We start from the raw sequence: 55,463 nt of genomic DNA on the forward strand, positions 1-55,463 counted from the left end.
GGCGAACCCGGCGCCTACGCCGACATCAACTACCTCGACCTGGACGCCAAGCCACAACGCATCGACCACGCCATGCTGCCCTGGAAACTCGTCCTGTCCACCACCGCACCGGCAGCATCGCCCAACATCGTCGCTCAAGGCGACGGTGACTCCATCACCTGCACCGTCCACGTCGACGACGAACTCAAAGACACCCGCACCTCCACGGGCGTCCACGCCCAGACCTTCTGCCTGGTGAAATCTGCATGAGCCACCCCACTTCCGACAACTACGCGGACGCACCGACTGCGGTCATCCCGAAGGCTGAAAAGCCCCACCGGCCCTTGATCCCGCGGTTCCTTCGCACCTTCGCGATCCCGGTGATCCTGTTCTGGATCGGCGTCATCGTCGTGCTCGGCACCGCCGTGCCGTCGCTCGACGAGGTCGGCAAGATGCGCTCGGTCTCGATGTCGCCGGATCAGGCTGCCTCGGTCATCGCAACGAAGCGCGTCGGCGAGGTATTCCAGGAGTTCAAGTCGAACAGCTCGGTGATGGTCGTGCTGGAGAGCGATCAACACCTCGGCGCACCGGCACACGCCTACTACGACGAGATGATCAAGAAGCTCGAGGCGGATACCACGCACGTCGAGCACGTCCAGGACTTCTGGAGCGACCCGCTGACCGCCGCCGGCTCCCAGAGCAACGACGGCAAAGCCGCCTACGTGCAGGTGTACCTGCACGGTAACCAAGGTGAGTCGCTGGCCAACGAATCCGTTCAGGCCGCGCAGGACATCATCAAGAGCATCAAGACGCCGCCGGACCTGAAGGTCTACGTCACCGGCCCGGCAGCGCTGGCCGCCGATCAGCACATCGCCGGTGATCGCAGCGTCAAGATGATCGAGGGCGTCACGTTCCTGGTCATCATCGTCACTCTGCTGCTCGTGTACCGGTCGTTCATCACCGTGCTGCTCACCTTGTTGATGGTGGTGCTCGAGCTGTCGGCGGCCCAGGGCGTCGTCGCGACCCTGGGCTACTACGACATCATCGGCCTGTCGACCTTCGCGACCAACCTCTTGGTCACCCTGGCCATCGCAGCGGCCACCGACTACGCCATCTTCCTGATCGGCCGCTACCAGGAGGCCCGCGGCGCCGGCGAGTCCCGCGAAGAGGCCTATTACACGATGTTCGAAGGCACGGCCCACGTCGTGCTGGGTTCGGGTCTGACCGTTGCGGGCGCCACGTTCTGCCTGCATTTCACCCGGATGCCGTATTTCGTGTCACTGGGCGTCCCGCTGGCCATCGGCATGGTCACCGTGGTGTTTGCCGCGCTGACCCTGGGTCCGGCCGTGATTTCACTGGCCAGCCGGTTCCGCAAGACGCTCGAGCCCAAGCGCGCGATGCGGGTTCGCGGCTGGCGCAAGATCGGTGCGGCAGTGGTCCGCTGGCCGGCCCCCATCCTGGTCGGCACCATCGCGCTGTCCCTGGTCGGCCTACTGACGCTGCCGGGCTACCAGCCCGCCTACAACGACCGCCTGTACCTGCCCGCCGACATCCCCGCCAACGAGGGCTATGCCGCGGCGGACCGGCACTTCTCGCCGGCCCGGATGAACCCCGAGTTGATGCTCATCGAGAGCGACCACGATCTGCGCAACTCCGCCGACTTCCTGGTGATCGACAAGATCGCCAAGGCCATCTTCAAGGTCCCCGGGATCTCCAGGTCGCAGACCATCACCCGTCCCGAGGGCAAGCCGATCGAGCACACCTCGATCCCGTTCCTGATGAGCATGAGCGGCACCTCGCAGAAGATGAACGAGAAGTACGCGCAGGACTCGATGGCCAACATGCTCAAGCAGGCCAACGACATGCAGGTCAACATCGACACGATGAAGAAGATGCAGGGCATCACCACCCAGATGGCCGCCACCACGCACAGCATGGTCGGCAAGATGGTGACGATGACCCTGGATGTGGCCGACCTGCGCGACCACATCTCGGACTTCGACGACTTCTTCCGGCCGATCCGCAACTACCTCTACTGGGAACCGCACTGCTACGACATCCCGGTCTGCTGGACCATGCGCTCGGTCTTCGACACCCTCGACGGTATCGACACCATGACCGACGACATCCAGAACCTGATGCCGGACATGTTGAAGCTCGACAAGCTGATGCCTCAGATGGTCGCGTTGATGCCCGAGATGATCTCGACGATGACCAACATGAAGCAGTACATGTTGACCATGTACCAGACCCAGAAGGGTCTGCAGGATCAGATGCAGGCGCAGCAGGACAACGCGAGCGCCATGGGCGAGGCGTTCGACAACTCCCGCAACGACGACTCGTTCTACCTGCCGCCGGAGGTCTTCGACAACGCCGAATTCAAGCGCGGCATGAAGAACTTCATCTCGCCCGACGGCAAAGCAGTGCGGCTGATCATCTCGCACGAGGGCGAACCGATGAGCGCCGAAGGCATCTCGCACATCGACGCGATCAAGAACGCCGCCAAGGAGGCCATCAAGGGCACTCCCATGGAGGGCTCCAAGATCTACCTCGGCGGCACCGCGGCGACCTTCAAGGATCTGCAGGAGGGCGCTGACTACGACCTGCTGATCGCCGGAATCTCCGCCCTCGCACTGATTTTCGCGATCATGTTGATCATCACCCGCTCGGTGGTGGCCGCCGCGGTCATCGTCGGCACCGTGGTGCTGTCGCTGGGCGCATCCTTCGGTCTGTCAGTTCTGGTGTGGCAGCACCTGATCGGGCTCAACCTGCACTGGATGGTCATCGCGATGGCGGTCATCATCCTGCTGGCCGTCGGCGCGGACTACAACCTGTTGCTGGTCGCCCGGTTCAAGGAAGAGATCCACGCCGGGCTCAACACCGGCATCATCCGGTCGATGGGCGGCACCGGTTCCGTGGTCACCTCGGCCGGCCTGGTCTTCGCCTTCACCATGATGTCCATGGCGGTCAGCGAGCTGCACGTGGTCGGTCAGGTGGGAACAACCATCGGTCTGGGTCTGTTGTTCGACACGTTGATCATCCGATCTCTGATGACGCCGGCTATCGCCGCCCTGATGGGCAAGTGGTTCTGGTGGCCACAGCGCGTGCGTCAGCGTCCGGTGCCCGAGCCGTGGCCGCAGCCCAAACAGGCGGGCGAACTGCAATCAGCCTCCAGCAGCACAGGTATCTAGGAAACAGGAGTACAGACTATGGTCCAGATCAAGCGTGGCCTGAAGCGCGCCGGTACCGCGGTCGCAGCCCTGGGCGCGGTCGCGACGACCCTCGCCGGACCGGCGGCCGCCGATGCCACCGACGACTACCCGATCCCCCACCGGATCATCATCACGACCTGCGATGCCGAGCAGTACCTGGCCGCCGCCCGCGACACCAGCCCGGTCTACTTCTCGCGGTACATGATCGACATGCACAACCGCCCGGCCGACATCCAGCAGATGGCCCAGGACCGCATCCACTGGTTCTTCTCGCTGGACGCCGTGGGCCGCCGGCAGTACTCCGAGGACACCGCCACCAACATCTACTACGAGCAGGTGGCCACCCACTGGGGCAACTGGGCGAAGATCTTCTTCAACAACAAGGGCGTCGTCGCCAAGGCCACCGACGTCTGCCAGAGCTACCCCAAGGGCGACTTGAACGTCTGGAACTGGGTCCAGGCACCCTAGGGCGTTCGGCCCAGCCGACTTCGGCGTGATTCGTACCGGTCACCGGTACGAATCACGCCGTTTTCATTGCGCGTGCAGCGCGGTGACCAGGTCCCGCACGTCCTCGGGTCGCTGTTCATAACCCGGGAAGTAGCAACAGATTTCGTCCACGTGCGCACCGAATCGGCGTCCGATCTCGGCAGCGCACTCCTCCGGGGTACCGACGATGCCGATGGTCCGGACCATGTCGTCGCTGATCAGTGCCCGCATGCCGGCGAATTCACCGACCTTGGACATGGCGTTGAGCGTCGGCTGCAGATCGGCCCACCCCTCGGTCTCCAGCACCGGCAGGTAGGCGGGCGTGGAGCCGTAGAACGCGATCAGCGTCGCGACGCCGTTGATCGCCGCGGCCAGGTCCGCCTCGGTCCGCCCCACTGCCACCATCGCCTGAGCGATGATCTGCAGGTCGCCCGGCGCGCGCCCGGCGCGCTGCAGTCCCTCCCCCACTGCCGCCAGGGTGCGATCGGCGAAATGCCGAGCACTGTGGAACGGCATCACCAGCAGCCCGTCGGCAACCTGGGCGGCGGTGCGGGTCATGATCGGCCCCAGCGCGCCCATGAGCACGGCCGGCGGGCCGTAGGGGTTGGGGCCGGGGTTGAAGTTCGGCGGCATCAGCGTGTGGGTGAAATGCTTGCCGCGAAAATTCAACGGCGCCTTGCCTTCCCAGCAGTCGAAGATCGCCTTGATCGCCGTGACGGTCTCGGCCATGCGTTCGGCGGGTTTGGCCCACTGTGCGCCGTAACGCTTTTCGATGTGCACCTTGATCTGCGAGCCCAGGCCCAGCCGGAAACGACCGCCGCTGTACACCTGCAGGTCGTAGGCGGCGTGCGCGAGATGCAGCGGACTGCGCGGGCCGGCGATCGCGACGTTGGTCATCAGGTCCACCTCGGCCGCGCCGGCCGCCGCCACCAGTGGCAGGAAGACGTCGTGCGGGCCTTCGAACGTGAACACCCCGTCAGCGCCGAGGCCGGCCAGCTCGCGAGCATGGTCGGCGGCTCGTTGAGGCGCGCCGTCGATCTGGAGTTGTACCCGCATGGGCGGTAGCCTTCCGTTCAGTTCCCGACGTAGTCCAGAATCGCCGCGGCCACCTCGGCCGGCCGGTCGACCTGCAGGAAATGCCCTGCGCCATCGATGGTTTGGACCACCGACCCGGCGGGCAAGGCATTCAGCAGCTGCTCGGTGTAGCCGACCTGCATCGCGCCGTCCTGCGTCCCGTGCAGGTACAGGATCGGGGCACACGGCAGTTCCTGCAGATACCGCTCGAACTCGGCATACGGCGCGTTGACGCCGCCGGGGCGAACCAGCGCCCGGTAGTAGCCGACCGCGGCGGCCCGATGCGCGGGGCTCGGCAGCGCGGCCAGCGTGGTGGCGACATCGTCGGACACGTCAGTTCCGGCCGGCGACCAGTCTCGCCAGAGTCGCGGGATGACCCGGTGCAGGGTGCGCTCCGGCAGGCCGGGAAGCTGAAAGTACATGATGTACCAACTCATTCGGAGTTGGATCAGGCTCATGCGGACGGTGCGGGCGGCACTGAACCGGGTCTGGCTCATCGCCGCCAGCGGCGGGACGGACATCGACACCACCGAACTGAACGGCGAATTCGGGTACGCGGCAACGGCATTGGCGGCGAAGGCACCCCAGTCGTGGCCCACCAGCACGGCGTCGGGCCCACCACCCAGTGCGTCGTAGAGGTCCAGCACGTCGGACACCAGAGCCCCGACGTGATAGTTGCCGTCGGCCGGCACACCGCTGGGTGCGTAGCCGCGCATGAAGGGCGCCACGACGCGGTAGCCGGCCTCCGCCAGCAGGGGCGCAACGCGCCGCCAGCCATGTGCGCTGTCCGGAAAACCGTGCAGACACAACATCAATCGCCCGTCGGACGGACCCCACGCCAACGCCCGCATGCGCAGGCGCGGTAGCGCGAGGTCCAGGGTCTCCTGATTGGCCATCATCACTACGGGGTCAGCGTAACCTTGATGCAGTCCGCGGTCCGTGCCGCGACGGCGGCGTAGGCCTTGGGCGCATCATCGAGCGACATGGCATGGGTGAAGATGCCGTCGACATCGAGCCGACCCTCCCGCAGCAGCGGGATCAGCGCGGGCCAGGTCTGTTGCACCGGCGCCGTCGTCATGCGCAGGGTGATGCTGCGGATGAGCGACAGCGTCGCGGGGAACGGGAACGGGCTCAGGTCGTGGACCCCGACCACCGACACCGTGCCGCCGGCGCGCACCGCGGCCAGCGCGGCGTTCATGGTGGTGTCGTTGCCGACGGCGTCGATCACCGAGGCCGCTCCCCTGCCGCCCGTCGCTTCGTGGACGGCACCGATCTGGTCGGGGGTGATTGCGGTGGCTCCGCTGTGCGTGGCCAGCTCGCGGCGTCCCTCGACCGGATCGACGGCGAACACCTGACCGGCGCCCTGCGCGATGGCGCAGCGCACCGCGCACAGGCCGACCGCACCCAGACCGAACACGACGACGGTGCCGCCCGGCGGGATGTCGGCGCGCTGCGCCGCGGCCCAGCCGGTGGCGAGGTTGTCGGTGAGCAACAGGGCGGCCTCGGTGCTGAGATCGCTTGGCAGCCGGTGCAACTGAAAATCCGCTGACGGTACGGCGAGCAGTTCGGCCTGGGCGCCGCCGAGCACGCCGGAACCGAAGATTTGCGGACCTGACACACAGGTGATCGGGTCCTTGGTGTCGCAGCCGACGCAGTGGCCGCAACCCGCCACCGACGAAATCAACACCGGGTCACCGACTTTGACGGTGCGAACCTCGGAACCCACCTCGACGACGGTGCCGATGGCCTCGTGGCCGAGCGCCAGCGGCGTGGCCAACGGGTAGTCACCTTCGTAGAAATGCAGGTCCGATCCGCAGATGGCCGCCGTGGTGATCTGGACGACGGCGCCGTCCGGCCCGGGCAGCACCGGGTCGGGCACGGTATCGACGTAGACGTTGCCGGGGGCGTCGATCAATACGGTTCTCAACTGTCCACCTCTGCTGATCCGGTGTTCCGTAACGGTGTTACAGGGTCACCTTACGGAGTCCGGATCCGGCTGTGTCGGGAACCCTCGGCAAGCCCGGGCCGCGCCTACCATCGAGGCATGACGGCGAGCACGGGGCGGCTGAGCGCCGCCGCGTGGGACCTCGCGATTCCGGAGCACCGGCAGCCGGGCCTGGCCATGGCGGGGTTCCGCGGCCGGGCCCCGACCCAGCTCGCGCTGCAGCTCGTGCCCTACCCCGCCGTGACGGTGTTCATCGAGTTCGGTGACGGCGAGCTGGTCGACGCGTCCGGCACGCGCCGCACCGGCGGCGGTGTCGTCGGACCGGCACCCGGCACGTTGACCGCGGTCGGCCGCGACGTCGACTGCCTGCAAATCCGGCTGTCGCCACTACTTGCCCACGCGGTGTTCGGCGGCTCCGACCCGACCGGCGTCATCCCCCTCGATGCGGTCTGGGGCAAGGGCGCCCAGCGCCTGTGCGAGCGGCTGTACGCGGCTCCGTCGTGGGACGAGCGGTTTGCCATCGTCACAACGGAATTCGCCCGGCGCCGCGAATCCGGGCCCGCCGTGGATCCCGAGGTCGCCGTGGCGTGGCACGCGATGGTGCGCAGCCACGGGCAGGTGCGGGTCGACCGCATCGCCGACGAGATCGGCTGGAGCCGCAAGCGACTGTGGTCGAGGTTCGGCGCACAGATCGGCCTGCGACCCAAGCGCGCCGCGCAACTGATCAGGTTTGACGATGCCGCGCACCGCCTCGCCACCGGCAGCGCGCCGGGCGAGGTGGCCTACGCCTGCGGCTACGCCGATCAGTCGCATCTGCACCGCGATGCACGGTCGTTCGCCGGGCTGACGCCGGCGGGCGTCGCCGAGGCGCCGTGGCTCGACATCGACCCCGTGGCGTGGCGGTAAGGGAACATTCGTCCAAGACGCCGCCACATCGAGCCACCATCGTGGTGGCCATGGATCCCGAGTTGCAGCCCTTCATATCTCTGTTCCCGAAAGCCGAGCTGGACGATCCGACGGAAGCCCGCCGGCGGCTCGCCGAACTGTCCGCCGCGGTGCCCGCACCCGACATCACCGGCTTGCAGATCAGCGACCGGCTCGTGCCCGGCAATCCCGACGTTCCGGTACGCCTGTACCAACCCGCGGAGCCGATCGGCGCCATCGTGTGGCTGCGCGGCGGCGGATTCGTCATGGGCGACCTCGACACCGAGCACCCGTGGGCCGCTCGCATCGCCCAGGCGACGGGTGCTGTGGTGGTGTCCGTCGGGTATCGCTGCGCACCCGAAAACCCTTATCCGGCAGCGCTGGACGACGTCTACCGGGCGCTGACCTGGGTGGCCACCAACGCGGCGGCGCTCGAAATCGACCACGACCGCATCGCCATCGGCGGTCATTCGGCGGGCGCGAATCTGGCCGCCGCGGCCGCGCTGCGCGCACGCGACGAGGGCGGCCGGCGGATCGCCTTCCAGCTGCTCAACCAACCAGTGCTCGACGACCGCCAGCTCACGTGGTCGGCCCGAGCCTTCACCGACACCGTCTTCATGACGCGGGCGAAGGTCGCCGCGATTTGGCGGCACTATCTCGGCGGCAGACCCGCGTCGGCGTACGCCGCACCGGCCAGGGCCGCAGATTTGTCCGGGCTGCCGCCCGCCTACCTCGCGACGGCGGAGTTCGACCCCAACCGCGACGAGGCACTTGAGTTCGGCATCCGGCTGCTGCAGGCCGGCGTTTCGGTCGAGCTGCACCAGTGGCCCGGCACGTTCCACGGGTCGCAGGTGATCCTCGGCGCCGACGTCTCGGGGCGTCAGCTCGCGGAGCTCAGCGGCGCGCTCCGTCGCGGTTTGAGCACCGACTCGGCGCACCTGCGGGCGGTGTCCGCATGACCGCCACCGTCGACCTGTTCGCGTCTTTCGTGCACCTGTACGACGACGGCCGCGTCGCACCCGCCGAGCGCAGGTTCGGCTCCGGAGAGCCGGGTTGGCATGTCATGACGTTCCATGCGGAAACCGACGCCGAGGTGCACGCCGACTACTGGGAAATCCACACGGAGGCAGACGAACTCGTCGTCTGCCTCTCCGGGGAGCTACGACTCTACCTACGCACCGCCGTGGGCGACGACCCCGGCGTCGCACTGACGACGGGGCACGCGACGGTGGTGCCGCGCGGGACGTGGCACCGCATCACGTTGACCCGTCCCAGCGACATCATGTCGATCACGTTTCCCCGCGGCAGTCGGCTCGAGCAGCGCGACTGACCGCGGGGACAACGTCAGACGACCTCGCGACGCCGGCGCCCGATGTAGATGCTCAGACCGACCGCACCCAGGCTCAGCAGGCCGCAGGTCACCGCGGCGATGGTCAGCGCCTTGTTCGGGTTCTCCAACCCCTTCTGGTCGTTGACCAGTTGCAGGTTGTAGTCGCCGGGCAGCGGCGCCTCACGCGGCTCGTCGAGGCCCGGGAACTGCTGGGTCCGGTGCACCTCGAATTGCCGTTCGCCGGCAGGGCTTTGGGTCCACTGGCCCCAGGCCGGGGTGACGCCGTCGAGCAGCACGCGGCGTTCGCCGTACTGCACGTCGTCACCCGCGTCGACGATGCGCTGCACCCGGAACGGCTGGTAGACCGCGTCCGAATAGCGAACCTGCACAGGCACATTCGCGTAGCTCAGCACCGGTGGAGGCGGCGGAGGCAGCGGCATCCCGACGCCCGGGTAGTAACCGCCGCCGAAGAAACTGCCCACCGCGACGTTGACGGCCGTGTTGACGGCGTTCACCACGACCGCGGTGAAGCTGTACGCCGCGAGGTCGGCGACCTCCATGACGATGCGCTGCAGCGGCGGGATGTACACGATGCGCGGCGCGTTCCGGTAGATGTACACCACCCGGACGGGGTCGCGGTACGGGTTGAACATCACCGGGCGGTAGTAATCGTCGTACTGCACCCAGTCGGGCCGCCACTGCCGGACCCGGTTGTCCCAGTCCCGGCCCATCGGACGGTTGTCGTGACGATCCCAATCAGCCCGGTTGTCCCGGTTGTCCCGGTCATCGCGGCGGTTCCAGTCGGCACGGCTGTCGAACTGGAAGTTGGCGACGTTGACGACCTTGGCCAGGTCGGCCACGTCGTGCACCGGGGCCGGTTCCGGCAGCTTCACATCGACCGCAGCGGCGGCCTTTGCGGTCGCGATATCCGCGACCGGGGCGGTCAGCGTCTCGGGCTTGAGCAGCTCGATCGGCCGCACCTCGCGGGCTTCGCGAGCCCCAGTGGTCGACGGCGACGCCGACTTCGACGATCCGGCGGTCACTGTCGCCGATGCCGTGGCGGTGGCATCGATCCGGCCGGGGCCGGCCTCGATACCCGCGTGCTCGCCCAACTGGCCCTCCACGCCCGCGAGCGGCTTGCCTTCAGCCACAGTGCGATCGGTGGGAGCTGTCGACTTGTCCGGCTTGTCCGGCTGGACGGCGTCGGCCGGCGACGGGCGCTCTGCGAGTGCGGTGGTCGGGCTCGCCGTCACCGAGGTCGCCGACGGAGCCGACGGGGCCGGCTCGGCGACCGCGGTCGACGGACGCGCCTGCGTCGTCGGCTCAGCAGGAACTTCCTGCGCCTTGGTGACCTTGGTGGTCGGCGCGGGGGTTTCCGTGTGCGACGGCGGAGCCGCGACGACGGGCGTCTCGACAGCCGTCGTCGTGGTCGGCGCCTGCGGCGTCTTCTCGGGTGCCTTGTTCTCCGGCACCTTGTTCTCCGGGGCGGCGGTCACCACCGGGGCTACCGGAGCCACCGGCGCCGCGGGTGGGTCGGCCGGGGGCTTGGCCTGGACGACCGGGGCGTCGGCGGGAGCCGGCCGGCTCGGCGCCTCGGCCTCCGCCGTCTGCTCCCGCTGCTTACGGCCGCGCTGGCCGCCGTCCTGCCCGTAGCCACCACCGGACCCCGAGCCGTCCTGCGCCGAGGAAGAATCCTGCCTGGGCGGCTTGGGCACGAGTGTGGTGGTGCTCGAGCTGTCGGAATCACTGCTCGGTTTGGCCGACACCGGAGCCGCGCCCACGGTGAGCGCGGTCAATGTCGTCGCCACGCCGGCAGCGACCGCTCCTACGAGCCGCCCCTGACGCCGTGACTGCTGAGTGTTCTTGTTATTGGTTTTATCGGTATGAGTAGCCATCGCGTATCGACTCCCTGCTGTGTCGCAACGATCTCACCGAGTCCATCTACTTAGACGGGCTCGGCGTTACATTCGACGTCTACTTGCCCGGGTTTGTTCCGGCCGCGACCGTCGCGGCCGGGCCGGCGGGCGGTGCCGGGGTCGTCGATCCCGCCGGGAACCCGGTCACCGGGACGCCGGGCGTGCCGACCCGTCCGGCCAGCCACGGCAGGCTGGTCTGGAATGCCGTCACCGCAAAAGGCCAGTCGTGCTTTCCCGGCTGCGCGACGACAGCGCAGTCGATCCCCAGCTGGCGGCCCAGCGCGCACAGCGTCTTCCCTGCCTCGGTCTGGTCGCCGGGGTTGCCGGCGCCGTCACGGCCGCCGAGGCCGACGGCGTCGGGGTGCGCCTTGGCCCCTTTCCACTGGGTCGGGGCATCCGACGAGATGGAGAACCAGCCCGAAACACCTTGATAAGGGCCGTGTTTGGTCATCACGGTTTGGGGATCGAAGGTCGCCCACTGCGCTTCGCTACCGCCGTAGAGCCGGGCGATGGTCTGCTCCTTGGTACCCGCGTTGGGGCCCATGTCCCCGGCGATGTCGACGAATGTGCCGAACAGCTCGGGGTGCATGACGGTGAGATCCACCGCACAGGTACCGCCCATGGACCAGCCGACGACGCCCCAGTTGGCCGGTTTTGCGCTGACGCCGAACGTGGACTCCATATATGGCGGGATGTCCTTGGTGAGGTGGTCGGCGACGTTGCCGCGGGGGCCGTTGACGCACTCGGTGTCGTTGTTGAACGAACCGCCCGCGTCGACGAAGGCGAATACCGGCGCATTGCCGCCGTGTGCGGCCGCGAAGTTGTCGAAGAGGCTGGCGGCGTTGCCGATGCGCAGCCAGTCCGCCGGGGTGTTGAACTCGCCGGCGACCATCATCACCGTCGGCAGCGGCGGGGCGTTGTGCGCGAACCACGCGGGCGGCAGATAGATGACTTCGGTGCGGTGCGCGAAGCCCGACGCGGTGTCCGGGATGTCCACCTGAACCACCGCACCATGCGATGGGACGATGCCGGCGGCCTTCATCGAGGTGACGCTGGACATCTCGGTTTCGTCGGTGAGCGGGCCGGCGGTGAGCTCGCCCCACGCGGTCTGGACGGTCGGGAAGTAGCCGACCCAATCGTTGAGGGCGACGCCGGTGCTGAGCAGGCACAACGGCACGGCGAGGACGGCGACGCCGCGGCGCCACCACTTCGACCCGCGCCAGCCGAGCACCAGCACGCCCAGCGCCAGCCCCGACAGCCCCACCCAGATCCATAGTGACGCCGGTGCCGGGTTCCCTGCCAGGCCTTGCGATGTGGTGTACCAGTTCGCCCACGCGGCGGCGGCGATGCCGACGACGGCGCAGACCGGCAGCCACAGGTACCGCCACCGGCGACCACGCCAGCCGATGGCGAGGATCAGCACAATCGCGGCGATCACCTGGATGGTGACGGGCAGCCAGCCATAGAGCAAAGAAAGCCCGTGGTGATTGGGCGCGACAACAGGTGGGAGCGGCGGGGCGGCAGGGCCGCCCGGGGCGTCGGCAAGAAACGTCGTCGTCACAGAGTTCGATGATGGTCGCGCCAGCTGTGCGCCTGCTGTGCTGACCGCATGAGGCTCGTGAGCTTGCGGCCTAGCCGATGCCGATGCCGAAATACAGTTCGGGCACGACGCCCGGATACAGGTCACGCGGGTTAGCGCCACCGGCCTGTCCCGGGATGCCGACGCAGACGTCCTCTTCGACGCCGTCGACGTGCCGGCTCTGGCAGGTGGCCGGCTGATCGGCGGCCGCGGTCGGCGCCGTCAGGAATCCCGCTCCGAGGCAGACAGCTGCCACCAGCAGTCCGGCGGCCATCCGCCACGACTGTGCTGCCCTGATCGCTGCGCTTGTCATCACTTGCCCGGCATTCGTCGACCACACCGAATTTCGGCCCTATCAGAAGTCTGCGCGCAGACCAGGCCACGCGCCAGGGCCATTCCCGCCACCACTTGGCGGCGAATTCACTCTAGTCACACCAGCCACAGCTGCCACATAGAAAACTCTAATGCGTATTAGTAACTCAGATCACTTCAATAACAATTGCATCACTAAGCGCGACTGAATCACTAATAACAAAAGAATCACAGGCCCCATGCGCACCTATAACCACACGGTAAACAATACTCCCGTAACAGCTCACTGACCTGCAGCGACACGCTAGATAACAACTGCCAGTGCCGTCTCTTCTGCATCAGAAATATGCAGAAACACTAAATTTACTCGAAGAATAACAATTACCCCATTAGCACAGCTGATTATCAGGTTTAACGTCTGTATGGACAGCACCACGCGTCAATTGCGAACCATTTTGCGATCGGTATAGGGCCGTTCGCACAACAGGATCGAGGTGGGTATGAGCGGGCACCTATTTGTTCGTGCGGTCGCCATATCCGGCGTACTCGCGATCTCTCAACTGTCGTTGTCGATCTCCGAGGCCAACGCCGAACCCAACTGGGACGCCATCGCGCAATGCGAATCGGGCGGCAACTGGTCGGCCAATACCGGCAACGGCTTCTACGGCGGACTCCAGTTCAGCCCGGGCACCTGGACCGCCAACGGCGGCATGGGATCACCGGCAGCGGCCAGCCGCGGAGAACAAATCCGGGTGGCCCGAAATGTCATGCGTACGCAGGGCATCGGCGCTTGGCCGGTATGCGGAAGCCAGGCAGGACAGGCGTCGGCACCCAACGTGTGCCGCACCTTGGTGCAGTTCATCCCGCTGTCGAACCTGCCGTTCCTCTGCCGGACGCTGCTGAACGTCTTCCGCTGAGGCGCGGGAGGGCTACTTACTCAGCAGGGCGAGTTCCTGCTGAGTGACCAAGCGCTCCATCTCGGCGCGATAGGCCTGGTCGTCCGACGGACGACGAGTGACGGCGGCGGCGACTTGCGCGACGATGCGTTCCACCCTGTGAGCTGTAGACATTGGACGCTCCCAACCACGAACCGAATGGCCTGACTGCCCTCAAGCCACTCTGATCACACTGGTCTACAGGCGTCACATTTCGGCCACGGCTGCATCACATGTCGCGCACGTTGGCGTGCCGCGCGCGTGTCGTGCACGTGTCGCGCGGCGGCACCGTGAGATCGTCCCGCGCCCGTCCATCGCGAGCAGTCCCCCGCAAGCGACGAAAGCCCGCCCTCAGTCGCCCAGCGACGCCAGGTAGCGGATTCCGCCGATGCCCGGCAGAAAGAAGTAGGCGCCGCCCTTCATCGTGGTGAATGCCGGAAGGCCCTTGTGCACCTTGCGGATCGGCCGTTTGGGGACGGTGAAGTCCAGGGTGCCGTCCTGCGTGCCGCAGATCGGATCGTGTTCGTTGCCGAGTTCGTGGAAGGCCTTGTCGTTGATCCACACGTTCTGCGCAAACTCGAACTGGCGCACCAGATCTGCGCAGATGATGAACGCCGCGATACCGCGGTCGACGCCGTCGTCCGGTACCCCATCCGGGAGCGCAGGACCATACGTCGCGCCGCGCCGGATCATCCGGCGGCGATTCATGTAGTGCGCCGTGTCGCGGGGATTGAGCCGTCGTGCGTGGGAGCCCAGGGGGCACGCGTAGCCGAACGGATCCTGTTCCTTGTAGTTGAAGTCGTTGTTGCGCATGGGATCCGCGCCCAGCTCGGGGTCGTCCTGGTCCGGCGCCAACACCAGCGGGGCGCCGCTGCGCCACCGGCCCATGAACTTCGCGGCCAACAACTCTTCGCCTTCGGGGGTGTCGGCGTTCGCGCGCAGGTAATCCCGAAAAACCCCGACGTGCTCTTCGAGTCTGCGATACGCCAGATAGCTGCCGTTGCGCGAAAGCGCCTCGGGCTGCGGCAGATCCACGACCGGACCGTTCTCGTCGTCGTATCCGAGGATGAACTCACCGGGCGCCAACGGGTCGCCCGACCCCGGCGTCGGCTCCTCCCCCGAACCCTTCATCACCGGCTGCGACAGCCGATCCCGGAAGCCGAAGTGATCATGGGCGTAGTTGAACGGCGGCGTGGCATTGAGGTCGAGGTACGACAGGCTGCGCACCCCGTCGGTCCGTGCGAGCAGGTCGTCGTGCGCCGCGATGGACCTTGCGTTCTGTTCGTCGTTGCGGGAGAACAGGATTGCGATGGCGTGCAGGTCGTCGCCCGCCAGCCCGCCCACCCAGTGCTCCGGGGCTGCCGAGCCGGTGTCCCCCAGAATGCCGGCTCGCGACGCCATCCCCTCCCGGAACGCATCGGGGAAGGTCGCCAGCGAATCCTCCGGGACCCCCAGCGCCCGCAGGCCATTCCAGGTGAACGCCAAGGTGACCCAGCGATCGGACTCGTCCATCGCGGCCTTGGCGTCGGTCGCCGACTGCACCTTGTCCTGCAATTCCGACAGCCACGCCCGGCCACCTTCGGGGGTGTCGAACGTCAGGAACTCGTAGCGCCCGGTGAGGGCGGGAGTTCGCGTCAGCAGGATGTGCTGGATGTCGTCGAACTCGAGCATTACTGCATTTGATCGAGCATCGTCGAGAACGCCGCCTTCAACCGGAGCGCCTTCTTGATCTCGTCCGCGGTCACATAGGGGTACTCGCCGTACTCGAGGAAGCTCGGCTGCTGGTGGTCACGAACGAACTTGATGAACGCCTCGGTGTTGGTCTGCCAATCCTCCGGGAAGCCTTCGAGATTGGTGAATACCGTCGTGACGCCGGTCGCGCTGAAGAGCGCCACCGCGTCCTCGGTGTACTTGTCGAAGTCGGTGTCGAAGATGCCCATGTACTGAAAATGCAGGCCCGAGCCGACGTCGAACAGGTTCCAGCGCAGGTAATGCAGGCGCAGCGGCGCCAAAGCTTCCGGGCTGGCCTTGATGGTCTCCTCGATGGTCTTGCCGTAGGCGCGGACCACTTCCTCGCGCCCCTCTTTCACCTTCGCGATGATCGAGAAGCCGTAGCAGGCAGGCGTCCTCGGGAACACGGGCCCGTAGCGACCCCGCACCTCCTCGAAGTAGCCCTCCTTGGGGATCGCCATGGCGGCCGGCTTGGTCCAGTCCTGCGTGCTCTCACCCATGTCGGCTCCTCACGTCTTGTGCCCTACGCCGGACGCTAACACCGCCCGCGAATTGTCCGAGGCAATCGTCAATATCTGAGGGCAATAACTGCGAACTGCCTCTCCTGGTCGGCCCGGTCCAATTACTCTGGGCCGACACCGGTTTCCGCGCACCGGCGGCGTGCCGACTACCGCGGACCCAGCCGTCCGGAAGAAGAAGACCATGCGACTGAGGCAGCGCTACTTGAGTCTGGGTCTGGCACTCACATTCGTCCCTGTTGGTCTCAGCGCGGCGGCACCGGCGTCCGCGGACTGCAGCGGTGCTGGATACGCGACTGTGTGCGCCCAGGGCGACGTCCGCGGCGGCGGGCCGACTCCGCCGTCCGCCGGGCCGGCCTACCCGTCCTACTGCGCCGACCCCTGGTATTGCGACGACGGCTGGGGCATCGACATCAATGTCCCGATCCGCCCGATCCGCCCGCCCAATGGCCCCGGCGGCGGTGGCGGCATCGGGCCGCGTCGCTGATCACTCGTAACCCCAACAACCCAGTAGGAGCAACCCGCATGAAGATTCGCAACATCATCGGTGCCGGTGTGATCGCCGGTGCGACGTTCATCGGCACAGCCACGACGGCCATCGCCGATCCGCCGGACTGCACCGCCGCCGATCTCGCCAACGTGATGTCCGGGGTGAACGCGGGCACCGCGTCGTACCTGTTCAGCCACCCCGATGTGAACGCGTTCTTCACCGGGCTGAAGGGCAAGACGCGGGATCAGATGCGTACCGAGATCACGGCGTACATGGATGCCAATCCGCAGGTGAAGGCTGAGGTCCAGGGTGTGCGTCAGCCCGCGGCCGACTTCCGCGAGCGCTGCAACGCCCCGATGCCCGACGGTCCGTTGAACTGACGGCCCGGAGAAAGGAAACCGATCCGATGAAGGCACGTATGACGGTCGCCGTGGCGGCCAGTATTGCGCTGGTCGCAGCGATGAGCGGTTGCAGCAAGGATTCCGCGCCTCCGGCCGCCTCGAAATCTGCATCGTCGTCGAGTTCCAGCACCTCGGCGACCAGCTCTGCTCCGGCCCAGCCCGCCGACTACACCGCGTTGCTCATCAAGGGCACCGATCTGGTTGCGCCGGAGGTGTTCACGGCGGGCGAAGCGACGCAGAACCCCAGCGGTAACCCCGGCGTCGCGACCGCATTCAGCAACCCCGACGGCACCCACGTCGTCGGCGACACCATCCTGATCCTGCCGGATCCCGCCGCCGCCACCGCCGCGCTCGAGGCGGCCAAGGCCGGGCTCGGTACCAATGTCGTCGGCGGTGCACCTGCGCCGATCGAGGCCGGCACCGGCGGCACCACGGTGTCGGGGAACTCGCCCGACGGCTCCAAATCGGTGACCGTCGTGCTGTTCACTGAGGGCAAGGCGTTCGTCACCCTGGAATTCGACGGTCCCAAGGACGCCGACGCACCGCCCGATTTCGTCAAGGACGTCGCGCAGAAGCAGGCCGCGGCCATCAAGAGTGGGCTGCACTGACGACGGTCGTCCAATCCATCCGGTAACCGCAGCCAGCTGCCGCAAGTTGGGATCGGTAGCCGCGTCGCTGTTGTGTCCTTGCTCTGTAGGCGTCCCAAACGGATTCCAATCGGTGCGCCGTAGCGTCCCGAAACGGTCGATGCTGACCGCGTCCAACAGACGGGTCTCCTACCGAGTAGTGACCAGAACAGAGAAAGGCTGCAATGACTGAGATACCGCCAGGGAATTACCCTCCGCCGCCGGCCGGCGGCCTCCCGCCCGCAGGCGGACCGCCCAACAACAACCTGGTGCTGGGCATCCTCGTCACCATTTTCTGCTGCCTGCCGTTCGGCATCGTGTCCATCGTCAAGGCGACTCAGGTTTCGGGTCTGTGGGCCCAGGGCCAGCCCCAGGCGGCGCAGGCAGCCGCTGACGAGGCCAAGAAATGGGCGACGTGGGGTGCGATCGCCGGCGCCGTGGTGCTCGTGATCTACCTGGTGTTCACCTTCGTGATCGGCGCGGCGTCCTACGGGGCAGCCTTTACCTGATGCCACTCGGTGGTGGCCGCCACACCCGCAAAGGGTGTGGCGGTTCACTGCTGAGGGCTTTGCCGATAGCCTTGGGCGACAACGGATTACCACAGGCCGCAGGTCTAACCTGCGGCCTGCGGCTATCTGCCGCTTGATATCGCGTGCGCTCAGCTTCCGCAGTGGATGTGGAACTGCTCCCAGCCGTTGGCCACGGTCGCATCGGAATGGATGGTGTCGGTGGTCCGTCCGCCACCGCCCACTGCGGTGAGAAAGTGCCCGTCGATGGTGCCGATCGAATACACGGCCTGGCCGCCGGGAGCCGACGGAAGCTTCGTGACGGTGAACTTCTCCCACGCCTGCAGCTGCGTGGCGTCGGAGTGGATGACGTCGGTGGTCCGTCCGCCACCGCCGACGGCAGTCAGGTAATGGCCATCAAAGGCTCGGATGCCGTAGTGGATTCCGTCACCGGCGTCGACGAGCGCAAAGGTCTCCCAGGTCCCGACCCGCACTGCATCCGTGTGCATTACGTCGAATGATGGTTGGCCGAGTCCTGTCAACCCGCCGCTGTTGACTGCCGTCACATAGTGCCCATTGGCGGTCTTGAGAGTGCAATTGGTCTTTGTTGGGGTAGCCGCCGAGGCCACACCGGACAGGCTCACGGCCAGGACGGCCATCGCTGAAACACCGGCGGCGGCGAGCAGTCGCCGGTGCTTACGCGCAGACGTCGGCTTCGGTGCGGGCTGGGGGTTGATATCGGCGATCATGAAGTGCTCCTTCGATGTGATCGGGGCCCTGGTTGGCCCCTTACACAGGTAGGAGCACCCAGCCCCGCAGGAGGGGACACTTTTCTACGAATTGATCTTTGAGGGCCTGCACGCCGGCATCACACCCGAATGGTCACCTCGGTCAGGGCACGGTCGATGACATTGAGTGCGCGGATGGCCGCCCGCACCGGCCCTGGCCGCATCTCCGGCAGGCCGACATCGAAAAGAACTGCATCGCTGCGCTTTTCTGTCGGGGTGACGTCGTCACCGGCAATCAATGTCCGGATCCCGGCTACCGCGGTGCCGGCGCGCGCCACCGCCTGATGCAGGGCCTCGTCGGCTCCGTCGGGAGCCGGACCGATATGTGACGCGGTGACCCCCGCGCGCGCCAGAGCGTGCGCGGAGCGGTTTGCGACCTGCAGACCGCGCATCAGACGCCGGACCCCATGCCGTAGCTCCGAAAACGGGCCCATCTGAAGCGGTTTGCCGGCCGTGACGGCTTCCTTCAGCGCGTTGTCCAGCCGGCGCGTGTCGGCGACGAGGTCGTCGGCGGCGTCCGCGGTGAGTACCGCCGTGACGGCGGTGTCGATCACCTGCTCCATCCCGTCGAGGTAGGCATTGACCTTTTCGGCGAACGTGGCCCGGGTTTTGGTGGAGAAGACGAAGTACGCCGACGCGATTCCCACCAGGCTGCCCACGGCTGTTTCGGCGATCCGTACCTCGAGCACCTGAGCGCTGAAGTTGCCGAGTAGCCCATACAACATTGCCAGCAGGACCGTCACGAAAAAGGTCAACCAGAAGTAGGCGACGGTCGCCAGATAGAACGCGAAGAACACGCAGACCACCAGGACGACGATCTGCAGTCCCGGATTCCGCCCGATCTCGGCGGCGAGCAGCACGCCCGCCACCACGCCGACAATGGTGCCGACGATGCGATGGCCTGCGCGCGACAGGATTTCACCGCGTGTGGTGACGCCGGTGAACACCAGGAAGGCCGTCAGCACTGCCCAATACCCGCGATCGGGCGAGACCATGTTGCCCAAAACCGTTGCCGCACTGGTGGCCACGGCGACCTGAATCGCTGCTTTGGTGCTGGGATTCAGGCCGGACGGTGCGTCCTGACCGTCGTCGCCGTCGGCCACTGCATCAGCGATGTCGTCATCGCTGATGCCACGGGCGTTGGTGGTGATGTGATGAATTGCCAAGTGCGCCTGCATTGCCCGGTAGGCAGTCACGGTGGCCACCCCGGCTGACGTCGACAGGTCGGCCTTGTCCGCCGCCGCGGCACCCATACGACGAGCCTGCCGCAGCTGATCGTCGGTGGGGTTGTTGTCCAGGCAGATCCGGAGCGCGGCAACCGCATCAACCAGACCGTCCGGCCACGGCTCGTCCTGGTCCAGCCACCATAGGAACGACGCCGCCTGCTCGAGCATGATCTGCGCCTCGAACACGCGGAGCGCCAAGTCCTTGCTGGTGACACTGAGGGATTTCGCGGCCTCATGCCGATCCAGCCAGTCATCGATGAGCAGCGCCGTCTCACCGAGTAGGTCGAGTTGGTGCCGCGCGACGTCGACGCTGACCTGACCGCGCTTGGTGGCCACATCCAGCGTCGAGAGCGATGCGGCCCGCAATGCCGACAACAGCCGGCGCGCCTCCACGCGCGGCCGCTCCGGAAACAGCAGCACGTGCACCAGCAGCGACGAGGCGAGTCCCACTGCGACCGCGATGGCCAGCACCGGGATGTGGTCGACGGGTGTCCGCAGGAACATCGCGAAGAAGTAGCAGATGAAGGCGACCATCCCGAGCGCGTTTCCGCGCGGACCGTACCGCCGCCCCCAGACCGCGGCGAAGAGCACAGCGATGAAGCCGACGTCGACGATCTTCCCGTGCGGCGCCAGGAATGCGGCCAATGCCATGGAGCCGATCGCCGGGAAGAACAGCAGCACCGTGGTGATGTTGCGGCTGCGCTGATCGCGGTCTTTGACCGCAGCAGAGGCCTGCATCGCGACCACCGCGCCGAGCATCGCGGCCGTGATGGGCTGGCCCGCCGCGTGGGTGAACGCCAGCATGGCGCCGATTGCGACCAGTAGCGAACAGGTAGTTGCCGCCGCGCTGCGCAGCCGGATGCGGCCGGGGTCGGCAGCGGTGAGGACACTCGCTCTACGCACCGCCGCTGATAACTGCACAGGTCGATTCTGCGCTATCGGGCTGTGTGGCAGGCCCAGCTCGGCGTGCGCCGCGATGTGCTTCGCAGAGTTGCCAACCGGCGTAGGTTACCGTCGTGGCACATCCAGTCGTGCAAAACGGATGACCACACGGAGAATAGAAACCCAATCATCTATCGATTCCACTCGGTTCAACCGAGACGATTCCCAGAGATTCTGGCTTACTATGCTGCGGCCAAATAGAAGGCCGGCTTAAACGTCGGTCCATGGGTCGTAGTTGCCGATTTCAATACCGGCCTGTTCCAAGCGGCGTAACTTTTGCTCGCAGTTGGCTTCGAACCAAGTCGTCTCGTTACCAGACCAAGGATGATTCAATTTATATCCGTCACCCATACTTGTCAGGAGTACGTCTTCAAATCGCGTGATCTGCCCCATTCGTGAGCCACCGTGAATTATTCGACTAATGAGATCGTCGTTGTACCCCGTGAGGGCATGGTCGACCTGTTCTATTGTGGTGAATCCTAGGTGTTTTAGCATACGGGTGGCGAAATCGTAGCTCCAATCGCGCATTCGACCATCTTCACCCAGCCTTTTGTTAAGAAACACTTTCAGGCTATCCGAAGTAAGTTCTACCTGCTCCAAGTTTCCCGTCGCGATTCGCTCGCGGGCTTCCACCTGTAGCTGTTTGTGGTCATTTGCCAAGCCCTGGAATTCGCGGTCTCCTATCTCTAGCATTCCCGCTAGAGCAAGGAAGCGACGACTGATAGCCTTAGGCAGTACGTCGACTGCTTTATACTGAATCTCATGTTCTATTTCAGCCCAGGCATGCTGCAATATAGTTCGGACCTGGAGTTCTGCAATTAGCCCGCGAAAGCGCGCATACTCGGGCAGGGAAAGGCGATTTTCCTTCAACCTAACAAGATAATGAATGCTCTGATAGCCTAGACGCGCTTCCTTGGCCTTTTCTCCGCCGCGATCATTCCTCTCTTCGATCTTGAATTCGGCGCGTATCAAGTTATCCACCTCATCCAAGGTAGAGAGGAAGAACGTGATTACACGGGCGGCAGTGAGGTCAGTAATATCAGTCAGCGGATGTGCATATTTTGGTTTTTCCGGTTCCTCTTCGTGCGGACTGGCGGCTTTCTTGCCGAAGCTATCAAGCTCTTTTGCACGGGCTTCAATCGAATGAATTGTTAGACCTGCGTGTCTAAGTGTGTCGGTGAGGATATCTCTAATCGTATTTGCAAAATCTTCGTAAGTGCCCCTGACTTGACGATACGCTTCTTCAGCGCTAATTCGATGACCGTCAAAGTCGAAAGCTACCGCCTCAGCTGACGTCGACCCACTGAGAGGAGGCGCTGCGTCGGCCGATTCGTTCGGCGTTTCCGACGTGGACGTAGTCATTTCGACCATGCTTCCTTAGCGGGGGCAGTACAGGCGAGATTAACCCAGCATTGACGCGCTGGCCGATGATCGCGAACAACTCATCGATTTACGCGAAACGCTCTCTAGCGAACGATCTCAGTCGAATCGTCTACCCTGCCCCAATATGCACCAGACCAGCCACCATCCGCGTTCGCGCAGGTCAACGTAGTGCTTGCGCATGATTAGTTGTCGCAAGCATTGCGCCACTCGATTGCGTAAGGCTTGCGCAAATATAGCCAATTTCAGTGGCCAGATGGGACCAGAATGAGATCTACAAGCAAACAGATCAATAGGCCGGTACTGGGACTACACCAGCGCCAGCTAAAGTAGGGCTGTCGGACTTCGGTTGATGATTGACGGATCAGATTCGGTTAATCCTTGACACTCTGGTGTTGTGTCAGACCAGGCCGCTGGTCGGCGGCTTGCGCTGCAAAACACCTGCTAAGCAACGTTTTCGGCGTAACTAGGGCGGGTTCCGGTCGGAGCGCGGGCGGGTTCCGGTAAGCCCCTGGCCGCCGGGGTAACGCCGGGTTTCTGAGTTGGCTACGACACGGGCGGCAGGCGCCCGGAGGTGTCGGTCCCCTGGGTGGCAATATTGTCGCCTGTGAAGCTCTTCATCAGCTGGTCGAAGGACACGAGTCACTCAGTGGCGTTGGCAGTCCGCGAATGGTTACCGCTGATCGTCCCTTCGGTTGCGCCCTGGGTGTCCAGCGAAGACATCGCCAAGGGAACACGTGGGCGTGACGCGATCGTCCGGGAGCTTGCCGGGACGGGCCAAGGTGTCATCTGCCTCACCAAAGAGAACGTCCGCGAACCCTGGTTGAACTTCGAAGCAGGTGCGCTGTCGAATCACCCTGAAAAGCCCCGGGTGCGCACGGTGCTCTTCGACCTCAAGGTCAGCGACGTAGTTGGACCACTCTCCGACTTTCAGCACACTGACCTCAACGACCAAGAAGATGTATGGAAACTCGTCGTCTCGATCAACGACGAGTCCGAACCGAAGCTTGCAGAGACTCAGCTTCGGACGTACTTCGACTCGTTCTGGGATCGCCTGGTGAAGCGACTCGACGCGATCCGGCAAGCACAAGCGCAACAGAGATTGCCTGCGAGCGACGACTCCGACGCTGCCATTCCACGTACACCTGAACAGGTCATGGAGGAAGTGCTGGAGCGGATACGAACGGTCGAACGCCGGCAACGCATGCTGTCTGGAGGTATCGTGACGGTTCAGCGCATCGTCGAAGGCATCGCCGAAAACGTCGGCTCATCGCCACCAAGATCCAAACCTGAGACCGAGGATGAACCACCGAGTCCTCCGGTCCGTTACGTCGCCACCACTAGCCGCGGCATTGGTGAAGTCGAGTCAATTGGCGAGGAAGGGATCATCGCTCACTTCGAAAACGGTGACCGAGTCAGGTTTCGCCCCCAGAGTGTGCGGCTGTTGCGTACACGTGAGTCCGCCGAGCGATACTTGCGAGACCTACAAGAGAAAGCTCGCGCCTCCGACAGCAGTGACGAAGAGCCACCCTTCTAATTCGCTTTCCGCCCAAAGAGACTCACGACATTGCTCGGCAGTGCCGTCACCGGCTCCACCTTGGCCGGGGCCGTGGGCTCGGGTAGCGCCGCAACATGCGGCGGCTGCGCCGGGGTACCGGACGGCGAACCCTAGACCTCCGCCGGGGCGGGTACGTCCCGCCCGCGCCATCGGGTTCCTTTCAGAGCCCGCCCCGGTTGAGCCCCAGCGCTAACACACGTCCAGCGGAACGTTGCCGCGTTGAATTTCAGTGGCGTAGTTGAACATCTGGCGGTCGTCGCCGAACCCCACACCGCGACTATCCAGGTACTCCACCACCGCGTTGCGGCACCAATTGTCCCGAACCATGTTCCAGGTGTCCTTGCATAGCTGAGGTGTCGCCGTCGACACCCGCCCGCAGTTGAACATGAACAGGTCAAAATTGTCGTCCGCTCGCGCTAGCGGGGAGACCGAAATTGCCACCACGACCCCCGCGGCAAGTCCCGCGCTGATGATTCGCACCATCTGTCCCCCCATTAGTTCACGGCCACTTCGGGCTTCGGCCTGGCGTGCGCAACGAGCGCCAAGGCGATGCGGAGCGGTCCTAGCAGCAACAGCGTGCACCAGAAGAACGACCACGGTCGGTCTCTGGGCGCAACGACGAACGCAGCGAACGCTGTCGCGAGCCACATCGTCACCGCGAAAATCAGAACCATCCAGAACGGCGAATCGAGTGGATGCTCAAGCCACGGGAGCTGAACCTCGCCCTTGTTGTCGTTCACGTCTGGAATCTTCGCGCGTCTACGCACAGCTGACTTGCAGAATTCAGCAAAAAAGTTTGGGCCCTTCACGCCAAAGGTGCGTCATCGGACCAACCAAAATGCTGCGCAGTAGACAAGACCTCGTATGCGAACTGCCGGAGCATCGCCAGGTGTCCGTTTTTCGGCCACTGCATCACGCCTTGCTCGAACGGAGCTGGCCCGTCATAGGTCATGTCGCCCGTAATCCCGATGGACCAATCGCCATGCATGAGCTCGGTGTAGAAGCGCTCCAGTTTCCGATCAACGTGAGCGCCGCCATCCTTGTTGGCGGCGTTGGTGATGATCCGCCGCCGCGAAACCGCCGCCTTGGCTTTGATGGAGTCTGAATCCCACCAGGTAGCGAACGGCACTTCGACCAATTGAAGGTCCAGCCTTGGGAGCAGTGAGGTTGGAGTCGGCGAATTGACGTCAATCTTCACGGCAAGCAAGTCTCTCCAATCCGCGAAGTGCGTGGTGGGAGTCGCCAGTACAGTGCAGTCGCGCATCGCAAGATGCGTCATCAGCGAGGTGCTCATCTGGGTGTCGTGAAATAGCACGCGCATCACCGTCGCCATGCGTACCGCTTCCTCCTCATCCCCCTCGTCGTACGCCTTCGCGGATCGCGCTAGGAAGCGCAACTGCTTCCCAAGTTCATCGCGCATCCGCAGATCGTCGGCCACTACTGCACTCATGGCTCACAGGGTATTGGCCGGCCCCGACAGCTCTCGGCGTGTCGCGATCCGTGTGCCGCTCACCAGTGCGATTCGGAGTGTTCTGCCCCTGGCCGGGCTTGAACCGGCGACCAATCGGGTAGCGGGTCCGGCGGCCCTCAGTCGCCGGGGCAACGCCGGGGCGACGGGTGTGAGCGGGGCACCGAAATACCCCGTTCGGGTCATCTACCAGGCGCTTTGAGTAGGGCGGGCGGGGCTCGAACCCGCGACCAAGGGATTATGAGTCCCCGGCTCTAACCAACTGAGCTACCGCCCCTTCGCGAAGATCGCGGCCACCATGTTCCCATGCCTCCGCTGGAACAGATCGGACTGGTCGGGCCAACGCCCGCGGCGTTACGGTGCAACAGACCGATTGGTCAGTGGATCGACAGGACGCGGTGAGCGGTGAGCACTCCAGACCCCAACCGGCTCGGCGGCCTCGCCTGGGCCCGGCGCACCCGCGGCACTCTCACCGGGGCCGAGCGACGCCGGCTGATCGGCGCCATCGCGGCCACTCAGGTGGTCAACGCCGTCGGCCGCCTGAAGCTCGCGCTGGGCAGATTGCCCGACGGTGCGGCAGACATCGACGTCCGCGATTTCGTGGCGCCCGACTCCCGGCTCGCCCGTGAGGCCGAGTCGGCCTGCGCAGAACAGTCCGATCTGCTGGCCGCGCACTCGTACCGGACCTGGCTGTGGGGCATGGCGTTGGCCGCGCTGGACCGGCAACCGCTCGATCGTGAGCTGTTCTACTGCGCCGCGCTGGTCCACGACTGGGGAGCGATGAGCACGGTGGCGGGCGAAGACTTCACGATCCGCGGCGCGGAGCGCGCGCTGGCCTGCGCGCGGGCCGCAGGTCTCGACCCCGTCCGCGCCGATCTGATCGCCGACGGCATCTGCTGCCACACCACCCCCGGTGCGACTGTCGAGCGCGACGGAGCGATCGCGTATTACACGCAGTACGGCGCGATGGTCGACGGCGCCGGCTTGCGTGCGTGGGACGTCGCGCCCCACAACATCGAAGAGGTGCTGCGCCGACACCCCCGCGGGCCAGGCTTCAAACGCGGCCTGAGCGACATCATCATTGCCGAGGCGCGAGCGGTCCCGGAGGGACGCTTCGGGCTGGCCCGGCGCTGCGGCATGACGCTCGCGGTACATATGGCACCGTTCGACAGCTGAACGGCTCTTGGGGCGGGTGCCGGCACCCGTATCTTTGGCTGGAACACGAAGGGACACAATGGCGACCGACGAGTTGGGCACTGGTCTTCCGTGGGTCGATGCCATCGCGGCGTCGTTTCCGCAGCATTCGTTCGACGCGTTCCATACCCGCGATCTGCCCGCGCTCAACGCCCGACACGGCGCCCTCGTCGTCGACGACCTCGCCGGTGTCCCGCCGCTCGCCTTCCAGCTCCCCGACGGGAAGGCGTTCACCTGGCGCGCGACGCCGACCGGAGTGGAAACCAGCGCAGGCGACACCAACGCCCCCACCCTGATCGAGTTCGACGAGACCACGTTCTCGGCCTTCCTGCACCGACTGCTGTCAGCGTCCGGCGCCGTCCGCACCGGCCGGGCGCGCCTGGTTCGCGGCACGCTGCCGGACTGGCAGCGCTGGGAGCCCGCCATCCAGACCCTGCTGAGCGGCACCCCGATCTACACCGCTGCGGTGCGGGACACGCTCATCGACCGGGACGGCCGGCCGCTCGATCTGAACCACACCTTCACCGCCGACGACGACATCGACGACCTGCGCCACTTCTTCAACGTCGCCGGCTACCTGCACATCCGCGGCGTCTACAGCCCCGACGAGATCGCCGCCTGGGGCGCGGAAGTCGAGAAAGTCCGAGCCATGAGTACGCCGGGCGACCCGTTCTCGTGGTGGTCGCTGAACTCAAGCGGATCCGAAATCGTCACGCGCATCAACTATCTGGGCCGCTACTCCGACGTCCTCCAAGCGCTGTGCGCCGAACCTCGAACCACTGCGTACGCCCGACTGGCGGGCCCTGAACTCCGGGTCTGCGACGACCGGCTCGACGGGCCAATGGTTTTCATCAAGAACTCCGATGTGGTCAAGGGTGACGGTGATCTGGGCTGGCACGTCGATGACGGCATCGGCGGGCACCCCGTCATGTGCCCACTCATCCAGGCGGGTATCCAGCTCGATCAGGCCAACGCGGACAACGGCCAGTTGATGGTGCTGGCCGGGTCGCACCGCTACACCAAGCACTGGCTCCAATGGGGGCACGAGGGCGACCTCCCCGTCGTCAAGCTCGACACCGAACCCGGCGATCTCACCCTGCATTACGGCGACATCATGCACAGCACTCCCCCGCCGACCGCGCCGGATGCCGGGCGCAGGGTCCTGTACTACAAGTTCGCCGAGGAAAAGACGTTCGGGTGGATTCCGGCGGGCTGCCACTACAACGACGCGCTCTTCCGCGCCGACGCCGCCGGCAAGGTATCCAGCCGCGCCGCCACACACTGACGGCGGGCACGCGACCGGCGCCAGGCATCATGTTGAACGTGACCAGTTCTCACTCGCTCGACCAAGCCCTGGACTTGCAGCCCATCGATGACACCCGCATGCGCGGCTGCACCCAGCCGGACTGGGCGAACATGGTCGGCCCGTTCGGCGGGGTCACGGCCGCGACACTGTTGCATGCGGTCGAACTGCGGCCGGACCGCATCGGTGAACCGTTGGCCCTCACCGTCAACTACGCGGCGCCCATCGCCGACGGTGAGTTCGACATCACGCTGAAGCCCGCCCGCACCAACCGGACCAACCAGCACTGGATCGCCGAACTCAGCCAAGACGGCGACATCAAGACGACGGCCACCATGGTCTTCGGCATCCGGCGGGATACGTGGTCGGACGACGAGTCGCGGATGCCGAGCGTGCCGGGACCCGAGGGACTCGCCATCAGCGGCCCGCCTCTGCCGTGGGTCAGCCAGTACGACATGCGCTTCGTCGAAAATCCTTTTCCGGCAGAGGATGCCCAGCCCAGTGAGTCGTCGAGGACGACGCTATGGGTGCGGGACGCGAACCAACGTGGCCTCGACTTCGCCGCCCTCGCCGCGATGTCCGACATCTTCTATCCGCGAGTTTTCTGCGGCGCGGCGGCTTCTTCCCGGCCGGGACGATCTCGCTGACCACGTACTTCCACGCCAACGGGCACGAGCTCGAGAACATCGGCGGTGACTACGTCTTGGGCAGCGCGCACGCAAACCGCTTCTCGGACGGCTACTTCGACCAGAGCGCCCACGTGTGGACCCGCGACGGTGCGCTGCTCGCCAGCACCCATCAGATCGTCTACTTCAAGGGCTGACGCGCCAAAGCGCGTCCAGCCTCAGAGCCCGCGCTTGCGCCCGAAGGACGCGCGGCCGTTACGACGCACCATTGCCACGGTGGTCGCGAAACGCCCACGTTTGATGTCGGGCCGCAGACCGGCGCCGAGGCGGTGTAGTTGATCGGTGTGCCAATTGAGGTCGAGCAGGCCGTCCATCGTCTTGAGATTGACGACCCGCCCGACCACGGGCGGCACGCCGTACCGAATGGTGTGCGCGGTAAGAGCTTCCGTGTGACCGGCCAGGATTTGTTCGGCGGCGTTGGTGGTGGTTGCAGTCGGCCGGCCGAGGCCGATGACATCGCATTCGCCGCCCGAGACGGCATCCTGCATCGCGCTGCGCGACCGGAATCCCCCGGTAACAGCCAACGGCACATCACCGATCAATTCGCGTACCGTGCGCGCGTACTCGAGGAAGTAGGCCTCGCGCGCCCGGGTGCTCGCAGCGGCCGCGCCCATCATGGCAGGCTGTTCGTAACTCCCGCCGCTGACCTCGATGAGGTCGATCCCTTCCGAGGCGACCGCCGCCAGCACACCTCGGGATTCGTCTTCGCTGAATCCGCCCCGCTGGAAGTCCGCTGAATTGAGTTTGAGCGCAACGGCGAAACTCGGCGAGACCCGGCTGCGGATGCGGCGGATGATCTCGATCAGGAAGCGCATCCGCCGTTGCGAATCGCCGCCCCACTCGTCGTCGCGCTGATTCGACAGCGGCGAGAGGAACTGCGCGACGAGATAGCCATGCGCGCCGTGAATCTCGACGCCGTCGAAACCCGCTGTCTCGCAGACCGCGGCGGCCGTCGCGAACCGGTCTATGATGTCCTCGATCTCGCCGGACGTCAGCTCACGAGGTGTTGCCGCACCGGGAAGCTTGAGCGGAATCGCGCTGGGCGCGACCGGGACATGTCCGAGTGCGAGCGGATTCGATTGACGCCCAGGGTGATTGATCTGCGCGAAGATGGGGGCGCCACCGTTCTTGGCCGTCTTGGCCCAACGCGACAGCGCGTCGAGATCGCGCTCGTCCTCGATCACGACGTTGCCCGGTTCGCCCAGCTGCGTGCGGTCGACCATCACGTTGCCGGTGACGATCAGGCCGTAGCCGCCACTGCCCCACGCGGTGTACAGCCGTTCGAGACGCTCATCGGGCGCGTTGCGCTTGGTGCCGAGCGCTTCGCTCAAGGCGGCCTTCATGATTCGGTTCGGCAGCACCAGACCGCAGGGCAGGGTCAACGGGTCGTGCAACGCGGTCACGGACTGGTCCTCTCGTCGGCCATCAGATGTTCGGACGCAAGCGAAATCATCGGGCACGCGGTCGCAGTATATCGATCGGTATACCGACCGCGACGCTAGTACACCGAATGGTATATTTCAAGGCGTGCGGGTACGCGAACGTCTCATCGCGGCGACGGCGTCGCTGATGCGGTGCCATGGCGTCGCCGGGACGGGCATCGCCGGAATCGTCGACACCAGCGGCATCACCCGACGCTCGATCTACGTCAACTTTCCGGGCGGCAAGGCCGAACTTGTCGCTGCCGCAACGCGTTCGGCGGGCGATGAGTTGGCGGCGATATTGCGCGACAACATGTCGGAGCCTGATCCGGTCGCCGCCTTCGCCAAGATTTGGGCCGAGCATCTCATCGAGACGAATTTCGAGGGCGGGTGCGCGATCGTCGCGGCGGCGACGAGCCGGGACGAAGCACCCGAGGCGGCCGACGCCGCTGCGGAGGTGTTCGAGGACTGGGTCCAACTGATCGCCTCGCGACTTGCCGAAGCGGGCATCAAACCCCAAGTCGCGCAATCGCTGTCAACCACCATTGTCGCCGCGATGGAAGGCGCAGTGGTGATGGCACGCGCCGCGCAGTCGACGACCCCGCTGGACTTGGTCTCCCAGCACATCAGCGAACTCGTCGCCGCGCACCTCCCCGCGCCCCGGCGTGCACCGCGAAAGCGGTCAGCGGTCTAGAGGCACTGCCTCAGGAGAACACCGGCTGACCGTCAGCTCCCAGCAGATACCGCTCGGTGCCTTCGGCGACCCGGGGTGCGTCGCCGCCCAGCGCTACGGCGATCTTGTTGATGGCGTTGCGCATGACGTCGAGAGTGATCTCGGTGGCCTCAGCGTCGGAGAAGTGCGCCCGCACGTCGGCGGCCACCTCGGCCGGAATCCGCGACGGCGTCCAGACCAGGGCGTCGACATAGCGCAGCGCCGCCTTCTGCCGCTCGTCGAGCAGCGTTGACGATTCGTACAGTTCGATCTCGGAGTACAGGGACTCGTTGCCGCCGGCGTCCAGCGCGGTGCCCTCACGCAACGACTTACACAGCCGGCAGTTGTGGGCGGCCGCTCCGCGCAGCCGCACCACCTCGGTCATCACCGGATCGAGCTCGCGGCGCGCCCCGACCGAGCTGGCGAACTGGTTCAGCAGCAGGTCCACCGGATCGGTGGCGTGGTCCCAGCCGTCGGGGTCGGCTACCGGCGGCAGCCCCAACGCGGCGAATCCGGCCCGCACCCGCGGCACGAAATCGGCAATGAACATCAGCGCCACGATGCGAAAACTATTGGCGCCCAGGGCTGCAGTGAGCTGTCCTCGCTGGGCCACAGACACCACGGACACATCGGTGCTGAACTGCTCGGCGAAGTCGGCCACCAGCGGCTCGGCGTCGGAGACGGGCCCGAACACCTCTTCATAGGGCAACGCCGCCAGGCCCAAGGTCTCGGCACACGTCTGCCGCATCACCGCATTGAGCCGGCGATCAGCCGGTGGCGACAATGCGATCAGGGCCGTCAGTAGATCCTCCACGCTCTGGATTATTGCCGTGATGAGACCATCGACGCATGGGTTCGACCGTCTCGGCCGCATTCGCCTCCGATAACGCTGCTGGCGCACACCCCCGGGTGATCGAGGCCATCATCGACGCCAACCCGGGCTCGGTGAGCTCGTACGGCACCGACCCCAGCACGGAACGTGCAGCGCAGGCCCTCAGAGCAGCCTTCGAGGCCCCCGACGCCGACGTGCTGTTCGCGCTGACGGGTACCGCGGCCAACGTCATCGCGCTGGCCTCCGCGGTACAGCCGTGGCAGGAGATTCTGTGCAGCGACATCGCGCACTCGTTGCTCGACGAAGCCGGCGGACCCGTGCGACTGTCCGGCGCACAGCTGACTCCCCTGCCCAGTGATGACGGGCTGATCGCGCCGCAGGAACTCGATCGGCACATCGCCCGCCGCGGGCCGGTGCACCACTCTCAGCCGCGCATCGTCACCATCACCCAGTCGACCGAGAACGGCCGCGTCTGGTCACCCGCCGCACTAGCGCAGTTCATCGACTACGCCCACCAGCACGACCTGCTGGTCCACGTGGACGGCTCGCGCATCGCCAATGCCATTGCCGCGCTGGACGTCCATCCGCGCGACGCCATCGGGGACGCCGACATCGTCACCGTCGGCGGCACCAAGAACGGCATGCTGTTCGGCGACGCTGTGCTGGTGCGCCGACCCGAACATTTCCCCGGAATTCGGTTCGTCCAGAAGCAGATAGGTCACCTCGCCAGCAAGCACCGCTTCATCTCGGCTCAGTTCGAGGCAATGCTGCGCGACGACCTCTGGTTGCAGAGCGCGGCCCACGCCAACCGCATGGCTGCGACCTTGAGCGCCGGGATGGCGGAGGCGGGGCTGCCACTGGCCGCACCGACCGAGGCCAACGAAGTGTTCGTCATCCTGGACGCCCCAACCACGGCGCGCGTCCGGGAACAGTTCGCCGTCCACGCTCCGGATCCGCTGCGACCCATTGTCCGGTTCGTCTGCTCCTGGGCGACCAGTGACGAGGACGTCGCCGCGGCGCTGAAAGTTATTGCGCCTGACTGACCGATGACATGCGCGTAGGTTCCACATGTGGGTGAGCAGTTGACTTCTTAGCCACGGGGATTCAGACGGACGTTGGCCGCCGCCCGCGGCCGGTTGTCGACCAATCCGTGGATGACGATCACTGGGCGAGAACCTGCATGACCGGTGCCAGCAGACCAGTCAACTGAGACCATGGGACTGTGATCACCGGCTGGCCGTGGGCGAATTGATAGTCCTCGAAATGGATTTCGAGTCCTGCGGCAGTCGGAATCCAGTTATGGAAGTTCTTCTCGACAGGCGCATTGCCCGGCCCATCGCCCATCGGTCCCCCGTATACCGTGGGCCAAATCTCTTTCGTTTGTTCCGAAAGTCGGTTGAGCCCGGCCTGGGTGTCGGTGAACAGGTCGCCGAGGGTGATCGGCGCGGCGGTGCGGGTGTCAATGACGATGGTGGTGACGTAGTCCAACGGGTGAGCTCCACCCTGGTGGTAGTAGGCGCCGTGGAGCACCTGTGAAACCGCCGTCGGGCGAAAGCTCACGGTCGGGGTGGAATCAAAGGTCGCGTGGTCGCGCAGGACTTCGTCGCCATCGAGCATGGCGGCCATCGTCCGCCCAGATGCAAGGCTAGCGGCGTTGAATACCGTTGCCACAGCATCATTGCCACCCGCTAGCTGGCCCACATTGACGTGCCAGCCGTCGCCCAGGTCGATGGTTGTGGTCGTGACGGTGTAGGTGGCGCCACCGCTGGTGCCAGTATCGGCAACCGCGGTGCTCGGCACAGCCAGGGTGAGCGCGAGCAGCGTGGCTATGGTCTTGCAGGCCTTCATGATCGTGATCATCTAGGGGACTTTCTTGGCGACGAGCGTGAGCACTGTCTGGGCAATCCGCGGATCGGTCGAGAAGTGCGCTGCGCCGATCTCGATCAACACCCGTCCACGCAGCGCGTCGATGTCCACGCTTCCTGGCCCGTTGACGCTGTCAGGGTACTGGATCAGCACCATTGACGGTTCCGGTTCGGTAAGGGTGAACCCGGCGCCAAACACGTCGGGTGACGGGTGCGTGCGGCATTGCCGTGCAGCAGTTTTCAGTGCGTCGAAGGTCCGTCGAGCGGTATTGGCATCGGGATAAACGGCGACGCTCTGGCGAACACCGATATTGCTCGAGCCGCTGTAGCGCGCCGACGCGAAGTTCGACCAGGTGCTGCCGAACACCTCGTCTTGGTTGACGAAGTGCCGACATGGCGCCGACAGTGTGGCGTCCATGCTGTGGTCGACCCACGGGCTGGTGAGGTCTTCGTTGGGATTGGTGTGCAATGTGGGCCCTCCGACGATCGATTGCACCTGTGGCAGCGGCCGAATCATGTCGCCGCTACGCAATACACCGATCGGGGATGCAGCAGACGTCATAGGAATTGTGTTGAGGCACACCAGCGCTGCCGCGGCGGCGAAGCCGCGGGACAGCCAGATCTGAGGCTCAGGCAGCGCGATCACCATGCCCGTCGAACTCGGTTGTGCACCACGACAGTTATCCCCCGCACCTGGCCGATGAGTCACAGTCTCCTTGTTAATTGTCCGGCCAGTTCGGCAGGTCTCCTGACACCAATTTGTCGGCCAGCCAATTTGGCGTGAGTTGGGGACGCGTGTGCCAGATAGCCTGGCTTGATGGTAATCAACCGGGTAGGCCTGGGGCTGGCCGTCCTCGGCGCCGCTGCCGTCATGACCGCCGCGGCGCTCGTGCGGCTGCAGTCCGGCGGGTGGATTCTCATCACCAGCTCTGTTGGCATCGCGGGCAGTGCCTTGTGGGTGAGCCGCGGCAACCACCGAGCAGCGGTGCTGCCTGTCGCGGTGTGTGTCCTGAGCAGCGTTCCGATCCTGGTCGGCGCGGCGCTGTCGAGCGCTATAGGTCCTGGGTTGTCGTTGCTACCGCATGCGATCGCCGCGATAGGCGTCGCTGTTGCTTTGGTCGGCTCGCTACTTCTCGCCCGGCGCCCAGTCGACGCCGACGATCAATCTTCGTCTACCCCAATAGTTTCAGGGTACGGCGCCGTGCCCACCACCAATGACAACTGCCCACGCTGCAAGCGGTGGGTGAAGGCCGGAGTCAAGACCTGCGGCTACTGCGGGTTCGCAGTCAAGCGTTACCGCGCCGTTTGACCAAGGGCCATCAAGGTGACTGACAACATGATGCATGCGATTTCACCCCCGCGGTTGCGCGGCCCCAGATGGTTGATGCTCGCCGGCCTAGCCGTGCTCATGATCGATCTCGGGTTGACGACCTGGGGAATCCACCGGGATTCTCAGTGGAACGCGACCGTTGTCGGGCTCTGTAAATCCGGGTACTTCCCTTCCCACTTGCCGCCCCTACCGGAAAACGGGTGGATCGGGGTGGTGACTCTGTGCTCGATCGGCCCGGCGGCCGTGATCACGCTTGTCGGGGCCATACAGCAGGGTCAACGCTCACACAACGTGCGTGGCATTGTCACGGCCCTCGTGGCGGCCGCCGTCGCGACCCTGGTCGCCTCCGGCCCATTGATGTTCGGGTTGTTGATGATTGAGCCGCGAACTGCTGGCACAGGGACCGATGGCAGCGGCCTGCCCTGCCCCGAGGGCTGAACAGCTTGCGCGCCGTGGGGGCGCCGTGAGTGAAGTACGCCAGGCATTCTGGCCGCAGAGCAGGTGTCAGGCGCCCTAACGTCGGCGACGCCGCGAATAGGCCCCAACGAACAGCATCAACGCCCCGAATCCGAATGCCATCAGCGGAAGTCCAACTGACTGCGAGTACGCCTTGCCGTCATGAATGCGCATAGGCACGGTCTCGCCGGGGTCCGGTAGCGGCATCGCCACGATCCAGACCGACCTGGCCACCGTGCCGTCTCTCCACTGGCCACTGCACTCGCTGTTGCGCCCGACATCGTGGCATTCAAGTACCTTCACGTCCGCGGTGATTCCAGAGTGCTGGGCCCACAGCGCGTACATCCCGAATCCGAGGCACGCTACGCCGAGGACGATGGCAATCCACTCCCGGATGCGGCTTGTGTGAGACGGCTCCGGTCGGTGATCCGTTGTGCCGCTGTGCTTACCACCCACTGCCGGCTGCCTCGAACATCGGCAGATCGGCGAAGCGCGATTGTGTGATCACAGACTGATCCAGACGTAGAGCGCTTGCCCAGGATCGCTCGCGGCGGAGACGAACAGCGGGTGCAGCGCCGTCATCATCTCGTGCAGATCCGCGTCGGTGGTGCCGGCGAAATCCTCGGTGCGGGCCCAGCGCTGCAAATGCGGGCGCAACTCGTCTAGCGTCGCGCTCGCAATGAGTTGGGTTGTGCCAGAGGCGATTTTGACGACCATGCATGAGTAGTCGTCATGGTGGGCCACGTCCACGGCATGGTCATCACGTGAGACGAGGGAGACGGCCTCGTCGGAGACGGGGTCCAGGCCGAGCAGGATGGCCTCGAGCGAGGCTAGTTCGCTGCCGGGGTCAGGCCCTATGACGGCGTTGGTGGGGCCGGTGTCGAGCACGTCCGCAGCCGCGGCGTCCGAACTCGCCAGGAAGTACTCATTGATGACACCCACGCCAACCCCCTCTGCTCCCCTGGGCAGAATGATACGGATGTACGAGAGCCATGCGATTCTCGCGCGGATGCGGCCGGAGTTCGGCAAGCCCTTCTTGGACCGACGTGTTTTTTTCGCGTGAGCAGGCCTGTCACCATCGCATCTAGAATTGGCGTTATGGGAAGCAACTACGCGCCCAACCCCGGCACCGCGATCGACACTGCGACGCGGCCAGCATGGCAGCGAACCGGACACGATCACTTTCCTTATGCCGCAAACCAATCCGGCCACTGGTGGGTGCTTCGCGCCAACTATGGGTTCCCCGAGCACGATCTGTACACCTTGTTCGTCGACGGCCAGGCCGTCGCCGACATCACGGCCAACCCCTACCACCCCCTGCCGCTGCTGGCCAGCATCGGTGCCCTGCGTCTGACCGACCCAGATCCGGCTGTCCCGATGCTCGACGACGACGTCGCCGACGCGGACGTGGGCGCCGTGGCCAGCTACGTCAATTACGGAAGCGAACACGACGATCCGTGCCTGTTCTGCTCCGGCGAAAGCTGACTGAACTGCGACTGGCGCCGGCAAGGCCCCACCGAGCACAGCGTGCCTCATCGAGTTTGTAGGTCGATAAGTCCGCCGTCGGCTCGGTAGCCCTCGACTGGCCTGAGGACGTAACTGTCGCCGATCGTGTCGGTCCGGTAGAACCGCTCGAACATCTCGGCTGCCTCCGGTGCGGCGAACACCTCGTGGCGGCTGATCGTCTGGACGCTGCGCGGCAGCACGATGTCGACGTCCCCCTCAGCGGGGTCGGCATGCTGGTGGCCGACCACCGAACGCACTGATACCGCACCGATCTCGGCTCCGCCAGGTTCGCAGTACTCGATCACCATCGCATCGGCGCTGCCGGCGGCTTGCAGGTACCGCGACGTGGAGAAGTCCGCCGGCACCCCAGCGGATGGGCGGGTGCTGAGCACGATGGCCCACGGGTCGGAGCCGTCGAGATCGTGCAGGTGATGGGCCATCATCCCGCGGTGATGTTGCCGAGCCAAGTCGACCGACACATCGCTTCGCTTGGTCTCGTACATCGCCGAGTAGTCGTGCGTGGGTCTGAGGCTGACCCTGAAGTCGTAGTACGCCTGCGGACCTTTCGCCCACGCCGACAGGTACTTGAGTACATCGACTTCCGAGGACATCCCGCCGCCCTCGCCTCGGGCGATTGCGTCGTCCGCCACCGTCGCTGCCTCGTCGCCCCGGCCAGCGGCAATCAGCGCTGTCACCTTACGAGTCAGCGCCCGGTTCGGGGCGATGCCGTCGCCGCGCTGCTCGAGCGCCGACACATAGTCCGCCACCGTGGGGTATTCGGCGGCGAACTCGGTTCGGGTGCGTTCGAATGCGTCGAGTACCGGGACCCAGCCGGGCTCGTCCGTGGCCAGCACGTCCAGCGAGCCTTGTCCGATACGCAGCGGCTGGACTCTGAATGCCCCGTTGACGCGGCGGTTGATCCGCATCTGGGAACCCATCACGACGTCGGGAAGGAAAGCGTCCCAGAGTATCTCGTCGACGGCCACTGGCTTGATTGTGACGGTCCAGCCGATCCGCAACGTGTTGGGGTCTTTGTCCGGGTGGAAGACCTGCGGATAACACAGTTCGGTGAGGTAGACGTCGTCGAGCACAAACCCGGACCCGCTGACGAACCTCATCCCCCGACTACGGCACGCCGGCCGCAGCGCATCGTCCCAAGCCTGCTCCGCCGCTGATCGTTTCGCCATGATTCCTGATCCCCCAATGCCAGCTCAGCGCCGATGGTGCAATGCGCCGGATATCTGCAGGCTACAAGCAACCAAAGACACCACCCGACACTAATTTCCGTCGCACGCCCGGCAACGATCGTGGGGACGCCTATCGCGGGTATCGGCTGCGGTGCCAGATCGGCGGGCACGTGATACCCGATCAGCTGGGCAGTCCGTCACCGGTGGCGAGCAGCCGCGACGAGGACGTCGCCGCGGCGCTGAAAGTTATTGCGCCTGACTGACCGATGACATGTGGAAGTCGGGAATCCGCAGCGACGGCATCTGGGCGCGGGTGGCCCAGTCGCCCCATTCGCGGGGCAGCGTCGTCTCGCTGACGCCGGCCTCGGTGGCGCGGCGCAGCAGGTCCAGCGGGCTCTCGTTGAACCGGAAGTTGTTGACCGCGCCCGTCACCTCGCCGTCCTCTATGAGGTAGACGCCGTCGCGCGTCAGGCCCGTCAGCAGCAGCACCGTCGGATCGACCTCACGCATGTACCACAGCGTGGTCAGCAGCAGGCCGCGCTCAGTGCTGCCGATCATCTCGGCCAGGCTCACGGTGCCGCCGGTCATGAGCAGGTTGTCGGCGGGCACCGCCACCGGCGCATCGAATTCCGCTGCGGCAGAGCGTGGATAGGCCAGCGCGTTCACGACGCCGTCGCGAATCCAGTCGACGCGGCCGATGTCCAGGCCGTTGTCGAACACCGATACCCGCTCCGACGAACTCGACGCCGCCACGAACGGCAGGCATTCCAGCCCGGGCGCAACAGGATCCGAGTACAGCGTCAGCCCGAGATCGGTGAGCTTCTCCCCCACCCGGGTGCCACCCGGCGCCGACAGCGCGGTGCGCCCTTCCTGGGCGCCGCGGCCGTCCATGCTCCAGCCGAGGTAGATCATCATGTCCGCAACGGTCGACGGCGGCATCAGCGTCTCGTACCGGCCGGCGGGCAACTCCACGGTCTTCGATGCCCAACCCAGCCGCAGGCACAGGTCGTCGAGCATGGAATCGATTGGCACATCGACGAAATCGGCGGTGCTGACCCCGGCCCAGGCGCTGGCCCCGCCACGTTTGGCGTTGACCTCCACCGAGCCGGTCGGCTGTGTGAACCGCCGCCGGATACCGCCCGACGTGGCCAGATAGGTGGTGTCGAGCTCATGCCGGGCGAACCCGTACAGCGCATCGCTGCGGTGGAAGCCGTCGACGAGACGCGCACCCACGTCGCCGAACACCGAAGCACCGGTCAGCGGCGACGGTGCCTCCCAGTCGTCGGACACCTCCTGGCCGGCCAGCGCCGGCGCGCTGTCGCGGGCCTCCGGTGCCGCCTGCGCGGCATCCTGCGACGCCGCCACCAGACCGGCGATGGTCGCCGGGTCGACCTCACTGGACTTCACCGCGCCGACCCGGGACTTATCCCCTTGCCGGACAATCGAAATGACGGTGGTATCCCGGCTGACCGACTCGCCGTTGGTGGTCATGGTGTTGCGGGCCCAGCGCAGCGACGCGGTGGATCGGTCGGTCACCAGGACGATGGTCTCGTCGGCTCGACCCCGGCGGGCGGCCTCGGCCAGCACCAGGTCGACAACCTGCGGTGCACTGATCATCAACGCCCCGATTCAGTTCGCGTGTTGAGCACATTGATTCCCCGGAACAGGGCGGACGGGCAGCCGTGGCTGACGGCGGCCACCTGGCCAGGTTGCGCCTTGCCACAGTTGAACGCCCCGCCGAGGCGCCAGGTCGATTCTCCGCCAACGGCTTCCATCGACCCCCAGAAGTCGGTGGTGGTGGCCTGGTAGGCGACGTCGCGCACCTGCCCGTCCAGCTTGCCGTCGCGAATCTTGAAGAAGCGCTGCCCGGTGAACTGGAAGTTGTACCGCTGCATGTCAATTGACCACGACTTGTCGCCGACGATGTAGATGCCGTTCGCGACACGACCGATCAGGTCGTCGGTGCTCAGATCGTCGGTGCCGGGCTGCAACGACACGTTGGCCATCCGCTGGATGGGCACGTGATGCGGCGAGTCCGCGTAGGAGCAGCCGTTGGACCGGGCCACCCCCAGTTTCGGCGCGAACACCCGGTCCAGCTGATAGCCGACGAAGACGCCGTCGCGCACCAGGTCCCAGCTCTGCGCGCGGACGCCTTCGTCGTCGAATCCGATGGTGGCCAGCCCGTGTTCGACGGTGCGGTCGGCGGTGACGTTCATGATCGGCGACCCGTACTGCATGGTGCCCAGCTTGTCCGGGGTGGCGAACGAGGTTCCGGCGTAGGCCGCTTCATAACCGATGGCGCGGTCGTATTCGGTGGCGTGGCCGATGGATTCGTGGATGGTCAGCCACAGGTTCGTCGGGTCGATCACCAGGTCGGTCGGACCAGCGGTCACACTCGGCGCCTTGACCTTCTCGGCCAACAGCGTCGGCAGCTCGGCCAATTCGGTTGTCCAGTCCCACACCTCGTCACCGGCGACGGCTTCCCAGCCGCGGGCGGTCGGCGGCGCCAGGGTGCGCATGCTCTCGAACGATCCGGCGGCGCTGTCCACGGCGACGGCTTCGAGCATCGGCTGCACCCGCACCCGCTGCTGGGTGATCGACGAGCCGAACACATCGGCGTAGAACACCTGCTCCTTGACTGCCTGCAGCCCCGCTGACACGTGGTCCACTCCGTCGGCCGCGAGCAACCGGCCCGAGTACTCGCCCAGCAGCGCGATCTTGTCAGCAGCGGTCACCTCGAACGGGTCGACACCGTACGGCGACACCCACGACACATCGGCGTACACCGGTTCCGGCGCCAACTCGATGCGTTCGGCGTTCAGCGGCGCCAAGGCCACCGCGACCTGCACCGCGCGGCGCGCGGTCTCGGCCGCGACCTCAGGTTTCAGCTCGGCATGTGAGGCGAAACCCCAGGTGCCGTCCACGATCACCCGCACGGCGAGCCCGATCTCGCGGGTCACCACCGAGGTCTCCAGCTCGCCGTCGCGCAGCTGGATGTGCTCGGTGGTGATCCGGTGAACCCGGAGGTCGGCGTAGCTCGCACCAGCAGCCAGCGCGGCCGACACCGCGGCCTCGGCCAGCAAATGGCGCGGCAGGGCCAGGAAGTCGGCGTCAACCCGTCGCAGCGCAGTCACGGCTACACCGTAATGGCAGGACCGGCTTTAATGATCCGGTGGCACGCCGCAGGTTCCGGGACACCCTGACCGGGTACGCGCTGCTCGCCCCCAGCCTGTTCGGCGTGGTCATGTTTCTACTGCTGCCCATGCTGGTGGTCGGCTGGCTGAGCCTGCAGCGGTGGGACCTCTTGGGACCCATCCGATTTGTCGGGCTCGACAACTGGCAGGCCGTGCTGACCGATCCGACGTTCGGCCGCTCGATGGCAGTGACCTTCGGCTTCATCGCGCTGGTCGTGCCCGTTCAAACTGTGCTGGGTCTGGCGGCGGCCATGCTGCTGGCCCGCGGGCTGCCGGGCACCGGGTTCTTCCGCACGCTCTATGTCCTGCCGTGGATCTGCTCGCCGCTGGCGATCGCGGTGTTGTGGCGCTGGATTCTCAGCCCCACCGATGGCGCGGTCAGCACCGTGCTCGGGCATCGCATCGAATGGCTGACGGACCCGACACTGGCCCTGCCGCTGGTTTCGGCGGTGACCGTGTGGACCAACGTCGGCTACGTGACGCTGTTCTTCCTCGCGGGAATCCTGGCTATCCCCAACGATGTCCACGACGCGGCCCGGATCGACGGGGCGACGGCGTGGCAACGATTCCGTCGCATCACCCTGCCCATGCTGCGGCCAACGCTGTTCTTCGTCCTGGTGACGGGAATCGTGAGTGCGGCACAGGTTTTCGACACCGTGTACGCGCTGACCGGCGGCGGCCCCGACGGCCGCACCGATCTCATCGCGCACCGCATCTACGCCGAGGCGTTCGGCTCGGCGGCGGTGGGCCGCGCCGCGGTGATGGCGCTGATCCTGTTCGTCCTGCTGCTCGGCATCACGCTGGTGCAGCACATCTACTTCCGCCGACGGGTCAGCTATGACCTCACGTAACGCTCGGTGGTTCTCGCCGGCTCGGCCGGCGGCGATCTACGTCATCCTGGTGGCCGGCGCCGCGATCACCCTGGTGCCGTTCGGCCTGGGTCTGCTGACCTCGTTCACCTCAGCCCGGCAGTTCAACACCGAGTCGCCGCTGTCGCTGCCGAACCCGCCGACGTTGGCCAACTACACGGCCCTGAGCGACGCCGGCTTCGGCCGGGCCGCGCTGGTGACCGCCCTGATGACCGCGGTGATCCTGTTGGGCCAGTTGGCCTTTTCCGTGACCGCCGCCTACGCCTTCGCCCGGCTCGAATTCCCGGGCCGGGACACCCTGTTCTGGCTGTACCTGGCGACGCTGATGGTGCCGGCCACGGTGACCGTCGTGCCGCTGTATCTGATGATGGCCGAGGCCGGGCTGCGTAATACGTTCTGGGCGTTGGTTCTGCCGTTCATGTTCGGCTCGCCCTATGCGATCTTCCTGCTGCGCGAGTACTTCCGGTCCATCCCGGCCGACCTGATCCGCGCCGCCCGCATCGACGGCGCCGGCACGCTGGATGTCATCGTGCACGTGGTGCTGCCGGCCAGCCGGTCGATCCTCGTGACGCTGGGGCTGATCACCGTTGTCTCGCAATGGAACAGCTTCATGTGGCCGCTGGTGATCACCAGCGGCTCATCGTGGCGGGTGCTGACCGTCGCCACTGCCGGGCTGCAGTCGCAGTTCGACGCGCAGTGGACCGTGGTGCTCGCCGCGACAACCGTCGCGATCGTGCCGCTCATCCTGCTGTTCAGTGTGCTGGGCCGGCACATCGTGCGCTCCATCGTCGTCACCGGCTTGAAATGAAGTTCTCGACCCGGTTCGTGACCGCCCTGGCTACCGCCATGGCGGTGCTGCTGGTGGCCGCCGTGCTCATGGGCCGGACGCCGGACACCGGGAAAACCGTTGTCACCGTGCGGCTGTGGGACGCGCAGGTCGCCGCCGCGTACCGGTCGTCATTCGCCGAGTTCACGCGCCGGCACCCGGACATCGAGGTCCGGGTCGACGTCGTCGCCTACGCGTCATACTTCGATTCGCTGCGCACCGATGTCGCGGGCGGTGGTGCCGACGACATCTTCTGGCTGTCCAACGCGTACCTGGCCGGCTACGCCGACACCGATCGGCTGCTGGACATCGGACAGCTGTTGGGCCCCGGCGCGGCCGACGCGTGGGATGCCTCGGTGACGCAGCAATTCACCCGCGGCAACAAGGTGTGGGCGGTGCCGCAGCTGACGGACGGCGGCATCGCGGTGTACTACAACGCCGATCTGCTGGCGGCCGCCGGAATCGATCCGGCCGAACTGGACGCGCTGCACTGGTCCCCCGACGCCGATGACACCCTGCGTCCGCTGCTGGCCCGGCTCACTCTGGACCGGCACGGGAACCAGGTCGGGGCACCGGGATTCGACGCCGGGCAGATCCGGCAGTGGGGCTACAACGCGGCCAACGATCTGCAGGGGATCTACCTCAACTACATCGGCTCGGCCGGTGGCCAATTCAGCGACGGGGACCGCTTCGCCTTCGACAATCCCGGCGCGCGACAGGCATTCGAGTATCTGGTCAACCTGATCAACACCGACCACGTCTCCCCCTCGGCGGCCGACACCAACGGCAACGGCGACTTCTCCCGCAACCAGTTCCTGCAGGGCCGGATGGCTCTGTTCCAATCTGGCACCTACAACCTGGCCGCCATCGCCGATCAGGCCCCCTTCCGCTGGGGTGTGGCGATGCTGCCCAGCGGACCGGCCGGCCGCGTCAGCGTCACCAACGGGATTGCCGCCGCGGCCAATTCGGCCACCCGCCATCCCGACGCGGTGCGTGCGGTGCTGGCCTGGATGGGCAGCGCCGGAGGGAACGCATTCCTTGGCACGAGCGGCGCCGCGGTGCCCGCCGTGCTGGCGGCCCAACGGGTCTACTTCGACTACTGGGCGCAGCGCGGGATTGACGTTCTGCCCTTTTTCCAAGTCCTGAACGGCCCGCGCATCCCGGCCCCCGGCGGCGCGGGCTTCCCGGCCGGATTCCTGGCCATCAGACCGCTTTTCGACGAGATGTTCCTGGGCCGCGCCCCCGTCGCATCGACCTTGGCCGACGCGCAGCAGGCGGCCAACGCCGCAGCCGACCGCTAAAGCCGGTGGGTGGCCAGCGGCGTGGCCACCTCAACCCACAGCGACAACCCACACATCGCAATCACCATCAGCAGCGCCACCGCGTCCGCCCGTCCCGGCCGTGCCGGACTCGCGACGATCTGGCCCACCCCGCCACGCGCGGTGATGGCGTCACCCATCTCGTCACCGCGGCGCAGGGCCACCGTGATCGCAGCGGCCAGCAGGTCGACGATCTCGGCGCGGCGTTGCCGACTGCGCTCCCGACGGGTCTCCGGCCGCACCTTGGGACGCAGCCGACGCGCCGCGAACAGCACGCGGTATTCGTCGATCAGCATCGGGAAGGCGCGCAGACCCAGTGCCAGCGTCACGGCCCACTCATCGACCGGAATCCGCAGCCACTTCAGCGGCCGCCCCAAAGTAGCCACCGCCGGGGCGATTTCAGCGACGTTGGTGGTCCACGAGACCAGCCCGCCCAGACCCAACAGCACGATCGACAGCGCGGTGATCTGCAGGAAGTTCAGCAGACCGCCCAGTCCCAGATGCACCGACGCGATGTCGATGAACGGCTCGCCCCCGGCCAGGGCCGCCGTCCCTCCGCCGAGCAACAGCAGCACCCACACCAGGCGCGGTACCGACGGCAGCACCGTGCGCGGGATGCGCGCCAGCCATACCGTCACCATCACCAGCAGTGCAACCAAGCCGATCGGCACCCACCCGGGGTAGATCGTCAGGACGACGCCGATCAGCGCCACCACAATGAGTTTGGTGCCGGCCCACAATTCGTGAACAGGCGACGTGCCCGGCACGGGACGCAGCAGCACCATCGACCGGCGCTGGGCGGCTGGGGCGGTCATGATCGTCCTCCCGCGGTGATCGGCGCTTCAGCGAGTTCTCCGCGGTGCAGCCGCAGGATGCGCGGGCACAGCTCGTCGAGTCCGGCGAAGTCGTGCGAGATGACGACGACCGTCAGCCCGGTGGTCCGGCGCAGCTCGGCGAGCAGCGTCACCAGGCCGCGCTGGCTCGCGGCGTCCAGCCCGGCCAGCGGTTCGTCCAGGATCAGGGCCCGTGGACGACGAGACAGCAACCCGGCCAACACCACTCGGCGCATCTGGCCGCCACTGAGCTGATCGATACGCCGGTCGGCCAGCTCGGGGTCCAGCCCGACCATCGCAAGTGCCTCGGTGATCCGGGCGGTGTCGTGCTTCGAAAATCCCGCAGCCGACGCGATTTCAGCGCCCACGCGGGACCGCATCAACTGCAGCCGCGCCGCCTGGAACGAAATGGCCACGGCGCCAACCTGATCGGACACGGGTTTGCCGTCGAGCAGACAGCTGCCGGTGGTCGGCACGGTGAGTCCGGCCAGAATCCAGGCCAGCGTGGACTTGCCGGAGCCGTTGAGCCCGTGGATCAGCACGCCCTCGCCCTGGTGGACCGTGAAGCTGATATCGCGCAAGGCCGTTGATTCCCAGGGCGTTCCGCTGCCGTACTGGTGGCCGACTCCGCTGACCTCGAGCACCGCCGGGCCGTCGGGTTCGATGCCCGTCGACACGATCGGCACCGGTGCGGTCGCGACCATCTCGATGTTGTCGCTGGCGCCGTCCAGCCGGACCACCCGGTCGGCCGAGTCGGCTTCGTCGTTGTAATGCGTGATGTGCACCAGCGAGGTTCGGTGGTGCCGCGTCAGGTCGGACAGCACCGAGAGCAGCACGTCGCGGCCCTCCTGGTCGACCATGCTGGTGACCTCGTCGGCGATCAGCAGCGCCGGCTCGCGGGCCAGCGCGGCCGCGACGGCCAGGCGTTGCAGCTCGCCGCCGGACAGCCCACCGGTGTCCCGCTCCGCCATGCCGCTCAGGCCGACCTCACCCAGTAGCCGTTCGACGTCGATGGTCGTGCCCGACGGCAGACCCCAGACCACGTCGTCGGCGACGCGGGTACCGAGCACCTGACTCTCCGGGTGCTGCATGACCACCGCGGTGCCACCCGCCTGACCGAGGCCGACCGCACCCGGCCGGTCGATGGTGCCGGCGGTTGGTGCACGGCCCGCGAGCGTCAGCATCAGCGTGGTCTTGCCCGACCCGTTGGCGCCCGTGACGGCGACGTGCTCGCCCGCGTTGATGTCCATGCTCACCGGTCCGAGCGCATCACGATTGGTACCCGGGTACCGGAATCGAACATCACGCAGGCGAGCCGGGACCGGTGCCACCGGGCCGGCTGATTCGACGGTGTCGAGCTTGTGCACATCGGGAATGCCGAACAGCCGCTTCAAGACTCGCGACAGCGCCCACCAGCCCAGGAGGGTGACTAACAGGATGTGCATGATCATCGAGAGCATCACCGGCACCGGCCAGTAGTGCAGGAACGCGGCAAAACTGGTGCGCAGATCCTCGGCGGCGCGCTCCCCGCCGGGCATCGCCCCGACGATGTTGGCGATGCCGTTGATGTTCGAGGTCATCGACGCGAAGATCAGCTCCCGCAGCCGTCCCACCAGCAGCAGGATGCCGATGACGTAGGCGCCGAACACAGCTCCGGCGACCACCGACGCCCACAGGACAGTCCCGATGCCGCGGCCCGTGCGTTTGACGATGCCCGTCAGGCCACCGATGTAGGCACAGAACACCACCGTCATCAGACCGCCCATGCCGGCGATGAGGAACGCGATGGTGCTGCCTGCGACGGCCGCGGCCACCAGCACCCGGAGTCGGTAGCGGTAAGCGAGCAGTCCCATCGGGACCGTGCCCAGCATGCCGAGGCCCGCGGCGAATGGGACGACGACGGCAATGATGGCGGTGGCCGCGCTCAGCGCCGCCATCACGGCGGCCTGGGCGTACTCGCCCGGATTGAGGGGACCGGCTTTGTCGCGGGTGCCGGCAGCAGTCATTGCACAATTCTGCCAGCTGCGTAGACGAGTAAACTCGACAGCGATGTGACCGTCACCACTCGCGACGGTCGTTCGACTACATAGAGAATCTATGAAACCATGTTGAACATGGGAATTGCACCGGCGACCGACACGACCCTCGGCTCGGATCTCCTCGCCGTCGTTGCCCGCATCAACCGCTTGGCCAATCAGCGTGTCCGGCTCCCGTTGCCGTTCGCCCAGGCCCGGCTGCTCTCCACCATCGACGCCGAGGGCCGCGCCCGGATCTCCGATCTCGCCGCGCTCGACCACTGTTCGCAACCGACGATGACGACCCAGGTCCGTCGGCTCGAGGACGCCGGACTGGTGTCCCGCACCGGCGATCCCGACGACGCCCGCGCCGTGCTCATCAGCATCACCCCACAGGGCATCGCCACCCTGGCCCAGGTGCGCGCCGACCGCGGCAGCGCCATCGACCCAGTCCTGGATGCGCTCGACAGCTCCGACCGGGAGACGCTGGCCGCTGCCGTCGAGATCATGCGCGGCATGCTCGCCACGTACTGATGCCGAACGTGAACTAGATGGCCAATTTCGGCGCTTTTTTCGCCATCTACTTCACGTTGGACGCGGGCTACTTGGGTCCGGGAATCGGATCCAGCGCCTTGAGCGCACCGCCGTCGACGGTGAACCGCGTGCTACCGATGCCTGTCGGCATTCCCGGCTGATCCTTGGCCTGCTCCCACTGGTACTGAACCGTCACGCTGTCCGGCGCGCTCGCGGTCACCGTGATGTACGGCCGCGCGTTGGGTGTCGGCGTGCCGATCATCGTGTTCTTGTTGAAGAACACGACCTGCTGCGGACTGTCCGGCGTCGAGTTGTTCTGGCCGACCTGCACCCAGTACAACGCACAATTCGCGGTGTGGCCGCTGCTCATCTGGGTCCACTTGCCCGACGGCGGTGCCGGCAGCGCGTAGATCGATGCGGTCACGACGTTCTGGGCCGGTCCGTCGGCGGGCGTGCACTTGTCGGCCTGCGGGGCGGAGTCCGGGCCTTTCGGGCTCCAACCACACCCGGCGGCAAGCAGGGCCGATGCTGCCAGCACGGACAGGGCTGCGATGGAGCTGAAAGGACGCATCAGGTCAGCCTACGGATGCCCGGAGATGAGGTTCGGCCGCGGCCGCCGATTAACCTGTGGCAGTGAGTGCTCCCCATGACTTCAAGCTCCGACCGTGCCAAGGACCCGCGGAATGGCCTGCGCTGGTACGCATCTGGCGCAGCGCGGTCGAGGCGACACACGACTTCCTGACCGCCGACGACATCGACTTCTACGAACGCCGGCTCGCCGAGGAGTACTTGAAGATGGTCGACGTGACGGTGGCGGACTCCGACGGCGTGCCCGTCGGGTTCTCGGGCGTCGCCGGCGGGAACCTCGAGATGTTGTTCATCGACCACCAGCATCGTGGCCGGGGCGCGGGTTCGGTGCTGCTGGCCGACGCGATGGCCAAGAATCCGGGCCTGCTGGTCGATGTGAACGAGCAGAACCCGCAAGCCGTCGGTTTCTACCACCGCCACGGCTTCGTCACCCTGAGCCGTTCGGAGACCGACGGCGACGGGCGGCCGTTTCCGATCCTGCATCTCGGACCCGCCGAGTCTGCCGCGCAACGCGGCTAGGTAGCGCCGACAGTCACTGACCTGGCGTCTCCGGCTCGGCCGTGCGTGCGGACGTGTTGGCGGCAGTGCCCCCGATTCCGGCTGCCGCGGCCGCGGCTTCCCGGAGGTGCTTCCCCGGCGCCGACGACTGCTGCGGCGCCGATTCGAGTCCGGTCGCGTGCTCCGCAGGCATCCCGTAATGCCGGAGCAGCGCGGCCACCTCCGGCGCGGTGATGCGATCGCCATCGGCTATCGGTGGGGCGTTCCCGACGATGTTCTTCGCGACGGCAACCCGAACCGATCCGTCACCGCCTCGCGCGCCGCCCAACGGCACGAACGACTCTGAGCTACCGAACCACCCGCTGCGAACAGACGCCCATTTCGGGTGCCCGGTACGGCGATCGACGTACACGCGATGAATCGTGCCGATCTTGTCTCCCGCGAGGTCGTAAACCGTCGCCCCGACAAACCGGGCCACCTCATCCGACATCGATCTGCTCCCCTGTTCTTCTACCCGCGCTGTCCCGCGCGGGAATCAGCCATGGTGCAGATGGTGGTGGTGCTCGTTGAGCAACATGCCCGACAGCAACCACACGGCACCGAACGTCGCAGCGGCCAGGGAGACGATCATCGCCACTGCGCCGAACGTCAGATATCCGGCCACCATCGCGACGGCACCGGCAACCAGGGCCACGAAGCTGACGGCGATGGTCACCAGACCCGGCACCATGGCGCCGACCGGGGTAGGTGATTCATTCATGTACTGCGGATACCCGAATGCGAGACGACCAAAACGCCGGTCGCCGGTGCGCCTCTGCCGAGCGTGGGGCGTGCCGAGGCGACACGCCGCAAAAGCCACGGCAGGCCACACGCTCGGCATAGGGCGCGAAGCGGAACCCGCCCCAGAAAGCAAAATGACCAGCACTTTCGTGCTGGTCATGCTTGCTCCCCCGATTGGACTCGAACCAATAACCGCCCGATTAACAGTCGGGAGCTCTGCCAATTGAGCTACAGGGGATTGTGCTCAGGCCCCGGGCGCGTGTCCCTGAACCGAGGCATGACTCTAGCGCATGACTGCGCGGATCTTTGAATCGGCTGGTAGCCGCCGGTCGGGCCAGACGCATCGGCGATCGTGAGGCAGGATGGAGCCAAGCACCGTCATCAGGGAGGGGTCCAGTGATCCGAGCCGTCGCCGTCATGGCCGTTGGCTATGTTCTGGGAGCCAAAGCAGGCCGTCGCCGTTACGAGCAGATCGCCGGCACCTATCGCGCCATCACCGAGAGCCCGAAGACCAAGGCGATGCTGGATGCCGGCCGGCGCAGGTTGGCCGACAAGGTGTCACCGGACCCGAACATGGTGCGGTTGACGGCGATCGACACTCAGACCACGGTGCTGCATCCGGAGTCGATTCACGACTGACCCGACTGGTAATCGGGCGGTTATTGGTTCGAGAACCGTCAGCCGAGCGGCCGGTTCCAGGTCTGGCCGGGCAGCAGCGGACCGCTGCTGACACCGCCGTTGGGGCCCCACACGCCCCACGGCGTGCCCACGTTCACGGGCTGACCGTTGGACCGGCCCATGCAGTTGCCGTCTTCTTTGTTGCCGAACCAGGCGAGGCAGCCGCCGTCAGCCGTCGACTGTGACGACGGGGCGCTGCTCAGCGCGACGATGACCGGGGCTGCCACTGCGGTGGCCACGAGCGCTGCTGCGGCGAAAAGCCGGGTTGCTCCGATGGTCATGGTGGGCCTCTCCCCTTTGGTCGGTTCTGCCCCACCATATCGCGCACGGTGGTTCTGCGCGTTACACCAGGAAAAGCCTCAGCTGACGTCGTCGCCGCTGGCCTGCTGCAGCAGGCTGCGTCGGTACTGCTCCATGGCGACGAGGTCGCCGAACAACGCGTGGTACTCGGTGCTCTGCTCCACGGGCGACATGCGCTGCAGTTTCGACTTCAACTCGGCGATCTCGCGGCCGACCCAGACTTCCTGCAACCGGGCCAGCACGCTTGCGATGTACCGCGGCAGCCTGTCCTCTTCGACCTGGAACGCCTCGACCGACAGCTCGTTGATCAGGCTCGCCGCCGCCGGCTCGGCCGCCCGGATCGCCTCGATCCACTCTGCGCCGCCCAGACCGGACGCCGTGCCGCCCGCGGCGGTGATCGCCTGCCGGACCGCGGCATAGGCGGGGTGGGTGAAGCTGTCGACCGGCAGCCCGTCGAATACCGGGCCGGCCATCGCCGGGTGCTGCAGCGCCGACTTGAGTGCTTCACGCTGTGGCCACAACGTCGGGTCTTTGGGGTTCGGACGCCCAACCGCAGGCACCGGGGCTGCCGGTGCCGCCGGGCGACGGGCGTCGCGCTTCGACGTCGCGGGGCCCGCCTTGGCAGACTCGCGGACTCGCGAAATCACCTGCGCCACATCGTCCCAACCGACCCAGCCGGCCAACTGACGGGCGTACTCGTCACGCAGGGTGGGGTCTTTGATGCGGGCGGCCAGCGGCACACAGCGGCGCAGCGCCGCCACCCGGCCCTCGGCGCTGTCCAGGTCGTGCTCTTCGAGCGCGGTGCGAATCACGAACTCGAACAACGGCGTTCGGCGCGCCACCAGATCCCGCAGGGCACTGTCGCCGGACTTGAGCCGCAGATCGCAGGGGTCCATGCCGTCAGAAGCCACCGCGACGAACGACTGTCCGGTCAGATTCTGTTCGCCCTCAAAGGCTTTCACAGCGGCGGCACGGCCGGCGGCGTCACCGTCGAACACGTAGATCAGCTCGCCGCGAAAGAAGTTGTCGTCCATCATCAGTCGCCGCAGCATCGACAGGTGCTCGTCGCCGAAGGCGGTACCGCAGGACGCGACCGCGGTGGTCACCCCGGCCAGATGCATGGCCATGACGTCGGTGTAGCCCTCGACGACGACGGCCTGGTGTCCCTTGGCGATGTCGCGCTTGGCCAGGTCGAGCCCGAACAGCACGTTGGATTTCTTGTACAGCACCGTTTCCGGCGTGTTGACGTACTTGGCTTCCATCTGGTCGTCGTCGAACAGGCGGCGGGCACCGAACCCGATCACCTCGCTCGTCGCGCCCCGGATGGGCCACAGCAGCCGGCGGTGGAACCGGTCCATCGGGCCGCGGCGACCCTCCCGGGACAGCCCGGCGGCCTCCAACTCTTTGAAGGTGAATCCCTTGCGCAGCAAGTGTTTTGTCAGGGTGTCCCAGCCCGACGGCGCGAAACCGCAGCCGAAACGCTTGGCCGCGTCGGCGTCGAAGTTCCGCTCGATCAGGTACTGGCGGGCGGCGGCGGCTTCGGCCGACTGCAGCGCCTCGGCGTAGAACTCCTGCGCGGCGGTGTTGGCGGCGAGCAGACGGCTGCGGCTGCCCTTGTCCCGCTGCACATTGGTGGTCGATGACCCCTCGTAGCTGATGGGGTAGTTCAGCCGGTCGGCGAGCAGTTCGACGGCCTCGACGAAGGTGACGTGCTCGACCTTCTGCACGAACGCGTAGACGTCGCCGCCCTCACCGCAACCGAAGCAATGGAACTGGCCGTGGTTGGGCCGCACGTGGAACGACGGTGACTTCTCGTCGTGGAACGGGCACAGACCCTTCATCGAGTCGGCCCCCGCGCGCCGCAGCTGCACGTGCTCGCCGACGACGTCCTCGATGCGGGTGCGTTCACGAATGGCCGCGATATCGCGATCAGGAATCCGGCCGGCCACGCGCCCAGTGTAGGCGGCGATTTTCCGGAGGTTGACCGGGTTTCGCCTCGCTACGGTGACGGACTTGGACAGCCCTAGTCCAGGGGCCGCGGCGACCGGGCTTCGTGGACGCGTTCGAGCCGGGTCTCGGTGTACGACGCGATCTGGTCGACGACCACCCGCAACCGGGCACCATCGTCGTCCGCGAGAGCGAACTCGGCGGCGAACTGCGGGTCGAGGCTCGCCGGGGCCTGGCCCCACAGCGACAGCGCGACCTCGCCGACCATGGTGCGCTGATCGGCCTGAATCTGCAGGTGCTGGTGGTCGGACATGATGAACTGCAGGGCCAGCATCTTGAGCACCGCCACCTCGGCACGGACCAGCGCCGGCACCGCGAGTTCGGCCTCGAAACGGCGCATGGTCGCGCGCCCCGCCTGCAACTTGGTCTCGGTGACCGCGGCATTGGCGAACCGGCCGACCAGTTCACTGGTGAGCTGCTTGAGCGCCACCGACGTCGCGACAGAACCGTCGTACTTGCCGACGGCGGTGACCACCGGCAGCTCTGACAACCGCGCGGCGGCCGCCAGCATGTCGTCGTGCGTCACCGTCGGATGCGACCGCGCACCCAGTCGGGCCAGGGTGTCGGCCGCGTCCGCGTCGGCGAGGACGCGCAGGTCGATGCGGCCGGAAATGATGCCGTCCTCGACATCGTGCACGGAGTACGCGACATCGTCGGCCCAGTCCATGACCTGGGCTTCCAGGCACAGCCGCTCGGCGGGCGCGCCCTCGCGCACCCAGGCGGCGGCGGCCGCGTCGTCGTCGTAGAAACCGAACTTGACGCGGTCCTCGCGAAACCACGGGTACTTGATCACGGCGTCCAGCGCGGCCCGGGTCAGGTTCAGCCCGGCCGAACGTCCTTCGCTGTCAAGCGCTTTCGGTTCGAGCCGGGTCAGGATCCGGAAATTCTGGGCGTTGCCCTCGAACCCGCCGAACGGTTTGGCGATCTCGTCGAGCGCACGTTCGCCGTTGTGGCCGTAGGGCGGATGGCCGATGTCATGGGCCAGCCCGGCGAGGTCCACCAGATCGGGATCACAGCCCAGGCCCACCGCCATGTGGCGCCCGATCTGGGCCACTTCGAGCGAATGGGTGAGCCGGGTCCGTGGCGTCTCCCCCTGCCGAGGCCCGACCACCTGGGTCTTGTCGGCCAGTCGGCGCAGCGCGGCACTGTGCAGCACCCGCGCCCGGTCACGCGAGAAATCCGTGCGGTGTCCGGCATCGGTGCCGGGCAGCGTGGCGCTCTTGACGCCTTCCTCGACCAGCCGCTGCCGGTCGAAGTCGCTGTATCCCTCACCTGCGATGCCCACAGCCGAAGTCTGCCAGCCCGGGTGCGCCGAATTACCACATACCCTGTCACTACATTGGGCGGCATGCGCATTGTGCGACTGCTCTGGCTGATGATCTCGGTCCTGATCGTGGGGACGCTGCTGGCCCCGACCACCACCGCCGAGCCGCCGATGCGGCTGCCGGACTACGTCACCGATGAGGCCGGCGTGCTGAACTCGCAGCAGCGCAGCGAGGTCTCCGGCGCGGTGCAACGGCTGTACGACAAGCGCGGCACGCGGCTGTGGGTGGTCTACGTCGACACCTTCGCCGGGGCGAATCCCCGCGAATGGGCGGAAAACAGCTGGCGCCAAAGCTTTCTGGGCGACCACGACGCCATCTTTGCCGTCGCGATCAAGGACCGCGCCTACGCGCTCCTGGTCCCGGAGGCCGCGACGGGTGACGTCGACGTCGACCGCCTGCGCCGGGATGTCGTCGAAGCCAAGCTGCACGACGGCGACTGGGCGGGCGCGGCCGTCGCTGCCGCCGACGGGCTTCGGGCGCCGGGTGGGCCGTTCAACTGGGTCGGGTTGGTGGCTGCGCTGGCGGTGATCGGCGTCGCGCTGGCCGGACTCATCTGGTGGGTCCGGCGTAGTCGCCGGCAGCGCCGGCAGGCCGATCTGAACGCCGCGCAGCAGGTCGATGCCACCGACGCCAACGCCCTCGCGAAGATGTCGCTGGAGACCTTGGAGGACCTGTCCAAGTCGATCCTCGTCGAGGTCGACAACGCGGTGCGCACCAGTGACAACGAGCTGTCCCTGGCCGTCGGCGAGTTCGGCGAGCGCGACACCGCGCCGTTCACCACCGCGGTGCAGAACGCGAAAACCGCGATGGCACAGGCGTTCAGCGTGCGCCAGATCCTCGACGACGACGTGCCCGAAACCCCGCAGCAGCATCGCGACCTGCTGACCCAGGTGATCGTCGCGGCCGCCCGCGCCGACAAGGAACTGGAGAACCAGCGCGCCGCCTTCCATCAGATGCGCGATCTGGTCATCAACGCACCGACCCGGTTGGACGCAATGACCCAGCAGATGGTCGTCCTGACGGCGCGCGTCGAGCCGGCTCAGCAGACCCTGACCGGGTTGCACAGCAAGTTCACCCCATCGGCGCTGGCGTCGGTCGCAGGCAACGTGGACGGTGCCAAACAGCGCCTGGCGTTCGCGGACCAGAACATCACCGCCGCGCGCGGGCTGGTCAGCAAGGCCGGCGACAGCCAGGCCGCCCTGGTCAACGCGATCCACGGCGCGGAGTCGGCGCTGGGTCAAACGCAGCGCCTGCTGGATGCGATCGACAGCGCCGCGGACGACATCACGCACGCGATCAGCGCCCTGCCCGCTGCGATCACCGACATCCAGCACGGGATCGCCGCCGCGGAGGCGGTCCCACCCGGAGCGCGCTACACGGAACTGACGGCAGCGCGTACCGCTGCGGTGCAAGCGGTTTCGAACGCGCAGGCGTCCGGCGCGGCCGATCCGTTCGGCGCTTTCACCCAATTGACCGCCGCCGACGCCCAGTTGGACAAGCTGCTGGCGATCATCGCCGACGAGGCCGCCGCCCGGCAACGGCTACAGCAGTCGTTCGATCAGGCCCTGCAGGCCGCGACCTCCCAGGTGCGCGGGGTGTCGGATTTCATCGACACGAACCGCGGGAGCGTCGGCCCCGAAGCCCGCACCCGGCTGGCCGAGGCGCAGCGCCGAATCGAATCCGCCCGGCAGACGTCGCGCACCGACCTGCCCGCCGGCATCGAGCAGGCCAACTCCGCGGCCGATCTGCTCAAGCAAGCCCAGCAGCTGGCCGCGAACGACGTCGCCGCCGCGCGGCAGTCCTACACCGGCACGAGCACCGGCGCGGACCTGGGCGGCATCATCATCGGCGGCATCCTGTCCGGCATGATTCGCGGCGG

Annotated in this window: 57 protein-coding genes, 2 tRNA genes and 1 pseudogene (1 of these 60 running past the window's edge); 27 read left to right on the forward strand and 33 right to left on the reverse strand. The window is 66.3% G+C overall.

Annotation, left to right across the window (positions count from 1 at the left end; all coding sequences use genetic code 11):
- The 3 genes from TL10_RS07335 to TL10_RS07345 all read left to right on the forward strand — a co-directional run.
- On the forward strand, nt 1–249 hold a 249-nt coding region (locus TL10_RS07335; protein ID WP_043985146.1), incomplete at its 5' end, for an MmpS family transport accessory protein.
- Nucleotides 246–3,170, forward strand: a complete 2,925-nt coding sequence (locus tag TL10_RS07340) for an MMPL/RND family transporter (protein WP_043985147.1) — start codon at nt 246–248, stop codon at nt 3,168–3,170. The genes TL10_RS07335 and TL10_RS07340, both read left to right, overlap by 4 nt.
- 18 nt (nt 3,171–3,188) lie before the next feature.
- Nucleotides 3,189–3,659, forward strand: a complete 471-nt coding sequence (locus tag TL10_RS07345; RefSeq protein ID WP_043400471.1) for a DUF5078 domain-containing protein — start codon at nt 3,189–3,191, stop codon at nt 3,657–3,659.
- A gap of 63 nt (nt 3,660–3,722) precedes the next feature.
- Here TL10_RS07345 and TL10_RS07350 read toward each other — a convergent pair whose 3' ends face one another.
- Genes TL10_RS07350 through TL10_RS07360 form a run of 3 tightly spaced genes read right to left on the reverse strand, consistent with a single transcriptional unit; the run spans nt 3,723 to nt 6,678 of the window.
- Nucleotides 3,723–4,733 carry a TIGR03617 family F420-dependent LLM class oxidoreductase gene (locus TL10_RS07350; protein WP_043985148.1) on the reverse strand — a complete coding sequence of 337 codons (1,011 nt, stop codon included), beginning with the start codon at nt 4,731–4,733 and terminating at the stop codon, nt 3,723–3,725.
- Between the two features lie 17 nt (nt 4,734–4,750).
- Nucleotides 4,751–5,647 carry an alpha/beta fold hydrolase gene (locus TL10_RS07355; protein WP_043985224.1) on the reverse strand — a complete coding sequence of 299 codons (897 nt, stop codon included), beginning with the start codon at nt 5,645–5,647 and terminating at the stop codon, nt 4,751–4,753.
- Between the two features lie 5 nt (nt 5,648–5,652).
- On the reverse strand, nt 5,653–6,678 hold the full coding sequence (locus tag TL10_RS07360) for an alcohol dehydrogenase catalytic domain-containing protein (protein WP_043985149.1): 1,026 nt from the start codon (nt 6,676–6,678) through the stop codon (nt 5,653–5,655).
- 117 nt (nt 6,679–6,795) lie between these two features.
- Between TL10_RS07360 and TL10_RS07365 the strand changes: the two genes are divergently transcribed.
- From TL10_RS07365 to TL10_RS07375, 3 genes are read left to right on the forward strand one after another with little or no spacing between them, the layout of a single operon-like run.
- A complete protein-coding gene (locus tag TL10_RS07365) occupies nt 6,796–7,602 on the forward strand; it encodes a helix-turn-helix domain-containing protein (protein ID WP_043985150.1) in 807 nt (268 codons plus the stop codon).
- Nucleotides 7,603–7,652: 50 nt separating this feature from the next.
- Complete coding sequence (locus tag TL10_RS07370) at nt 7,653–8,579, forward strand: alpha/beta hydrolase (protein WP_043985151.1); 927 nt, start codon at nt 7,653–7,655, stop codon at nt 8,577–8,579.
- Entirely contained in the window at nt 8,576–8,950 is a 375-nt protein-coding gene (locus TL10_RS07375) for a cupin domain-containing protein (protein ID WP_043985152.1), read from the forward strand. Before TL10_RS07370 ends, TL10_RS07375 begins: the two co-directional genes overlap by 4 nt.
- Before the next feature lie 14 nt (nt 8,951–8,964).
- On the opposite strand, the gene TL10_RS29480 is transcribed toward TL10_RS07375, so the two are convergent.
- The 3 genes from TL10_RS29480 to TL10_RS07390 all read right to left on the reverse strand — a co-directional run bounded on the left by TL10_RS29480 (nt 8,965) and on the right by TL10_RS07390 (nt 12,719).
- Nucleotides 8,965–10,758 carry a hypothetical protein gene (locus TL10_RS29480; RefSeq protein WP_234711395.1) on the reverse strand — a complete coding sequence of 598 codons (1,794 nt, stop codon included), beginning with the start codon at nt 10,756–10,758 and terminating at the stop codon, nt 8,965–8,967.
- A 166-nt stretch (nt 10,759–10,924) separates the two neighbouring features.
- A complete protein-coding gene (locus TL10_RS07385) occupies nt 10,925–12,427 on the reverse strand; it encodes an alpha/beta hydrolase (RefSeq protein WP_082067879.1) in 1,503 nt (500 codons plus the stop codon).
- Nucleotides 12,428–12,497: 70 nt separating this feature from the next.
- Nucleotides 12,498–12,719 (reverse strand): hypothetical protein, encoded by a 222-nt coding sequence (locus TL10_RS07390; protein ID WP_043985154.1) that lies wholly within the window; start codon nt 12,717–12,719, stop codon nt 12,498–12,500.
- A 538-nt stretch (nt 12,720–13,257) separates the two neighbouring features.
- On the opposite strand from TL10_RS07390, the gene TL10_RS07395 reads away from it, so the two are divergent.
- Complete coding sequence (locus TL10_RS07395) at nt 13,258–13,674, forward strand: transglycosylase family protein (RefSeq protein ID WP_043400454.1); 417 nt, start codon at nt 13,258–13,260, stop codon at nt 13,672–13,674.
- Nucleotides 13,675–13,686: 12 nt separating this feature from the next.
- On the opposite strand, the gene TL10_RS31205 is transcribed toward TL10_RS07395, so the two are convergent.
- From TL10_RS31205 to TL10_RS07405, 3 genes are all read right to left on the reverse strand, one after another.
- Entirely contained in the window at nt 13,687–13,827 is a 141-nt protein-coding gene (locus tag TL10_RS31205; protein WP_157850361.1) for a hypothetical protein, read from the reverse strand.
- A gap of 216 nt (nt 13,828–14,043) precedes the next feature.
- Nucleotides 14,044–15,363 carry a Dyp-type peroxidase gene (locus tag TL10_RS07400; protein WP_043985155.1) on the reverse strand — a complete coding sequence of 440 codons (1,320 nt, stop codon included), beginning with the start codon at nt 15,361–15,363 and terminating at the stop codon, nt 14,044–14,046.
- Nucleotides 15,363–15,923, reverse strand: coding sequence for a hypothetical protein (locus TL10_RS07405; protein WP_043985156.1), 561 nt, complete (start codon nt 15,921–15,923; stop codon nt 15,363–15,365). Before TL10_RS07405 ends, TL10_RS07400 begins: the two co-directional genes overlap by 1 nt.
- A 202-nt stretch (nt 15,924–16,125) precedes the next feature.
- Between TL10_RS07405 and TL10_RS07410 the strand changes: the two genes are divergently transcribed.
- The 4 genes from TL10_RS07410 to TL10_RS07425 all read left to right on the forward strand — a co-directional run bounded on the left by TL10_RS07410 (nt 16,126) and on the right by TL10_RS07425 (nt 17,967).
- Nucleotides 16,126–16,428 (forward strand): hypothetical protein, encoded by a 303-nt coding sequence (locus tag TL10_RS07410; protein ID WP_043400486.1) that lies wholly within the window; start codon nt 16,126–16,128, stop codon nt 16,426–16,428.
- 38 nt (nt 16,429–16,466) lie between these two features.
- Nucleotides 16,467–16,811 (forward strand): heme-binding protein, encoded by a 345-nt coding sequence (locus TL10_RS07415; RefSeq protein ID WP_043400445.1) that lies wholly within the window; start codon nt 16,467–16,469, stop codon nt 16,809–16,811.
- Nucleotides 16,812–16,849: 38 nt separating this feature from the next.
- Nucleotides 16,850–17,440: a hypothetical protein gene (locus TL10_RS07420; RefSeq protein ID WP_052506333.1), complete on the forward strand. Its 591-nt coding sequence runs from the start codon at nt 16,850–16,852 to the stop codon at nt 17,438–17,440.
- A gap of 203 nt (nt 17,441–17,643) precedes the next feature.
- Nucleotides 17,644–17,967, forward strand: a complete 324-nt coding sequence (locus tag TL10_RS07425; protein ID WP_043400440.1) for a CD225/dispanin family protein — start codon at nt 17,644–17,646, stop codon at nt 17,965–17,967.
- A gap of 149 nt (nt 17,968–18,116) precedes the next feature.
- Here TL10_RS07425 and TL10_RS07430 read toward each other — a convergent pair whose 3' ends face one another.
- The 3 genes from TL10_RS07430 to TL10_RS07440 form a co-directional block, all read right to left on the reverse strand.
- Nucleotides 18,117–18,713, reverse strand: coding sequence for a fascin domain-containing protein (locus TL10_RS07430; RefSeq protein WP_043985158.1), 597 nt, complete (start codon nt 18,711–18,713; stop codon nt 18,117–18,119).
- A 119-nt stretch (nt 18,714–18,832) separates the two neighbouring features.
- Nucleotides 18,833–20,899: an FUSC family protein gene (locus tag TL10_RS07435; protein ID WP_043985159.1), complete on the reverse strand. Its 2,067-nt coding sequence runs from the start codon at nt 20,897–20,899 to the stop codon at nt 18,833–18,835.
- A 231-nt stretch (nt 20,900–21,130) separates the two neighbouring features.
- A complete protein-coding gene (locus TL10_RS07440; protein WP_234711396.1) occupies nt 21,131–22,282 on the reverse strand; it encodes a GTP pyrophosphokinase in 1,152 nt (383 codons plus the stop codon).
- 625 nt (nt 22,283–22,907) lie between these two features.
- Here TL10_RS07440 and TL10_RS29485 point away from each other — a divergent pair.
- Nucleotides 22,908–23,837: a hypothetical protein gene (locus TL10_RS29485; RefSeq protein WP_052506335.1), complete on the forward strand. Its 930-nt coding sequence runs from the start codon at nt 22,908–22,910 to the stop codon at nt 23,835–23,837.
- Nucleotides 23,838–24,047: 210 nt separating this feature from the next.
- Here TL10_RS29485 and TL10_RS07450 read toward each other — a convergent pair whose 3' ends face one another.
- The 4 genes from TL10_RS07450 to TL10_RS07465 all read right to left on the reverse strand — a co-directional run bounded on the left by TL10_RS07450 (nt 24,048) and on the right by TL10_RS07465 (nt 25,603).
- Entirely contained in the window at nt 24,048–24,341 is a 294-nt protein-coding gene (locus TL10_RS07450; protein ID WP_043985160.1) for a hypothetical protein, read from the reverse strand.
- Between the two features lie 11 nt (nt 24,342–24,352).
- Nucleotides 24,353–24,598, reverse strand: a complete 246-nt coding sequence (locus TL10_RS07455; RefSeq protein WP_043985162.1) for a hypothetical protein — start codon at nt 24,596–24,598, stop codon at nt 24,353–24,355.
- Between the two features lie 65 nt (nt 24,599–24,663).
- On the reverse strand, nt 24,664–25,308 hold the full coding sequence (locus TL10_RS07460; RefSeq protein WP_131630700.1) for a hypothetical protein: 645 nt from the start codon (nt 25,306–25,308) through the stop codon (nt 24,664–24,666).
- A gap of 221 nt (nt 25,309–25,529) precedes the next feature.
- A tRNA-Ile gene (locus TL10_RS07465) sits at nt 25,530–25,603 on the reverse strand.
- A 128-nt stretch (nt 25,604–25,731) separates the two neighbouring features.
- Between TL10_RS07465 and TL10_RS07470 the strand changes: the two genes are divergently transcribed.
- From TL10_RS07470 to TL10_RS07480, 3 genes and pseudogenes are all read left to right on the forward strand, one after another.
- Nucleotides 25,732–26,502 (forward strand): HD domain-containing protein, encoded by a 771-nt coding sequence (locus TL10_RS07470; protein ID WP_052506336.1) that lies wholly within the window; start codon nt 25,732–25,734, stop codon nt 26,500–26,502.
- Nucleotides 26,503–26,560: 58 nt separating this feature from the next.
- The gene (locus tag TL10_RS07475) at nt 26,561–27,805 is read left to right on the forward strand and encodes a phytanoyl-CoA dioxygenase family protein (RefSeq protein WP_043985164.1); all 1,245 of its coding nucleotides are present in this window, start codon (nt 26,561–26,563) and stop codon (nt 27,803–27,805) included.
- Nucleotides 27,806–27,843: 38 nt separating this feature from the next.
- A pseudogene (locus tag TL10_RS07480) lies at nt 27,844–28,646 on the forward strand (acyl-CoA thioesterase).
- 21 nt (nt 28,647–28,667) lie between these two features.
- Here TL10_RS07480 and TL10_RS07485 read toward each other — a convergent pair.
- Nucleotides 28,668–29,912 carry an NADH:flavin oxidoreductase/NADH oxidase family protein gene (locus TL10_RS07485; protein ID WP_043400419.1) on the reverse strand — a complete coding sequence of 415 codons (1,245 nt, stop codon included), beginning with the start codon at nt 29,910–29,912 and terminating at the stop codon, nt 28,668–28,670.
- A gap of 124 nt (nt 29,913–30,036) precedes the next feature.
- On the opposite strand from TL10_RS07485, the gene TL10_RS07490 reads away from it, so the two are divergent.
- Complete coding sequence (locus TL10_RS07490; RefSeq protein WP_043400416.1) at nt 30,037–30,624, forward strand: TetR/AcrR family transcriptional regulator; 588 nt, start codon at nt 30,037–30,039, stop codon at nt 30,622–30,624.
- Nucleotides 30,625–30,634: 10 nt separating this feature from the next.
- Here TL10_RS07490 and TL10_RS07495 read toward each other — a convergent pair whose 3' ends face one another.
- The gene (locus TL10_RS07495; RefSeq protein ID WP_423136061.1) at nt 30,635–31,477 is read right to left on the reverse strand and encodes a carboxymuconolactone decarboxylase family protein; all 843 of its coding nucleotides are present in this window, start codon (nt 31,475–31,477) and stop codon (nt 30,635–30,637) included.
- A 14-nt stretch (nt 31,478–31,491) separates the two neighbouring features.
- On the opposite strand from TL10_RS07495, the gene TL10_RS07500 reads away from it, so the two are divergent.
- Nucleotides 31,492–32,517, forward strand: a complete 1,026-nt coding sequence (locus tag TL10_RS07500; RefSeq protein WP_043985166.1) for a threonine aldolase family protein — start codon at nt 31,492–31,494, stop codon at nt 32,515–32,517.
- Between the two features lie 118 nt (nt 32,518–32,635).
- On the opposite strand, the gene TL10_RS07505 is transcribed toward TL10_RS07500, so the two are convergent.
- A complete protein-coding gene (locus TL10_RS07505) occupies nt 32,636–33,334 on the reverse strand; it encodes an RsiV family protein (RefSeq protein WP_110788993.1) in 699 nt (232 codons plus the stop codon).
- Nucleotides 33,335–33,988, reverse strand: coding sequence for a sensor domain-containing protein (locus TL10_RS07510; protein WP_052506337.1), 654 nt, complete (start codon nt 33,986–33,988; stop codon nt 33,335–33,337).
- A 168-nt stretch (nt 33,989–34,156) separates the two neighbouring features.
- Between TL10_RS07510 and TL10_RS07515 the strand changes: the two genes are divergently transcribed.
- Entirely contained in the window at nt 34,157–34,648 is a 492-nt protein-coding gene (locus TL10_RS07515) for a hypothetical protein (protein ID WP_131630701.1), read from the forward strand.
- A 15-nt stretch (nt 34,649–34,663) separates the two neighbouring features.
- Nucleotides 34,664–35,107, forward strand: coding sequence for a hypothetical protein (locus tag TL10_RS07520; protein WP_043985169.1), 444 nt, complete (start codon nt 34,664–34,666; stop codon nt 35,105–35,107).
- A 522-nt stretch (nt 35,108–35,629) separates the two neighbouring features.
- On the opposite strand, the gene TL10_RS07530 is transcribed toward TL10_RS07520, so the two are convergent.
- Nucleotides 35,630–36,067, reverse strand: a complete 438-nt coding sequence (locus tag TL10_RS07530; RefSeq protein WP_043985171.1) for a hypothetical protein — start codon at nt 36,065–36,067, stop codon at nt 35,630–35,632.
- 156 nt (nt 36,068–36,223) lie between these two features.
- Here TL10_RS07530 and TL10_RS07535 point away from each other — a divergent pair, with 156 nt between their 5' ends.
- Complete coding sequence (locus TL10_RS07535) at nt 36,224–36,610, forward strand: hypothetical protein (protein WP_043985172.1); 387 nt, start codon at nt 36,224–36,226, stop codon at nt 36,608–36,610.
- A 47-nt stretch (nt 36,611–36,657) separates the two neighbouring features.
- Here the strand turns inward: TL10_RS07535 and TL10_RS29490 are convergent, their stop codons facing one another.
- The 3 genes from TL10_RS29490 to TL10_RS07550 form a co-directional block, all read right to left on the reverse strand.
- A complete protein-coding gene (locus tag TL10_RS29490) occupies nt 36,658–37,818 on the reverse strand; it encodes a hypothetical protein (RefSeq protein WP_131630702.1) in 1,161 nt (386 codons plus the stop codon).
- Nucleotides 37,819–38,064: 246 nt separating this feature from the next.
- A complete protein-coding gene (locus TL10_RS07545) occupies nt 38,065–39,435 on the reverse strand; it encodes a metallopeptidase TldD-related protein (RefSeq protein ID WP_043985173.1) in 1,371 nt (456 codons plus the stop codon).
- Entirely contained in the window at nt 39,435–40,952 is a 1,518-nt protein-coding gene (locus TL10_RS07550) for a TldD/PmbA family protein (RefSeq protein WP_043400403.1), read from the reverse strand. The genes TL10_RS07545 and TL10_RS07550 overlap by 1 nt, the downstream gene beginning before the upstream one ends.
- A gap of 38 nt (nt 40,953–40,990) precedes the next feature.
- Between TL10_RS07550 and TL10_RS07555 the strand changes: the two genes are divergently transcribed.
- The 3 genes from TL10_RS07555 to TL10_RS07565 are packed head-to-tail and all read left to right on the forward strand — an operon-like array spanning nt 40,991 to nt 44,008.
- A complete protein-coding gene (locus tag TL10_RS07555) occupies nt 40,991–41,863 on the forward strand; it encodes a carbohydrate ABC transporter permease (protein WP_043985174.1) in 873 nt (290 codons plus the stop codon).
- The gene (locus TL10_RS07560; RefSeq protein ID WP_043985175.1) at nt 41,850–42,689 is read left to right on the forward strand and encodes a carbohydrate ABC transporter permease; all 840 of its coding nucleotides are present in this window, start codon (nt 41,850–41,852) and stop codon (nt 42,687–42,689) included. The genes TL10_RS07555 and TL10_RS07560 overlap by 14 nt, the downstream gene beginning before the upstream one ends.
- Nucleotides 42,686–44,008 carry an ABC transporter substrate-binding protein gene (locus TL10_RS07565; protein WP_043985176.1) on the forward strand — a complete coding sequence of 441 codons (1,323 nt, stop codon included), beginning with the start codon at nt 42,686–42,688 and terminating at the stop codon, nt 44,006–44,008. The genes TL10_RS07560 and TL10_RS07565 overlap by 4 nt, the downstream gene beginning before the upstream one ends.
- Here the strand turns inward: TL10_RS07565 and TL10_RS07570 are convergent.
- Nucleotides 44,005–44,841 carry a CbiQ family ECF transporter T component gene (locus TL10_RS07570; RefSeq protein ID WP_043394083.1) on the reverse strand — a complete coding sequence of 279 codons (837 nt, stop codon included), beginning with the start codon at nt 44,839–44,841 and terminating at the stop codon, nt 44,005–44,007. The two genes, TL10_RS07565 and TL10_RS07570, sit on opposite strands and share 4 nt — an antisense overlap.
- The gene (locus tag TL10_RS07575; protein ID WP_043985177.1) at nt 44,838–46,865 is read right to left on the reverse strand and encodes an ATP-binding cassette domain-containing protein; all 2,028 of its coding nucleotides are present in this window, start codon (nt 46,863–46,865) and stop codon (nt 44,838–44,840) included. The genes TL10_RS07570 and TL10_RS07575 overlap by 4 nt, the downstream gene beginning before the upstream one ends.
- Before the next feature lie 99 nt (nt 46,866–46,964).
- On the opposite strand from TL10_RS07575, the gene TL10_RS07580 reads away from it, so the two are divergent.
- Nucleotides 46,965–47,408, forward strand: a complete 444-nt coding sequence (locus TL10_RS07580) for a MarR family winged helix-turn-helix transcriptional regulator (RefSeq protein ID WP_081936629.1) — start codon at nt 46,965–46,967, stop codon at nt 47,406–47,408.
- Between the two features lie 67 nt (nt 47,409–47,475).
- Here TL10_RS07580 and TL10_RS07585 read toward each other — a convergent pair whose 3' ends face one another.
- Entirely contained in the window at nt 47,476–47,979 is a 504-nt protein-coding gene (locus tag TL10_RS07585; RefSeq protein WP_043985178.1) for an LppP/LprE family lipoprotein, read from the reverse strand.
- Nucleotides 47,980–48,041: 62 nt separating this feature from the next.
- Here TL10_RS07585 and TL10_RS07590 point away from each other — a divergent pair, with 62 nt between their 5' ends.
- The gene (locus TL10_RS07590) at nt 48,042–48,515 is read left to right on the forward strand and encodes a GNAT family N-acetyltransferase (protein ID WP_043985179.1); all 474 of its coding nucleotides are present in this window, start codon (nt 48,042–48,044) and stop codon (nt 48,513–48,515) included.
- 13 nt (nt 48,516–48,528) lie between these two features.
- On the opposite strand, the gene TL10_RS29495 is transcribed toward TL10_RS07590, so the two are convergent.
- The 3 genes from TL10_RS29495 to TL10_RS07605 all read right to left on the reverse strand — a co-directional run bounded on the left by TL10_RS29495 (nt 48,529) and on the right by TL10_RS07605 (nt 49,512).
- Nucleotides 48,529–48,984: a PRC-barrel domain-containing protein gene (locus TL10_RS29495; RefSeq protein WP_082067881.1), complete on the reverse strand. Its 456-nt coding sequence runs from the start codon at nt 48,982–48,984 to the stop codon at nt 48,529–48,531.
- A 45-nt stretch (nt 48,985–49,029) separates the two neighbouring features.
- Nucleotides 49,030–49,254 (reverse strand): hypothetical protein, encoded by a 225-nt coding sequence (locus tag TL10_RS07600; protein ID WP_043394089.1) that lies wholly within the window; start codon nt 49,252–49,254, stop codon nt 49,030–49,032.
- Nucleotides 49,255–49,439: 185 nt separating this feature from the next.
- Nucleotides 49,440–49,512: transfer RNA gene (locus TL10_RS07605), tRNA-Asn, on the reverse strand.
- A gap of 158 nt (nt 49,513–49,670) precedes the next feature.
- On the opposite strand from TL10_RS07605, the gene TL10_RS07610 reads away from it, so the two are divergent.
- On the forward strand, nt 49,671–49,913 hold the full coding sequence (locus tag TL10_RS07610; RefSeq protein ID WP_043394091.1) for a hypothetical protein: 243 nt from the start codon (nt 49,671–49,673) through the stop codon (nt 49,911–49,913).
- A gap of 38 nt (nt 49,914–49,951) precedes the next feature.
- On the opposite strand, the gene TL10_RS07615 is transcribed toward TL10_RS07610, so the two are convergent.
- The 3 genes from TL10_RS07615 to TL10_RS07625 form a co-directional block, all read right to left on the reverse strand.
- A complete protein-coding gene (locus tag TL10_RS07615) occupies nt 49,952–50,233 on the reverse strand; it encodes a DUF7155 family protein (protein ID WP_043394093.1) in 282 nt (93 codons plus the stop codon).
- A gap of 78 nt (nt 50,234–50,311) precedes the next feature.
- A complete protein-coding gene (gene dnaG / locus TL10_RS07620) occupies nt 50,312–52,201 on the reverse strand; it encodes a DNA primase (protein ID WP_051954777.1) in 1,890 nt (629 codons plus the stop codon).
- A 74-nt stretch (nt 52,202–52,275) separates the two neighbouring features.
- On the reverse strand, nt 52,276–53,544 hold the full coding sequence (locus TL10_RS07625) for a deoxyguanosinetriphosphate triphosphohydrolase (RefSeq protein WP_043985180.1): 1,269 nt from the start codon (nt 53,542–53,544) through the stop codon (nt 52,276–52,278).
- Between the two features lie 63 nt (nt 53,545–53,607).
- Here TL10_RS07625 and TL10_RS07630 point away from each other — a divergent pair, with 63 nt between their 5' ends.
- Nucleotides 53,608–55,463, forward strand: the 5' portion of a protein-coding gene (locus TL10_RS07630) for a TPM domain-containing protein (RefSeq protein ID WP_043985181.1). The gene runs 91 nt beyond the window's last position; only the first 1,856 of its 1,947 coding nucleotides appear in the window; its start codon is at nt 53,608–53,610; its stop codon lies beyond the right edge, outside the window.

The sequence above is a fragment of the Mycolicibacterium llatzerense genome (assembly GCF_000878195.1).
Lineage (GTDB): Bacteria > Actinomycetota > Actinomycetes > Mycobacteriales > Mycobacteriaceae > Mycobacterium > Mycobacterium llatzerense.

Bases quoted from the DNA above. Each gene is read 5' to 3' on its own strand.
- TL10_RS07560 (WP_043985175.1), top strand. From the start codon at position 41,850: ATGACCTCACGTAACGCTCGGTGGTTCTCGCCGGCTCGGCCGGCGGCG.
- TL10_RS07450 (WP_043985160.1), bottom strand. From the start codon at position 24,341: ATGGTGCGAATCATCAGCGCGGGACTTGCCGCGGGGGTCGTGGTGGCA.
- TL10_RS07425 (WP_043400440.1), top strand. From the start codon at position 17,644: ATGACTGAGATACCGCCAGGGAATTACCCTCCGCCGCCGGCCGGCGGC.
- TL10_RS29495 (WP_082067881.1), bottom strand. From the start codon at position 48,984: ATGTCGGATGAGGTGGCCCGGTTTGTCGGGGCGACGGTTTACGACCTC.
- TL10_RS07510 (WP_052506337.1), bottom strand. From the start codon at position 33,988: ATGGTGATCGCGCTGCCTGAGCCTCAGATCTGGCTGTCCCGCGGCTTC.
- TL10_RS07440 (WP_234711396.1), bottom strand. From the start codon at position 22,282: ATGACTACGTCCACGTCGGAAACGCCGAACGAATCGGCCGACGCAGCG.
- TL10_RS07420 (WP_052506333.1), top strand. From the start codon at position 16,850: ATGACGGTCGCCGTGGCGGCCAGTATTGCGCTGGTCGCAGCGATGAGC.
- TL10_RS07545 (WP_043985173.1), bottom strand. From the start codon at position 39,435: ATGATCAGTGCACCGCAGGTTGTCGACCTGGTGCTGGCCGAGGCCGCC.
- TL10_RS07390 (WP_043985154.1), bottom strand. From the start codon at position 12,719: ATGGCCGCCGGACTGCTGGTGGCAGCTGTCTGCCTCGGAGCGGGATTC.
- TL10_RS29490 (WP_131630702.1), bottom strand. From the start codon at position 37,818: ATGGCGAAACGATCAGCGGCGGAGCAGGCTTGGGACGATGCGCTGCGG.
- TL10_RS07505 (WP_110788993.1), bottom strand. From the start codon at position 33,334: ATGATCACGATCATGAAGGCCTGCAAGACCATAGCCACGCTGCTCGCG.
- TL10_RS07370 (WP_043985151.1), top strand. From the start codon at position 7,653: ATGGATCCCGAGTTGCAGCCCTTCATATCTCTGTTCCCGAAAGCCGAG.
- TL10_RS07350 (WP_043985148.1), bottom strand. From the start codon at position 4,733: ATGCGGGTACAACTCCAGATCGACGGCGCGCCTCAACGAGCCGCCGAC.
- TL10_RS07400 (WP_043985155.1), bottom strand. From the start codon at position 15,363: ATGCTCGAGTTCGACGACATCCAGCACATCCTGCTGACGCGAACTCCC.
- TL10_RS31205 (WP_157850361.1), bottom strand. From the start codon at position 13,827: ATGTCTACAGCTCACAGGGTGGAACGCATCGTCGCGCAAGTCGCCGCC.
- TL10_RS07410 (WP_043400486.1), top strand. From the start codon at position 16,126: ATGCGACTGAGGCAGCGCTACTTGAGTCTGGGTCTGGCACTCACATTC.
- TL10_RS07615 (WP_043394093.1), bottom strand. From the start codon at position 50,233: ATGACCATCGGAGCAACCCGGCTTTTCGCCGCAGCAGCGCTCGTGGCC.
- TL10_RS07365 (WP_043985150.1), top strand. From the start codon at position 6,796: ATGACGGCGAGCACGGGGCGGCTGAGCGCCGCCGCGTGGGACCTCGCG.
- TL10_RS07395 (WP_043400454.1), top strand. From the start codon at position 13,258: ATGAGCGGGCACCTATTTGTTCGTGCGGTCGCCATATCCGGCGTACTC.
- TL10_RS07415 (WP_043400445.1), top strand. From the start codon at position 16,467: ATGAAGATTCGCAACATCATCGGTGCCGGTGTGATCGCCGGTGCGACG.
- TL10_RS07580 (WP_081936629.1), top strand. From the start codon at position 46,965: ATGTTGAACATGGGAATTGCACCGGCGACCGACACGACCCTCGGCTCG.
- TL10_RS07345 (WP_043400471.1), top strand. From the start codon at position 3,189: ATGGTCCAGATCAAGCGTGGCCTGAAGCGCGCCGGTACCGCGGTCGCA.
- TL10_RS07565 (WP_043985176.1), top strand. From the start codon at position 42,686: ATGAAGTTCTCGACCCGGTTCGTGACCGCCCTGGCTACCGCCATGGCG.
- TL10_RS07355 (WP_043985224.1), bottom strand. From the start codon at position 5,647: ATGGCCAATCAGGAGACCCTGGACCTCGCGCTACCGCGCCTGCGCATG.
- TL10_RS07500 (WP_043985166.1), top strand. From the start codon at position 31,492: ATGGGTTCGACCGTCTCGGCCGCATTCGCCTCCGATAACGCTGCTGGC.
- TL10_RS07340 (WP_043985147.1), top strand. From the start codon at position 246: ATGAGCCACCCCACTTCCGACAACTACGCGGACGCACCGACTGCGGTC.
- TL10_RS07570 (WP_043394083.1), bottom strand. From the start codon at position 44,841: ATGACCGCCCCAGCCGCCCAGCGCCGGTCGATGGTGCTGCTGCGTCCC.
- TL10_RS07535 (WP_043985172.1), top strand. From the start codon at position 36,224: ATGGGAAGCAACTACGCGCCCAACCCCGGCACCGCGATCGACACTGCG.
- TL10_RS07430 (WP_043985158.1), bottom strand. From the start codon at position 18,713: ATGATCGCCGATATCAACCCCCAGCCCGCACCGAAGCCGACGTCTGCG.
- TL10_RS07375 (WP_043985152.1), top strand. From the start codon at position 8,576: ATGACCGCCACCGTCGACCTGTTCGCGTCTTTCGTGCACCTGTACGAC.
- TL10_RS07475 (WP_043985164.1), top strand. From the start codon at position 26,561: ATGGCGACCGACGAGTTGGGCACTGGTCTTCCGTGGGTCGATGCCATC.
- TL10_RS07460 (WP_131630700.1), bottom strand. From the start codon at position 25,308: ATGAGTGCAGTAGTGGCCGACGATCTGCGGATGCGCGATGAACTTGGG.
- TL10_RS07515 (WP_131630701.1), top strand. From the start codon at position 34,157: ATGGTAATCAACCGGGTAGGCCTGGGGCTGGCCGTCCTCGGCGCCGCT.
- TL10_RS07405 (WP_043985156.1), bottom strand. From the start codon at position 15,923: ATGGGTGAGAGCACGCAGGACTGGACCAAGCCGGCCGCCATGGCGATC.
- TL10_RS07575 (WP_043985177.1), bottom strand. From the start codon at position 46,865: ATGACTGCTGCCGGCACCCGCGACAAAGCCGGTCCCCTCAATCCGGGC.
- TL10_RS07600 (WP_043394089.1), bottom strand. From the start codon at position 49,254: ATGAATGAATCACCTACCCCGGTCGGCGCCATGGTGCCGGGTCTGGTG.
- TL10_RS07585 (WP_043985178.1), bottom strand. From the start codon at position 47,979: ATGCGTCCTTTCAGCTCCATCGCAGCCCTGTCCGTGCTGGCAGCATCG.